Source organism: Streptomyces bungoensis, assembly GCF_001514215.1.
GTDB classification, from domain to species: domain Bacteria; phylum Actinomycetota; class Actinomycetes; order Streptomycetales; family Streptomycetaceae; genus Streptomyces; species Streptomyces bungoensis.
The window spans coordinates 150,794-195,341 of the sequence record NZ_KQ948860.1 but is presented as its reverse complement, the minus strand read 5'-3'; the positions used below and the strand labels follow the sequence as shown (position 1 = coordinate 195,341).

The 44,548-nt window shown below is 75.2% G+C and carries 30 protein-coding genes; 12 read left to right on the top strand and 18 right to left on the bottom strand.

Annotated features, from left to right (window positions below; genetic code table 11):
- The first annotated feature begins 7 nt into the window (after positions 1-7).
- A complete protein-coding gene (locus AQJ66_RS21165; protein WP_061924499.1) occupies positions 8-991 on the top strand; it encodes an ABC transporter ATP-binding protein in 984 nt (327 codons plus the stop codon).
- Positions 975-2,042, top strand: a complete 1,068-nt coding sequence (locus tag AQJ66_RS21160) for an ABC transporter ATP-binding protein (protein WP_061924496.1) — start codon at positions 975-977, stop codon at positions 2,040-2,042. The genes AQJ66_RS21165 and AQJ66_RS21160 overlap by 17 nt, the downstream gene beginning before the upstream one ends.
- A 110-nt stretch (positions 2,043-2,152) precedes the next feature.
- Here the strand turns inward: AQJ66_RS21160 and AQJ66_RS21155 are convergent, their stop codons facing one another.
- A complete protein-coding gene (locus AQJ66_RS21155) occupies positions 2,153-4,285 on the bottom strand; it encodes a S9 family peptidase (RefSeq protein ID WP_061924493.1) in 2,133 nt (710 codons plus the stop codon).
- A 164-nt stretch (positions 4,286-4,449) separates the two neighbouring features.
- On the opposite strand from AQJ66_RS21155, the gene AQJ66_RS21150 reads away from it, so the two are divergent.
- Positions 4,450-4,644 carry a hypothetical protein gene (locus tag AQJ66_RS21150; protein WP_061924490.1) on the top strand — a complete coding sequence of 65 codons (195 nt, stop codon included), beginning with the start codon at positions 4,450-4,452 and terminating at the stop codon, positions 4,642-4,644.
- 64 nt (positions 4,645-4,708) lie between these two features.
- Here the strand turns inward: AQJ66_RS21150 and AQJ66_RS38900 are convergent, their stop codons facing one another.
- The gene (locus AQJ66_RS38900) at positions 4,709-4,870 is read right to left on the bottom strand and encodes a VOC family protein (protein WP_159052593.1); all 162 of its coding nucleotides are present in this window, start codon (positions 4,868-4,870) and stop codon (positions 4,709-4,711) included.
- A 43-nt stretch (positions 4,871-4,913) separates the two neighbouring features.
- Positions 4,914-5,039: a hypothetical protein gene (locus AQJ66_RS40650; RefSeq protein WP_279617330.1), complete on the bottom strand. Its 126-nt coding sequence runs from the start codon at positions 5,037-5,039 to the stop codon at positions 4,914-4,916.
- 64 nt (positions 5,040-5,103) lie between these two features.
- On the opposite strand from AQJ66_RS40650, the gene mshB reads away from it, so the two are divergent.
- The 7 genes from mshB to AQJ66_RS21115 all read left to right on the top strand — a co-directional run bounded on the left by mshB (position 5,104) and on the right by AQJ66_RS21115 (position 12,533).
- The gene (gene mshB / locus AQJ66_RS21145) at positions 5,104-5,982 is read left to right on the top strand and encodes an N-acetyl-1-D-myo-inositol-2-amino-2-deoxy-alpha-D-glucopyranoside deacetylase (protein ID WP_061924488.1); all 879 of its coding nucleotides are present in this window, start codon (positions 5,104-5,106) and stop codon (positions 5,980-5,982) included.
- On the top strand, positions 5,979-6,395 hold the full coding sequence (locus AQJ66_RS21140; protein WP_061924485.1) for a DUF6113 family protein: 417 nt from the start codon (positions 5,979-5,981) through the stop codon (positions 6,393-6,395). Before mshB ends, AQJ66_RS21140 begins: the two co-directional genes overlap by 4 nt.
- A 155-nt stretch (positions 6,396-6,550) precedes the next feature.
- Positions 6,551-8,896 carry a hypothetical protein gene (locus AQJ66_RS21135; protein WP_061924481.1) on the top strand — a complete coding sequence of 782 codons (2,346 nt, stop codon included), beginning with the start codon at positions 6,551-6,553 and terminating at the stop codon, positions 8,894-8,896.
- A gap of 139 nt (positions 8,897-9,035) precedes the next feature.
- Positions 9,036-9,965 carry an ABC transporter ATP-binding protein gene (locus tag AQJ66_RS21130; protein ID WP_061924477.1) on the top strand — a complete coding sequence of 310 codons (930 nt, stop codon included), beginning with the start codon at positions 9,036-9,038 and terminating at the stop codon, positions 9,963-9,965.
- On the top strand, positions 9,962-10,702 hold the full coding sequence (locus tag AQJ66_RS21125) for an ABC transporter permease (RefSeq protein WP_061924473.1): 741 nt from the start codon (positions 9,962-9,964) through the stop codon (positions 10,700-10,702). The genes AQJ66_RS21130 and AQJ66_RS21125 overlap by 4 nt, the downstream gene beginning before the upstream one ends.
- On the top strand, positions 10,699-11,922 hold the full coding sequence (locus tag AQJ66_RS21120) for a sensor histidine kinase (protein WP_425264295.1): 1,224 nt from the start codon (positions 10,699-10,701) through the stop codon (positions 11,920-11,922). The genes AQJ66_RS21125 and AQJ66_RS21120 overlap by 4 nt, the downstream gene beginning before the upstream one ends.
- Positions 11,919-12,533, top strand: a complete 615-nt coding sequence (locus tag AQJ66_RS21115) for a response regulator transcription factor (RefSeq protein ID WP_061924470.1) — start codon at positions 11,919-11,921, stop codon at positions 12,531-12,533. The genes AQJ66_RS21120 and AQJ66_RS21115 overlap by 4 nt, the downstream gene beginning before the upstream one ends.
- A 42-nt stretch (positions 12,534-12,575) precedes the next feature.
- Here the strand turns inward: AQJ66_RS21115 and AQJ66_RS21110 are convergent, their stop codons facing one another.
- The 4 genes from AQJ66_RS21110 to AQJ66_RS21095 form a co-directional block, all read right to left on the bottom strand.
- A complete protein-coding gene (locus AQJ66_RS21110) occupies positions 12,576-13,553 on the bottom strand; it encodes a hypothetical protein (RefSeq protein ID WP_061924467.1) in 978 nt (325 codons plus the stop codon).
- A gap of 105 nt (positions 13,554-13,658) precedes the next feature.
- Complete coding sequence (locus AQJ66_RS21105; protein WP_061924464.1) at positions 13,659-15,155, bottom strand: MFS transporter; 1,497 nt, start codon at positions 15,153-15,155, stop codon at positions 13,659-13,661.
- A gap of 21 nt (positions 15,156-15,176) precedes the next feature.
- The gene (locus tag AQJ66_RS21100) at positions 15,177-15,431 is read right to left on the bottom strand and encodes a phosphopantetheine-binding protein (RefSeq protein WP_061924462.1); all 255 of its coding nucleotides are present in this window, start codon (positions 15,429-15,431) and stop codon (positions 15,177-15,179) included.
- Positions 15,428-17,350, bottom strand: coding sequence for an HAD-IIIC family phosphatase (locus AQJ66_RS21095; protein WP_061924459.1), 1,923 nt, complete (start codon positions 17,348-17,350; stop codon positions 15,428-15,430). The genes AQJ66_RS21100 and AQJ66_RS21095 overlap by 4 nt, the downstream gene beginning before the upstream one ends.
- 313 nt (positions 17,351-17,663) lie before the next feature.
- Here AQJ66_RS21095 and AQJ66_RS21090 point away from each other — a divergent pair, with 313 nt between their 5' ends.
- The gene (locus AQJ66_RS21090) at positions 17,664-18,467 is read left to right on the top strand and encodes an AfsR/SARP family transcriptional regulator (RefSeq protein WP_061924746.1); all 804 of its coding nucleotides are present in this window, start codon (positions 17,664-17,666) and stop codon (positions 18,465-18,467) included.
- A gap of 155 nt (positions 18,468-18,622) precedes the next feature.
- Positions 18,623-18,964: a YrdB family protein gene (locus AQJ66_RS21085; protein ID WP_061924455.1), complete on the top strand. Its 342-nt coding sequence runs from the start codon at positions 18,623-18,625 to the stop codon at positions 18,962-18,964.
- A 21-nt stretch (positions 18,965-18,985) separates the two neighbouring features.
- Here AQJ66_RS21085 and AQJ66_RS21080 read toward each other — a convergent pair whose 3' ends face one another.
- The 11 genes from AQJ66_RS21080 to AQJ66_RS21030 form a co-directional block, all read right to left on the bottom strand.
- Positions 18,986-20,023 (bottom strand): ketoacyl-ACP synthase III family protein, encoded by a 1,038-nt coding sequence (locus AQJ66_RS21080; protein WP_061924452.1) that lies wholly within the window; start codon positions 20,021-20,023, stop codon positions 18,986-18,988.
- Between the two features lie 14 nt (positions 20,024-20,037).
- A complete protein-coding gene (locus AQJ66_RS21075) occupies positions 20,038-20,832 on the bottom strand; it encodes a thioesterase II family protein (protein ID WP_061924450.1) in 795 nt (264 codons plus the stop codon).
- Positions 20,833-20,864: 32 nt separating this feature from the next.
- Positions 20,865-23,267: a beta-ketoacyl synthase N-terminal-like domain-containing protein gene (locus tag AQJ66_RS21070; RefSeq protein WP_061924447.1), complete on the bottom strand. Its 2,403-nt coding sequence runs from the start codon at positions 23,265-23,267 to the stop codon at positions 20,865-20,867.
- Between the two features lie 35 nt (positions 23,268-23,302).
- On the bottom strand, positions 23,303-32,368 hold the full coding sequence (locus AQJ66_RS21065) for a type I polyketide synthase (RefSeq protein ID WP_061924444.1): 9,066 nt from the start codon (positions 32,366-32,368) through the stop codon (positions 23,303-23,305).
- A gap of 120 nt (positions 32,369-32,488) precedes the next feature.
- On the bottom strand, positions 32,489-38,725 hold the full coding sequence (locus tag AQJ66_RS21060; protein ID WP_061924441.1) for a type I polyketide synthase: 6,237 nt from the start codon (positions 38,723-38,725) through the stop codon (positions 32,489-32,491).
- Positions 38,718-40,031 carry an FAD-dependent monooxygenase gene (locus AQJ66_RS21055; RefSeq protein WP_063804060.1) on the bottom strand — a complete coding sequence of 438 codons (1,314 nt, stop codon included), beginning with the start codon at positions 40,029-40,031 and terminating at the stop codon, positions 38,718-38,720. Before AQJ66_RS21055 ends, AQJ66_RS21060 begins: the two co-directional genes overlap by 8 nt.
- The gene (locus AQJ66_RS21050; protein WP_208611410.1) at positions 40,028-40,789 is read right to left on the bottom strand and encodes a 2-oxo acid dehydrogenase subunit E2; all 762 of its coding nucleotides are present in this window, start codon (positions 40,787-40,789) and stop codon (positions 40,028-40,030) included. Before AQJ66_RS21050 ends, AQJ66_RS21055 begins: the two co-directional genes overlap by 4 nt.
- Positions 40,786-41,058 carry an acyl carrier protein gene (locus AQJ66_RS21045; RefSeq protein WP_061924437.1) on the bottom strand — a complete coding sequence of 91 codons (273 nt, stop codon included), beginning with the start codon at positions 41,056-41,058 and terminating at the stop codon, positions 40,786-40,788. The genes AQJ66_RS21050 and AQJ66_RS21045 overlap by 4 nt, the downstream gene beginning before the upstream one ends.
- On the bottom strand, positions 41,048-42,964 hold the full coding sequence (locus AQJ66_RS21040) for an HAD-IIIC family phosphatase (RefSeq protein ID WP_061924433.1): 1,917 nt from the start codon (positions 42,962-42,964) through the stop codon (positions 41,048-41,050). Before AQJ66_RS21040 ends, AQJ66_RS21045 begins: the two co-directional genes overlap by 11 nt.
- Positions 42,961-44,016 (bottom strand): 3-oxoacyl-[acyl-carrier-protein] synthase III C-terminal domain-containing protein, encoded by a 1,056-nt coding sequence (locus tag AQJ66_RS21035; protein WP_061924428.1) that lies wholly within the window; start codon positions 44,014-44,016, stop codon positions 42,961-42,963. The genes AQJ66_RS21040 and AQJ66_RS21035 overlap by 4 nt, the downstream gene beginning before the upstream one ends.
- Positions 44,013-44,270 carry a phosphopantetheine-binding protein gene (locus AQJ66_RS21030; protein WP_061924425.1) on the bottom strand — a complete coding sequence of 86 codons (258 nt, stop codon included), beginning with the start codon at positions 44,268-44,270 and terminating at the stop codon, positions 44,013-44,015. The genes AQJ66_RS21035 and AQJ66_RS21030 overlap by 4 nt, the downstream gene beginning before the upstream one ends.
- Between the last annotated feature and the right edge of the window lie 278 nt (positions 44,271-44,548).

Genomic DNA, 44,548 nt, shown 5'->3' with positions numbered 1-44,548 from the left:
CCGCCCGATGCTGCTCGAAGTGCGGGAGCTGTACGTGGAGTTCGCGACCCGGGACGGGATCGCCCGGGCCGTGAACGGGGTGTCGTACGGCGTGGACGAGGGGGAGACCCTGGCCGTGCTCGGCGAGTCCGGGTCGGGGAAGTCGGTGACCGCGCAGGCCGTGATGGGGATCCTCGACACGCCGCCCGGCCGGATCACCGGCGGGGAGATCCTCTTCCGGGGCAGGGACCTGCTGAGGCTGAAGGAGGAGGAGCGGCGCGGGATCCGGGGCGCCGGGATGGCGATGATCTTCCAGGACGCGCTGTCCGCACTCAACCCCGTCGTGCCGGTGGGCGACCAGCTCGGCGAGATGTTCGTCGTGCACCGGGGCATGTCGAGGAAGGACGCGCGGGCCAGGGCGGTCGAGCTCATGGACCGGGTGCGCATCCCCGCGGCGGCCCAGCGGGTGCGGGACTACCCCCACCAGTTCTCCGGCGGCATGCGCCAGCGCATCATGATCGCCATGGCGATGGCGCTGGAGCCGGCCCTGATCATCGCCGACGAGCCGACGACCGCCCTCGACGTCACCGTCCAGGCCCAGGTCATGGACCTGCTCGCGGAGCTGCGCCGCGCGTACCGGATGGGCCTGATCCTGATCACCCACGACCTCGGCGTCGTCGCGGACGTCGCCGACCGCATCGCCGTCATGTACGCCGGGCGGATCGTCGAGTCGGCCCCCGTGCACGACATCTACAAGGCGCCCGCCCACCCCTACACCCGCGGCCTGCTGGACTCCGTCCCGCGTCTGGACCGCAAGGGCCGGGAGCTGTACGCCATCAAGGGCCTGCCGCCGAACCTCACGCACATCCCGCCCGGCTGCCCCTTCCACCCCCGCTGCCCGATGGCCCGCGACGTGTGCCGCACGGACGTGCCCCCGCTGTACGAGGTGGGCGCGGACCGCGGCAGCGCCTGCCACTTCTGGAGGGAGTGCCTGCATGGCCCCGACCACTGAGCCGGTCCTCCAGGTGAGCGGCCTCGTCAAGCACTACCCGCTGACCCGGGGGATCCTGTTCCGCAGGCAGATCGGCGCGGTCAGGGCGGTCGACGGCGTCGACTTCACGCTCGGCCGGGGCGAGACCCTCGGCATCGTCGGCGAGTCCGGCTGCGGCAAGTCGACCGTCGCGAAGCTGCTGTGCCACCTGGAGCGGCCCACGGCGGGCTCGATCCGGTTCCGGGGCGAGGACATCACCGGGCTGTCCGGCCGGGCCCTGAAGGCCGTCCGCCGCAACATCCAGATGGTCTTCCAGGACCCGTACACCTCGCTCAACCCCCGCATGACGGTGGGGGACATCGTGGGGGAGCCGTACGAGATCCACCCCGAGGCGGCCCCCAAGGGTGAACGGCGCCGCCGGGTGCGGGAGCTGCTGGACGTCGTCGGACTGAACCCGGAGCACATCAACCGCTACCCGCACCAGTTCTCCGGGGGCCAGCGCCAGCGCATCGGCATCGCCCGGGCCCTCGCGCTGCGCCCCGAGGTCGTCGTCGCCGACGAACCCGTCTCCGCCCTGGACGTCTCCGTGCAGGCCCAGGTGATCAACCTGATGGACCGGCTCCAGGCGGAGTTCGCGCTCTCGTACGTCTTCATCGCCCACGACCTGTCCGTCGTCCGGCACATCGCGGACCGGGTCGCGGTCATGTACCTGGGCCGGATCGTGGAGACCGGCAGCGACGCGGAGATCTACGAGCACGCCACGCACCCCTACACCCAGGCCCTGCTCTCGGCGGTCCCGGTGCCCGATCCCGAGGCCCGGGCCCGCCGCGCCCGGATCATCCTCTCCGGCGACGTGCCGTCCCCGACGGACATCCCCTCGGGCTGCCGCTTCCGCACCCGCTGCTGGAAGGCGCGGGAGCGCTGCGCGCTGGAGGTGCCCCCGCTGGCGGTGCCGCCCGCGTTCCGCGGCACGCCCGGTCCCGCGGCCCACGACTCGGCCTGCCACTTCGCGGAGGAGCTGCCGGCCGGGGACTGCGCGGAACTCGGTGTGCACGGCAACGGGCCGGGATGACATGGCGCACCCCGGCCCGCTTACGGCACCCGCACGGCCGTACGCCGTTCAGCCTCGCCCCGGCACATATCGGGGCGGCTTCCGTGAAGTTGCCTGTGTGTTAAGCCGGTTCACGCGGATTCGGCGGGCAGGCCGAGCGAACGCCGCAGGAAGTCCAGCTGGAGCCGGAGCAGGTTCTCCGCGACGGTCTCCTGCGGGGTCATGTGCGTCACCCCCGACAGCGGCAGCACCTCGTGCGGGCGGCCCGCGGCCAGCAGGGCCGAGGACAGCCTGAGGGAGTGCGCGACGACCACGTTGTCGTCCGCCAGCCCGTGGATGATCATCATCGGGCGGTGCGGCTCGGCCGCGTCCACCAGGCCCGCGTCGTCCATCAGCGAGTTGCGGCGGTAGACGTCCGGCTGCCGCTCCGGGTGGCCGAGGTAGCGCTCCATGTAGTGGGTGTCGTACAGCCGCAGGTCGGTGACGGGCGCGCCGACCACCGCCGCGTGGAAGACGTCCGGCCGGCGCAGCACCGCCAGGGCGGCCAGGTACCCGCCGAAGGACCAGCCGCGGACGGCCACCCGGGTCAGGTCCAGGGGGTGATCCTCGGCGAGGGCCTGGAGCGCGTCCACCTGGTCCTGCAGGACGACGGCCGCCAGATCGTCGCGGACCGCCTTCTCCCAGGCCGGCGAGCGCCCCGGAGTGCCCCGGCCGTCGGCCACGACCACCGCGAAGCCCTGGTCGGCGAACCACTGCGAGGTCAGGTGCGCGTTGTGCGCGGCGACCACCCGCTGGCCGTGCGGGCCACCGTAGGGGTCCAGCAGAACCGGCAGGGGCGTGTCACCGGGGTAGTCCGTAGGCATAAGCACGGCGCATGGAATTCGGCGTGCGCCCCCCTCCCGCAGCGTCACGCGGGGGGACAAACCGGGGTCTTCGGCGTAGGAGCGGACACTCGCCGCCGGTTTTCCGTCACACAGCACCTGGACACGCGTCCCCGGCCTGTCGAGCGCCGCCGACGTCAGGACCGTCACCGCCCCGGCGCGCACCGCCGAGTGCAGGCCGGGCTCCTGCGACACGCGCTCCACGCCGAGTTCGTTCACCCGGTAGACGTGCACCTCACCGGTCTCCGGCGCCTCCGCCTCCTCGCCCGCCGAGGCGGAGACCAGCACGTCGTGGGCGCCCACGTCCAGCACCGCGCGGATGTGCAACTGCGCTCCCGTCAGCAGCCGTTCACCCACCGCGAGGACCCGCGCGCCGCCTTCGTCCGCGATCCGGACCAGCTGTCCGGACGGACTCCAGCTGGGCACCCCGGCGAAAAGTTCCAGCCATGTTGGATCTTCGTCGGCGTGCACCATCCGGGTCGCCCCGGAGTCCGGGTCGACCGCCAGGAACAGCTGGCTGCGCTGGTCCCGGGCCTGCACCAGCAGCAGCGGCGCACCCGCCTCTGACCAGTGCACTCGCGCCAGATACGGATAGCGCGCCCGGTCCCACACGACCTCCGTGCGCCCCCCGTCCAGGCCGAGGACGAACAACCGTACGTCCGCGTTTTCCGTGCCCGCCGCCGGGTACGCGACATGATTCGGCTCACGGTCCGGGTGGGCCGGGTCGGCGATCCACCACCGCCGCACCGGCGTGTCGTCCACACGCGCCACGAGCAGCCGGTCCGACCGCGGAGCCCACCAGAAACCCCGCGTGCGCGACATCTCCTCGGCCGCGACGAACTCGGCCAGCCCGTAGGCGACCTGCTCCCCCTCCGGTTCGGCCAGCGCCCGGTCCCCGTCGCCCTCGGCGCCCACCACCCGCAGCGCGCCCCGGGCGACGTACGCGACGTGCCGCCCGTCGGGGGACGGACGCGGGTCGATCACCGGTCCCGGCACGGCGAGTTCACGCGCCGTGCCGGCTCGCAGCTCGGCCGTGAAAAGCCGCCCTGACAAGGCGAAAGACGCCAACTCCACGGCGCTGTCGGTGGCGTAGCCGACGATGCCGGCACCGCCCTCCCGGCTGCGCTCGCGGCGCGCCCGCTCCTCGGGCGAGAGCTCTTCGGAGGCGCCCTTCAGCAGGGCTCCGGGATCGGCCGCCACCCGCTCGGTGCCGTCCCTGGGATCGAGAACCCACAGGGAGTTGGCCCGGTCCGTGCCGGAGGTCGAACGCAGGAACGCGACACGCGACCCGTCGGGTGCCACGGTGAACGCGCGCGGCGCGCCGAGCGTGAACCGCTGGGTGCGGGCGTACCGACGGGGGAAGGAGTCAGCCTCGGTCGTCATACCCCGACCATATTGGCCATGCGCCCCCTTGTGCGGCCGTGCGCCGAGCGATGCGCGAGTACGGATAGTTATGATCACTACCGCTGAGTGGGTAAGAACCTGCTGGCGCCTGCATGGATGTGCCCAACCCCCCGCGTCCCAGGGATATTTGGAGGTGAGCCGCCGTGGCACTCTCGATTTCGGCGGTGGTGCTGCTGGCGATCATCGTCTTCCTGCTGATCAGGAAGTCAGGGCTGAAGGGCGGCCACGCGCTGGTCTGCGTCCTGCTCGGCTTCTACCTGGCCTCGTCGACGATCGCGCCCACGATCAGCGACCTGACGACGAACGTGGCCAGCATGATCGGCAGCATCAAGTTCTGACGCGGTCCGTCGCGAGCGGGGCGGCCGTCCGCCGCCCTTGCGCGGTCCCGGGGCCGTGGCCGGCTCAGCCGCGACGCTGCACCACCTTGACCCGGTGACCCTCGGGATCGCGCAGCCAGGCGAAGCGCAGACGTCCGTCCGGGGAGTCGGCCGGAGGCGTCGGTGACTCGCCTCCCGCGCCGAGCGCCGTCCGGTGCAGCCGGTCGACGTCGTCGCACCACAGCACGACCTCGGTGTTCTCCCCGGGCGTCGTGGCGATGCCGTAGAGCTCACCGCCCGCCCGGGCGGAGCTGGAAGCGGAACCTCTCCGGCAGGCCGAGGGCGCGGAAGAACGCCGCGCAGCGTTCCACGTCCTCGCACCGCAGGTTCACCTGAACGCCCTCGAACACCGTCACGCGCACACGCTACTCGGCCCGGGCCGAGCCGGACGCGGGCCGCCGGGGCTCGTAGGGTGGACCCATGACGGAACTGCCAGCCCGGCGTCTGCTGCTGGTGCACGCGCACCCGGACGACGAGTCGATCAACAACGGCGCGACCATGGCCCGGTACGCGGCCGAGGGAGCCCACGTGACCCTGGTCACCTGCACGCTCGGCGAGCGCGGGGAGGTCATCCCGCCCGGGCTGCGGCACCTGAGTGGCGCCGCCCTGGGGGCGCACCGGCGCGGTGAGCTGGCCGCCGCCGCCCGCGCGCTGGGGGTGACGGACGTACGGCTGCTCGGCGGCGCCGGCCGGTACGGCGACTCCGGGATGATGGGCGGCCCCGACAACGACGACCCCGGCTGCTTCTGGCGGGCCGACGTCGACGAGGCCGCCGGCCGGCTGGCCGAGGTGATCCTCGAGGTCCGCCCCCAGGTCCTCGTCACCTACGACGACAACGGCGGCTACGGCCACCCGGACCACATCCAGGCCCACCGCGTCGCCATGCGCGCCGCCGACCTGGCGGCCGGGCGCGGGCACCGCATCGCCAAGGTCTACTGGAACCGCGTCCCGCGCTCCGTCGCCGAGGCCGCCTTCGCCCGGCTCCAGGACGACCTCGCCGACCTGCCCTTCGCCAAGAGCGGCTCCGTCGCCGACGTGCCGGGCGTGGTCGCGGACGAGCGGATCACCACCGCGGTCGACGGCCTCGCGCACGCCGCCGCCAAGGCCGCCGCGATGCGCGCCCACGCCACCCAGATCGAGGTGGCCGAACCGTACTTCGCGCTCTCCAACGAACTGGCCCAGCCGCTGTTCACCACCGAGTACTACGAGTTGGTGCGCGGCGAGGGCCGGCCGGGGGAGAGCGACCTGTTCGCGGGCATCCCCGCGGACACCGCCGAGCAGGCGCGGGAGCGGTCATGAGTACGTCCGGACGCGGATCGATGCTGGCCCAGCCGCTGCGGCCGCCCTCCGCCGGGCGTGCCGTCGCCCTGGCGGGGCTGTTCGTGCTCGGTGCCGTCGTCGCGCTCGCCGGGACCCTGGTCCAGGCCGCCTGGTTCCCGGGCGGGCTGCTGCTCGCCCTCGCGGGGGCGGCCGGGCTGTTCCTCGGGGGGGCGTACGCGCTGCGCAGCCGGGCGGGGGCGGTCGCCCCGGTGGCCGGGTGGATCGTCGCCGTCATGCTGCTCACCGCCGGCCGCCCGGAGGGCGACTTCATGTTCGGCGCGGGAGCCGGCTCGTACCTCTTCCTGCTCGGCGGGATGGCGGTCGCTGTGATCTGCGCCACGCTCGGTCCGGGGCGGCAACCCGACGGCTCTCCCGCCCGACTTGGCAAGTGACGTACCACTTCGCCGTACAACGCGCGTGCGAGTCCGGTGTGGGTTTCCTCGCGGTCGGCGGATACGCGCCAGAAGTGGCCAGTATGGTGGTGCGCGCCGCCGAGCAAGCCCGCTGAGGTCGTGACGGGCGGCGGAGCCAACCGGGAGAACCTGCCTTGAGTCGTGAAACTGACACTCCGTCCTCCGGGCCCAACGGGCGCGGCGGAGCCGCATACCCCTCGGGGACGCCGCCGTACGGGACCCCCATGGCTTCCGACGCCGGTGCGGACGCGGGCCGTTCGGCCAAGCGGCCGGAGGAACGCAAGACCGAGACCACGCTGACGACCCGCATCCGGATCAACATCCCCGGGTCGCGGCCCATCCCGCCCGTCGTCATGCGCACGCCCGTCGGGGACGGCGAGGCCGCGGTGGACGACGCGGACACCGGCACGCGGCCCGCTCCGGCGCCCGCCGCGCCCGCCGGCGCCGCCGAACCGCCCGCCGAACCCGCCCCGCAGGCCGAGGACAAGCCGGCCAGCGACTGGTTCGCGCCCCGCAAGTCGGCGCCGCCCAAGGGCGGTCCGGCCGGCGGCGGCACGAACGGGGCGGGTACGCCCGCCGGTTCGGCGCCCGCCCCCGCGGCGGCCGGTCCCGCGGGCACCCGTCCGGGTGCCCCGGGTGCGTCCGGCGCGGCCGGTACCACCGGCGCGCGCCCCGGCGGCGGCCGCCCCGGCGGCGTGGTCGGCTCCATGGGCGTACCGGGCGGTGCCCGGCCCGGCGCCACGAACGGCAAGGGCCTGCCCGGCGCCACCGGCGGCCCCGTGGCCCCGGGCCATGGCGGCGGCACGGGCTCCTTCGACGTGACCGAGGTGCTGGCCGCGGGCGCGCTGGGCGGCTCCCGCCCCGGCCCGTCCGACGGCGGCGAGCCGAGCCGCGACGACCTGCCGTACTTCGCCGAGAACGGCGGCCAGAGCGCGTTCGGCGCCGGCAACGGCCCGGCGGGTGCGAACGGCGCGAGCGGGACGAACGGCGCGAACAGCGCCAACGGGGCGAACGGGCACGGCGGGTTCAACGGACCCGGCGGCCCGGGCGGCCGCGGCCCGCAGGGGCCCGCCGGCCCGACGAGCGGCCCGGTCACCGGAGACGGACCGCTCCTCCCGCAGGGCCCGCGCAGCGCGCTCAGCGACCTGGACGGGACCGTGGGCGAGTCCTTCGACGCCCCCGGCGGCTACGGCGACACCGGCAGCCACCAGCTGCCCGGCGGCTACGGCGACACCGGCAGCCACCGCCTGCCCGGCGCCGGGAACGGCCAGGTCCGCCCGCCCGCCCCCGGTGGCGGGCTCAGCGACGACACCGCGATCCTCACCCCGCAGAAGCCGGCCCCCGAACCGGGCACGCCCGGCTACCGGGCGCCGGACAACGTCTCCGGACACACCGTCACCAGCGGCATCCCGGTCGTCCCGTCCGCCGGCACCGCCCCGTTCGGCCCGGGCGGCGCAGCCGGCGGGGACACCGTGCCGCGCACCGCGCCCCGGCCCGAGCCGGCCGCCCGGCCGAAGGCCGCCGCGAAGCCCGCGAAGAAGGGCCGCAGCAAGCTGATGCTGCTCGGCGTCGGCGTGTTCGTCCTCGCGGGCGGTGCCTACGGCGCCGGGCTGCTGATGAGCCACAGCGACGTGCCCAAGGGCACCACCGTGCTCGGCGTCGACATCGGCGGCGGCACCCGCGACGACGCCGTCAAGAAGCTCGACGACGCCTTCGGCAGCCGGGTGAACAAGCCGCTGAAGCTGTCCGTGGGCGGCCAGGCCGTGTCCGTCACGCCGGACAAGGCGGGCCTGCAGTTCGACTTCCAGGCCACGGTGAGCCAGGCCGCCAAGAGCGACTACAACCCGGTCTCCGTGATCGGCTCCCTCTTCGGGCAGAAGCGGGAGATCGAGCCGGTCATGCCGGTCGACGAGGAGAAGCTCCAGGCGGCCCTCCAGCAGACCGGCGGCGGCTCCGGCTCGGTCACCGAGGGCGGCATCACCTTCAAGTCCGGCAAGGCCGTCGCCGTCTACGGCAAGGCCGGCAAGGCCATCGACGCCGCCCGCTCCACCCAGGCGGTCGAGCAGGCCTACCGCACCCTGGTGGAGACCGGCACGGCGACCCCGGTCACCGTCCCGGCCACCACGAAGCAGCCGACCGTCTCCAACGCCGAGGTCGACCGCGAGATGAAGGCGTTCGCCGAGCCGGCGATGTCGGCCCGGGTGACCGTCCAGACGGACGCGGCGCACTCGATCCCCATGAGCCCGCAGAACTCGCTGTGGAAGTTCCTCAGGGTGACGGCCGTCGACGGCAAGCTGGTGGACAAGCCCGATCTGACGGCCCTGAAGGCGCTGTACGGCAAGACCTTCGACGGCGTCCTGGTCACCCGCGCCAACGGCAAGAAGACGCCCGTGACCCCCGAGGACGTCTACGGCGCCCTGCGCCAGGCGCTGGTGAGCCGGACCAACCGGGTCGCGGTCATCGACACCAACCCCAGCTAGCGCGGCCCCGCGGGGGGCGTCCGGCACCGTTCCGGACGCCCCCCGCGCCCGTGTCACCTCCGGCGCGTGACATCTGTCATCCGGCTCTCAGGACGCCCGGCACTGCCGGGGCCGGCAGCCGGACCGCGAGCATGGGGACATGACAACGACAGCGGCGCCGGCCACCACCGCCCCGGTGGTCGGGTTCGACCAGGTGAGCAAGACGTACGGGAGCACGCGGGCCGTCGACGGGCTCTCGCTCCGGCTGTACCCGGGGCAGACCGTCGCCCTCCTCGGCCCGAACGGGGCCGGCAAGTCCACCACGCTCGACCTGCTCCTCGGGCTGAAGAACGCCGACAGCGGCACGGTCAGCGTGTTCGGAACCAGCCCCCGCGAGGCGATCGTCGCCGGGCGGGTCGGGGCCATGCTGCAGAGCGGCGGGCTGATGGACGAGGTCACCGTCGCCGAACTGGTGAGGCTGGCCTGCTCCCTGCACCCGAAGCCGTACCGGGCCGCCGACGTGCTCGCCCGCGCGGGCATCGCGCAGATCGCCGACCGCAAGGTCAACAAGCTCTCCGGCGGCCAGGCCCAGCGGGTCCGGTTCGCCCTGGCCACCGCCGGCGACAGCGACCTCATCGTGCTGGACGAGCCGACCACCGGCATGGACGTCTCCGCCCGCCAGGCCTTCTGGGCCACCATGCGCGAGCAGGCCGACCAGGGCCGCACGGTCCTGTTCGCCACCCACTACCTGGAGGAGGCCGACGCCATCGCCGACCGGGTGCTGGTCCTGCACCGCGGCCGGCTCCTCGCCGACGGCACCGCCGCCGAGATCAAGGCCAAGGCGGGGGCGCGGCGGGTCTCCTTCGACCTCGAGGGCGACATCGACGAGGCCGCCCTGCGCGACCTGCCCTTCCTCACCGCCATGGACGTCAGCGGCCGGACCGTCCGCATCCAGTCCGCCGACGCCGACGCCACCGTCCACGCCCTCTACGGCCTCGGTGTCTACCCCCGCAACCTCGAAGTCGCCGGGCTCGGCCTGGAGCAGGCGTTCGTCGCCATCACGGAGGCCGAGGAGGCCAAGCAGTCATGACCAGCCTGATCAAGCTCGAACTCGCCCGCGCCCTGCGCAACCGCAAGTTCCTGTTCTTCTCGGTGATCTACCCCTCGGTGATCTTCCTGCTGGTCGCCAACCAGGGCGACTCGCGAACCAAGGTGGAGGGCACCGGGCTGACCCTGGCGACGTACATGATGGTGTCCATGGCCTCCTTCGGCGCGCTGACGGCCGTCCTGATGGGCAACAGCGAGCGGATCGCCAAGGAACGGGAGGGCGGCTGGGTGCGGCAGCTGCGGCTGACCCCGCTGCCCGGGCGCGGCTACGTGCTCGCCAAGACCGCGAGCGCCGCCGTGGTCAGCCTGCCGTCCATCGTGGTGGTCTTCCTGGTCGCCGCGGCCGTGGAGGACGTACGCCTGGACGCCTGGCAGTGGCTCGCTCTCACCGGCGCGATCTGGGCCGGCAGCCTCGTCTTCGCCGCGCTCGGCGTCGCCCTCGGCTACCTCGCCTCCGGCGACGCGGTCCGCCCGATCACCATGATCACGTACTTCGGCCTGTCGATCCTCGGTGGCCTGTGGATGCCGACCACCACCTTCCCCACCTGGTTGCAGGACATCGCCAAGTGGCTGCCCACGCACGCGTACGCTGCCCTGGGACGGTCCATCGAGCAGAGCCAGGCGCCCCACGCCCAGGACGTCGCCGTCCTCGCCGCCTTCTTCGTCCTGTTCGCGGGCGGCGCGGCCTGGCTGTACCGGAAGGACACGCTGAAGGCGTGAGCACGATGACGGAAGACGGGACGCGGGACCAGACGGAAGACCCGGCGGCGGGCCGACGGCCCGGCGCCCTGCCGCCCATGGGCCGCTCGCCGAGCAACCGGCGCGAGCTGAAGGTCAAGGTGCTGTGGATCGGCGTCTGGCTGGTCTTCCTCAGCTCGCCGGTTGGCGACCTGCTCAGCGGCGATCACAGCACCCGCGCCACCGTGGCCGGCTGGCTCGGCCTCACCGCCTTCGTCGGGGTGTACCTGAGTCTGGTCTTCCGCAACATGGGCCGGCCGTACCCGGGACACACCGTCGCGGCGCTGCTCGTGGTGCTCGGCGTCCTCGCGCCCGTGCTGACGTACGCCTTCGGCGGCGACTGGCTCGGACTGTTCGTCTACGTCTCGGTGGCCTGCGGGGCCACCCTGCCGGTGCGCGCCGCCTACTGGGCCATCCCCGGGACGGCCGTCGTGATGTACCTCGTCGGGCTGCACGGCAGCGAGCACGAGGCACGCGGTCTGATCTTCCTGGTGGTGCTCATCGGGTTCGCGATGGTCGGCGTCGGGCAGCTGGTGCGGACGACCGTGGAGCTGCGCAAGGCCCGGGCCACCGTCGCTCAGCTCGCCGCCAACGAGGAGCGGCTGCGGCTGGCCCGTGACCTGCACGACCTGCTCGGCCACTCGCTGTCCCTGATCACGCTGAAGAGCGAGCTGGCCGGGCGGATGCTGCCCGGCCGGCCCGACGAGGCGGCCCAGCAGGTCGCCGACATCGAACGGGTCAGCCGGCAGGCCCTGGTCGACGTCCGCGAGGCCGTCACCGGCTACCGCCGCCCCCGTCTCAGCGTCGAGCTCGCCGGCAGCCAGGTCGCGCTGACCGCCGCCGGGGTCGTCGCCGAGGTGCCCGCCGAGGCCGATCTCGCCGGCCTGCCCGAGGAGGCCGAGGCCGCCCTCGCCTGGGCGCTGCGCGAGGCGGTCACCAACGTCGTCCGGCACAGCGGCGCCGACCGGTGCGTCATCCAGCTGCTGCGGCGGCAGACGCTGGACGGCCCGATGCTCGAACTCTGCGTCGAGGACAACGGGTCGGGCGGCTCCGGGGCCGGTCCGGGGAACGGGCTCGCCGGGCTGACCGAGCGCCTGGAGAAGGCCGGCGGAGCACTCGAGGCCGGCCGGGTCAGGCACGGGTTCCGGCTGGTCGCCCGGGTGCCGGAGTCCCGCGGGGCGGACGTAGGATCCGGGGCATGACGAGCCCGATCAAGGTCCTCCTCGCCGAGGACCAGTCCATGGTCCGCGAGGCGCTGGCCGCCCTGCTCGGCCTCGAGGACGACATCGAGGTGGTCGCCCAGGTCGCCCGCGGGGACGAGGTGCTGGCGGCCGTCGGCGCGCACGGCGTGGACGTGGCACTGCTCGACATAGAGATGCCCGGCTGCACCGGCATCGAGGCGGCGGCCCAGGTCCACCGGAAGTACCCCGAGGTCAAGCTCGTCGTCCTCACCACCTTCGGCCGCCCCGGCTACCTGCGCAGCGCGATGGAGGCCGGCGCCGACGCCTTCCTGGTCAAGGACGCGCCGGCCGCCCAGCTCGCCGACGCCGTGCGCAAGGTGCTCTCCGGCGAGCGGGTCATCGACCCCACGCTCGCCGCCGCGGCCCTGGCGGAGGGCGCGAACCCGCTCACCGACCGCGAGCGCGAGGTGCTCCGCGCGGCGGCCGACGGCTCCACCAACGCCGAACTGGCCGCGGCCCTGCACCTGTCCCAGGGCACGGTCCGCAACTACCTCTCCACGGCCATCCAGAAGCTCGCGGTGCGCAACCGGGCGGAGGCGGTGCGGATCGCGCGGGAGAAGGGCTGGCTCTGAGCGCCGCGCGCGTCGGCCGGTGTCACGTCGGCCGGTGCCACCTCAGTCGATCCCGCGCCACAGGTGGGGCTCGTCGGCGGCGTCGTCCGGGTCGCCGGCGAGCCGGAGGAGCGGTGGGGCGGGGACGGCCGCGGACCCGGGCCCGGGTGCGGCCGGGCGGTTGACGGGGAGGACCGGCAGCGGGCCGGTGCGGTCGAGGGCGTCGTCGTACACGGCGCCGTAGGGCTCCAGCCAGGGCACGGCGGTCCGCAGCAGCGCGGACACTCCGTCGTGGCCGAGGGTGGTGCGCACGGAGCCGAGGACCACGCCCCGGCCGGTGAGGCGCAGGTCCACGCGGAAGACGCCGAACTCCAGGCCCAGCCGGTGGACGGCGGAGCAGGCCCGGCCGGTGACCGCGGCCCACTCGCTCCGGGTCAGCCCGGCCGTGCGGACGGCGCCGCCGTCGGCGGGCAGGGCGGCGACGAGGGCGATGTGCGGGCGGCCTGCGGCGAAGACGCCCACGGCGGCCAGGCCCCCGGCCGCGGGCGGCTCGGTGTCCAGCAGGAAGCCCTCCGCCGCCAGCGCCGCCCGGCAGGTGCCGGCGTCGAGGACGGTGCGGACGACGTCGGGGCGGTTGCCGCGCAGGCCCAGGGCGGCGGCCGTCTCGGCGGCGGCCGGCTGGGTCTCGGGGCGCAGGCCGAGCACGATGTCGAAGCGCCGGCCCTGGGCGACCTGGCCGCGGGCCCAGGCGACGCAGAGGTCGGGACGGGTGACGTCGAGGCCGGAGGAGGCGTCGGCCAGGGCCGCCGTCTCGCTGCCGCGGGCGGCGAGCAGGGACGCCCGGTCGACGACGTGGGTGGCGACTCCGCAGGCCCACGCCTCCAGCAGCGCGGACACGGCCGCCGCGTCGTCGGGGCCGCCGGACGCCCCCGAGGCACCGAGCAGCAGGGCGACGGGAGTGCCGGGTGACGCGGATGCGAGGGCGAGGGACGGAACGGGAGCGGGGGCCGTCGCGGCCGACCTGGTGCGCTGCTGGATCATCTGCCTGCCTCCCAGGGCCGGTGCGAGGGATGGGACCCCCCGGACGGACCCGGTCGCGGTCCCCTTCGGTGCGGGAGCGCTTCCGGGCCGTCCGGGGGCTCGGGGTCAGGACCGCGGGGCGGTCACCGGGTCCTTCCCGGGGCGGCCGTCGAAGGCGAACAGGCCGATGGCCAGGTTCAGGGCGACCCAGACGGACAGGACCAGGAACCCGCGGTGGAAGGACTCGGTGAGCGCGGTGACGGTGGGTGTGCCGTGCGCGGTCAGGTGGGCCAGGTGCGAGCCGACCACCGTCGCGGTGACCGCCAGGGCCAGCGCGCCGCCGATCTCCGTGGAGGCGTTGAGGACCGCGGACGTGGTGCCCGCGTCCCGCTCCGTGGCGTCCCGCGTGCCGACGACCGGGATCGTCATCAGGCACAGCACCAGGCCCACGCCCAGCAGGGCCGTGACCGGCAGCAGGACGGACCAGTAGTTCGCGTCCGACGGGGCGTTGGTCATGAGGACCAGGACGCCGGCCAGCATCAGGGTGCCGGTGACGTACGGGACCCGGGGACCGTACTTGGCGATCAGGCTCGGTACGGCACCGGAGACGCCGAGCATGGCCAGGCTGGTCGGGATGTAGGCGAAGCCCACCTCCAGGGGGCTGTAGTGCAGCACCATCTGCATGTACTGCGGCAGCAGGAAGAAGGACGGCAGCATCAGGCCGGCCGCGATCAGCTGGGCGGTGGTGCCGGTGGCGACGGACTTGCGGCGCAGCAGTGACAGCGGCAGCAGCGGGGCCTTGGCCGTGCTCTCCACCCGGACGAAGACGACGAGCAGGACGACCGCCGCGGCCAGGGTGCCCAGGGCGATCGAGTCGTCCCAGCCGTCGGTGCCCGCCTTGACGATGCCGAAGACGAGGGAGAGCAGTCCGAGGGTGCCGAAGAGGCCGCCCGCGATGTCGGCCGGCGGGCGCGGGCCGGTCGGGGCGCTGCGCGGGATCCACACGAAGATCGCGGCGAGCAGCGCGGCGCCGATCGGCACGTTGATCAGGAACGCCAGGCGCCAGTCGATCTCGGTGATGGCGCCGCCGAGCAGGGTGCCGAGGCTGGCCCCGATGCCCATGACGGTGCCCCAGATGCCGAGTGCCTTGGCCCGCTGGTCGGGCTCGGGGTAGGTCGTGACGAGGATGGACAGGGCGGCCGGGGACAGCCCGGCGGCGCCGATGCCCTGCAGGGCGCGGCCGGTCAGCAGGACACCGCCGGTGTCCGCGGCGGCCGCGAGCAGCGAGCCGATCACGAACAGGACGAGGCCCACGGCCAGCACGTTGCGGCGGGCGAACACGTCGGTGAGTCGGCCGCCGAGCAGCATCAGGCCGCCGAAGAGGACGACGTAGATGTTCATCACCCACTGCAGGCCCGCGGTGCTCAGCCCGATGTCGCCGCGCAGCTCGGGGAGCATCACGTTGGCGATCGTGGCGTCCAGCACGCACATCAGCTGTGCGCTCGCGACCAGGAAGAGGATCAGTCCGCGCTTGACGGCCGTGGGGACGGCGGCCTGCCGGGTGGGGGACGCGGGCGCCGGTGCGGGCCCGGTGCGCGCCATGTCGTGCGCGTCGATGCTCATGGTGTGTGACCCTCCAGTGAGTCAGGCGGCGGCGCTGATGCGCTCGTAGATGGCGGACAGGCTGCGGTCGGCGAGCAGCTTGCCGACGGGGACCCGGTTGCCGGTCTGCCGCTCGACGGCGGCGACGAGGCGGATCATGTGCATCGAGTCCCAGCTGACGACGTGGTCGAAGTCGGCCTCGAGGTCGTCGATGCCGAGCGGCAGGTCGAGCTCGTCGCGCACGAGGTGGATGAAGTCCTCTTTGGTCATCTTGGTGGCGTTCGTCGTGTCGGTCATCGCGTGGACCCTTCCAGGGCGGAGTCGAGGTGGACGTGGTCCGGCACGGCCGGGAGGTCGTCGAGGTGGTGCCGGAAGCGGACTTCGTCGTCCGCGGTGTGCGTGGTGGTGAAGCCCTGGGAGGGCCAGAACTCCCGCACGTTCTTGTTCTTCTTGGTGGGCCGGTAGCTCGCGGTGACCCGCGTGGCGCCGGTGGCCCGGGCGTGGGCCAGCAGGGCGGCGACGGCCGTCTGCTCGATGCCCCGGGCGAACACCCGGCAGGACAGCAGCATGTTGTCCACCCGCAGCTCCTCGCCGTCGCGCTGGGCGAAGACGACGCCGACGACGCCGTTGTCGCCGAAGCGGTCGGCCGAGCGGACCACCAGGACCAGGTGGCTGTCGTCGGCCAGCCGCTCGGCCACGTCGGCGGCCTGCAGGCGTACCGTCGTCAGGTTGAACTGGTTGGTCCGCAGCGACAGTTGGGCCACGCGGTCGATGTCGCCGGCGGTGGCCGGCGCGAGGGTGACCCGGACCCCCAGCCGGCTCAGGTACTCCTCCTGCGAGCCGGCGCTCTCCAGCAGGCCGGCGCGTTCGGCCTCGGTGCGGTACTGGGCGGCGCGGGCCCGGTCCTCGGCGGTGAGGCGCGGGGTGTCGAACCAGCCGTCGGCGAGCAGCTTCTCGACGTGCAGGGCCGGCTCGTCGTCCAGCCGGACCACGGCGACCTGGGGCAGGCTGCCGGCGACCAGACCGCACTCGAACGGCGAGTCGTCGACGAACACGAAGCTGTCCACCCCCAGGTTCAGCCTGCGCGCGATGTCCTGGAGGTTGGCGTCCTTGGGCTGCCAGTTGGCGTTGACCCGGGCGAAGTCGGCCTCCCGCAGCACCATGTCGGGGTGCTCGCGCAGCACCTGCACCACGTTGTCGTGGTCGTTCTTGCTGCTGACGGCGAGCAGCACGCCCTGGGAGCCGAGCTGGCGCACCAGGCGCTGGAAGGTGCCGAACGCCTCACCGCGGAAGGTGGTCGCGGCGGCGATGCCGTCCGGGCCGTCGTCACCGAGGACGCCGTCCCACAGGGTGTTGTCGGCGTCGACGACGAGGACCTTCTTGGTGCGGCCGCGCAGCATCCGCGCCACGTGGGCGACCTCGCGGGCGTAGCGGGCCAGCAGGTCGTCGCCGAGCGCGGCCTTGGCGTACGCCGCCATGCGCGGATCGTTCAGCGGGGTGCCGGCGGCCACCAGCGGGTCCAGGTCGATCACGTGGACACGCGGATGGGCCAGCGCCAGCCGCAGCAGGCCGCTGTTGAACTCGCGCCAGGCCACGCCCGCGTGGGCCCGTGACTCGTGGTCGACGAGCTGGTGGGTGACCGCGCGGGGCAGCGGGACGGTGTTGAGGACGAGGGCCGCGCCGGAGTGCTCGGTGAAGCCGGCGGCGAGCCGCTCCAGCTCCGCGAGCTTGCGGCGGGCCGCGTCCGCCAGGTCCTCCGCCTGCCAGGGCGAGCCCAGCTCGTCCAGGAGCAGCTGCGGGTCCAGGACGCACAGGGCGAGATCGACGTCGGCCGCGTACACCGGGCTGCCGGTGTCGCGCAGGTCGCGCTGGTAGGCGTCGAAGTCGCTCAGCCGGGTCTCCACGAGCAGCCCGTGCCGGCCGAACTCGGCGGCCAGCGGCGCGCCCAGGCTCCCCAGCGTGGAGTGCCCGGTGACGGCGACCACCGCGGTCTCCGTCTCCGGCCGGGCCGCGAGGACCTGCGCGCGGTCGACCTGCGAGAGCACCGAGCCCGCCCGCCGGAGGTCCGTCTCGGCCCCGGTGGAGGCGAGTTCGGCGAGCAGCGGCGCGACGTCCGGCCAGCGCTCGGCGAGCCGGCCGTCCGCGCGCAGGGTGCGCAGCGCCTGGAGCGGGGAGGGATGGGTTTCGGGTGTGGCCGGGCTGGATACCGTCGTCAATGCCTTCTCCTCACGTTCGCCGTGATCGGTGGTGGGCCCCGGTACACGCGGCCGGCGGGTCGTGAACCCGCGCCACCCGCGCCCAGCCTGGGACGGCCCGCTTGAGCCCGGCTCGTGCGGCTCTGCACCGCCGGTCGGGGGGACGAGCCGGGCCCCGCCCCCCGGGCCCCGTCGAGAGGGCATGGTTTTTTCACGCTTCGGTCAGGTGCGGATTCACAGGTGGTCGGTGATCCGCGCACTGCCGCCGGCCCCCCGGCGTGGCGAACCATGAGAAGGGTCAAAGCGACCCAGCGAGATGGGGGAGGTGTCCGCCATGGACGTCAAGATCCTGGGGTCCTTCGAGGCGACGGAGAACGGGATCGCCCTGCCGCCGACCGCGGGCAAGCCGCGTCAGGTACTGGCCCTGCTTGCCCTGCAGGCCGGTCAGGTCGTTCCCGTGTCCACCCTGATGGAGGAGCTGTGGGGCACCGAGCCCCCGCGCAGCGCCCAGACGACGCTGCAGACGTACATCCTGCAGCTGCGCAAGCGGCTCGCGGCCGCGTTGCCCGCGAACGGCCCGCGCAGCGCCAAGGACGTACTGGCCACCCGGTACGCCGGCTACCTGCTCGACATCACGCCCGAGGAGGTCGACGTCCACGCCTTCGAGCGGCTGACGGCGGCAGGGCGGCGGGCGCTGGGGCTGGGGGACCGGGAGACCGCGTCCCGGCTGCTGCGGGCGGCGCTCGCGGTATGGCGCGGCCGGGCCCTGGTCGACGTGCACACCGGGATGCGGCTGAGCGTGGAGGTGACCCGGCTGGAGGAGAGCCGGCTGATGGCGGTCGAGGCGCGGATCGAGGCCGATCTCGCGCTGGGCCGGCACCACGCGCTGCTGAGCGAACTGGCCGTGCTCACCGCACGCCATCCGATGCACGAGAACATGTGCGCCCAGTACATGGTCGCGCTGTACCGCTCGGGTCAGCAGTGGCGGGCGCTGGAGGCGTTCACCACGCTGCGCTCGTGCCTGGTCGAGGAGCTGGGCGTGACGCCGTCACCGAAGCTGCAGGAGCTGCAGCGGTCCATACTCGTCTCCGACCCCGAGCTGGACCGGTTCACGGTCCGCGGCGACCTGATGGTCTGACCCGCCGCCGGCTTCGGCCGCCGGATCCGCCCGCGCCACCCCCCACTTGTCCACCACCCCGGCGTGCCCGTCGCCCTCGCAACCCCCCGCTGCTCTCGCTTCGACGTCGCCGCACGCAACCCCTCACACCTCTGCCGGACGCAAGGAGTCCCGTCATGATCTCGTCCCTGAAGGCCTTCAACCTGCTGGTGATGTTCCTGCTGGAACTCTCCGTGTACGCGGCGGTCGCGCTGTGGGGCTTCACCGCGAGCGACAAGTGGCTGGTCAAGGTGTTGCTCGGCGTCGGCGGCCCGGTCGTGATGATCGCGGTGTGGGCGATGCTGGGCTCTCCCCGGGCGCCGTACCCGGTGCACGGCGCGGGCCGGGTGGTGCTGGAGGCGCTCTGGTTCGGCGCCGGCGCCGCCGCCCTGGCCGCTGCGGGCAAGCAGGGCTGGGCGGCGACGTTCGCCGGTGTCTTCCTGGTCAACGCCGCGCTGCGGCTGCTGTGGAACCAGTGACGCGACCCCGGCGGCCGCGCGTCACCACCGGGGCGTGTCGGTGAACTCCAGGACGGCGACCGTCCACATGAACCCGACGCCGACGCCCATGGAGACCAGCAGGTCGCCGGGCTTGGGGTCGCGGGTGCCGACGACGTGGTCGATGCCGATGAGCTGGTCGCCGGCGCCCATGTGGCCGTAGTCCTGCCCCCAGTCGTAGGTGGTGGTGGCCCGGTCGACGCCGAGCAGGGAGTAGAAGGAGAACTCCGCGATCGTCTCGGCGATGTTCGCGTGCACGAAGAAGCGGGCGTCCGACAGCTTCGCGTCGGCGTCCGCCAGCGCCTCCTCCAGCACCGCGGAGGCGTGCTTCGTCATCTGCTGGATGACCCGGTCGTAGGCACCCTCCTCCTGGAGCAGGTAGTCGGTCTTGCGGGAGCGCAGGTCCACCGGCCTGCCGTCCAGGAACGGTCCGTCGGTCCAGCCGCCGGTGCCGCGGTAGATGGGCTCCAGGGACGAGTCGGAGTAGCTCGCGGTGGACCGCAGCCGGGCGAAACCGCCCCGGTTGGACAGGACCATCGCGCCCGCCCCGTCGCCGTACACCTGCTGGCTGTCGGTGCCCCACCGGTCGAAGTACGGCATCCGGAACGCGTCGCCGGTGGTGACCAGCGCGGCCTGCGGGGTGGAGCGGGCGGCGAGGTGGGAGGCGGCCAGCTCGACCGCGGCGAGGCCGCCGTTGGAGCCCTGGCGTATCTCGACGGTCAGGCCGGAGCCGCCGACCGCCTCGTTCTGCACGTAGTTGACCGGGGTCCAGAAGTCCTGCCCCTGGTGGCCGACACAGGCGTGCAGCACCGCGCCGTAGCGGTCGGCGGGCAGCCCGGCCCGGGCCACTGCCTGCTTGCCGGCCGCGGCGGCCATCACCGGGCCCGGCTCGTCGGCGCCGGCCACCCGCACCGCGCGGATGCCGTTGGCCTTGGCCTCCTCGGCGTCGTAACGGCCGGCCGCGACCGCCTCGTCGGCCGTCTCGACCTGCTCGGGCAGATAGGCGCCGACTCCGGCGACGTAGACGTTGTCCCAACGCATGGTGCTCTCCTGTTCTACGCCACGTGGGGCGCGGTGGCCGTCCGGCAGGCGTCGACGTGCCGGACCAACTGGTGGGTGAGGACGCGGAAGTGCTCGCCGAGGAAGTAGAAGTGGCCGCCGGGGAAGAACCGCTGGGCGTAGCGGCAGGCGGTCTCCCGCCGCCACAGGTGCATCGCCGACGGCGGCGCCCACGCGTCCTGGGTGCCGCCGAACACCGTCAGCGGCGAGCGCAGCGGTGAACGGGACGGATCCGGGCGGTAGTGGTCGACCGCGGTGAGGTCGGCGCGCACGACGCGCAGGAACCGCTCGAGGAAGTCGGGGGCCTCGGTGATGCGCTCCGGCATGCCGCCCAGGCCGTGCAGCACCCGCAGCAGCGCCTCGTCGTCGAGCGTGCTGAGCGGGGTCTCGCCGGGCCGGCTGAAGCGCGGGGCGACCCGGCCCGACACGCCCGTCCACACCGGGGCCCGGTCCAGGCCCTCCAGGGAGCGGGCCGTCTCCAGCGCGACGATCGCCCCCATGCTGTGGCCGAACAGGGCCAGCGGGGTGCCGTCGACCCACGGCAGCACGTCCGCGACCGCGGTCGCGACCACGTCGGTCATGGCGTCCAGGGGGGCCTGCCCGGCGCGGCGGCCGCGCCCGGGCAGGTCGAGCAGGAGCAGGTCCCAGTCGTCGGGCAGGTGGTGGACGAGCGGCCGGTAGACGGCCGCGGAACCGCCCGCGTGGTGGAAGCCGATCAGCCGCAGCGCGGGCGCGTCGACCGGGCGGGGGCGGTGGAAGACGGAGGTGAGGCCGTGCGCCCCACTCGTCACGGGGCGGCACGTGGAACCGTTCGGCGATCTGTTCATTTCTCCCATCCCATGGCGGCGGACAGCTGGTCGCCGAGGTGCACGAGGAGATCGCCGACGGGCATCTCCACCGGGCAGTCGAGCGTGGGCAGTTCGACCCCGTAGCGCTGCTCGACGCTCTTGGTGAGCATCATCGCGGTGAAGGAGTCGCCGCCGACCTCGCAGAACGGCACGTCGATCGGCAGCAGGCCGTCCGCCTTGAGGACGGCGGCCAGTTCGGCGGCGAGGTAGCCGCAGACCTCGGCGGTGTCCCGGGGCGCCGGCGCGGACGCCTCCGCCACGGCGGGCGCGTCGGCGGGACGGCCCGGCTCGGGCTCGTCCACCCAGAACCGCTTGCGCTGGAACGGGTAGGTGGGCGCGTCCGTGAAACGGGCGCCGGGCGCCGCCAGCCGGTCCAGCCGCAGGTCGGCGCCGCCGTGGTACAGCGCGGCGAGCGCCGCCGCCAGCAGCCGGGGCGCGGCCTCCGGGTCGTCGGTGACCAGCGGCAGGATCTCGCCCGCGGCCTTCAGGTACGCGGCCGGGGCCGCGTCCCGCTCCCCGGCCGGGCCGGCCGACGTGCGGACGCCGAGCGCGGCCAGCAGCCCGCCCAGCCGGCCGGCGGGGGCCGCCGAGCCCCGCGCCGCCGCCGCGAGCCCGGGGAAGCGCCGGGCGAGCACGTCCAGCGCCCCTTCCAGGACCTCGTCGGGCCCGGACGCCGTCAGCGTGACCCGGTCGACGGCCGGTGCGCCGGTGCCGCGCCGCACGCCGGCGAGCGCGGCGACCAGCTCGCCGGCGTCGGTGCCGACCACGGCGAGCCGGTGCCCGAAGTGGACGCGCCCGGCACGCATGGTGTGGCACAGCGCGGCGACCCCGGCGGCGTCCCGCCCGGCCAGCGCGGTGCGCACCCGCTCGGTGAGCTCGGCCAGCGCCGCCGGGTCCTTGGCGGACAGCGTGAGCAGTTCCGGGTGGCCCGGCTCCGGCGCCGCCCCGCCGGCCGCGGCCGTGACGTGCCCGGAGAGCACCGCGTGGGCGTTGGTGCCGGACAGGCCGAAGGAGCTGATCCCGGCCACCCGGGCGCCGGGCGGCACCCGCCACGCGCCGGCCTTCCGGGGCACGTCCAGGGCGATCTGGTCCCACGGGATCAGGGAGTTGAGCCGTCCGTCGCCGGACTGCACCGCCGCCGGCAGGGACTCCTCGCCGAGCAGCACGACCAGCTTCAGCACCCCGGCGATGCCGGCCGCCGCCTCCAGGTGCCCGATGCGCGCCTTCACACTGCCCAGCACCACCGGCTCCGTCCGGCCCTCGGCCCCGGTGCCGATCACCGCGTCCAGCGCGCCCACCTCGATCGGGTCGCCGAGGGCGGTGCCGGTGCCGTGCGCCTCTACGTAGCCCACGGCGGACGGTTCGACGCGGGCGTCGGCCAGCGCGGCCCGGACCACCTCCTGCTGGGCCGGGCCGCTGGGCACGGTGAACCCCGAGGACGCGCCGTCGTGGTTGACGGCCGTGCCGCGGATCACGGCGTGCACCTCACGGCCCTGGGCCACCGCCTCGTCCAGCCGCATCAGCGCGATCACGCCGACGCCCTCGCCGCGGCCGTAACCGTCGGCGTCCGCGAGGAAGGTGCGCGAACGGCCGCCCGGCGACAGGGCCTCGCCCTGGCACAGGGCCACCATCAGCTCGGACCCCAGGATCAGGTTGGCGCCGCCGGCCAGCGCGTACCCGCACTCGCCCGAGCGCAGCGACCGCACCGCCTGGTGGATCGCCACCAGCGAGGAGGAGCAGGCGGTGTCGACGCTCAGCGCCGGCCCGGACAGACCCAGCGCGTACGAGACGCGGCCGGCCAGGAAGCAGTGGCCGCTGCCGGTGGAGTGGTAGGGGTCGATCCGGCTGTAGTCGCCGTCGGTGACGAAGCGCCGGCCGTACTCCGAGGCCATCGCGCCGATGAACACGCCCACCGGCAGCCGGTCCTGGCGGCGCGCCGCGATGCCCGCGCGCTCCAGGGCCTCCCAGGAGACCTCCAGGAGCAGCCGCTGCTGGGGGTCCATGGTCTCGGCCTCCCGCTGCGAGATGCCGAAGAAGGCGGCGTCGAAGGAGGCGATGTCGTCGAGGAACCCGGCCCGGTCGACGTACGACCGGCCGGCGGTGCCGGGTTCGGGGTGGTGGACGGCCCGCAGCGAGGGGCGGTCGGCCGGGATCGTGGACAGGGCACGGAAGTCGGGGTCGTCGCTGTACAGGAAGTCGCGGTAGGCGCGCGGGTGGTCCACCCCGCCGGGCAGCCGCATCGCCGTCCCCACGACGGCGACGGGGGCGTGCGCGCGGGCCTCGGCCGCGGCGAGCTTCTCCTTGAGCCGGCGGGACAGCCTGAGCTGGTCCTGGATCACCCGCCGCAGTTCTTCCGGTTTCACAGACTCTTCGGGCATCTCACTGCTCCTGCGCTTCGGTGGTCATCGCCTGCTCACTGGTCCTGGGCGAGGTCGTCGTCGACGGCCCGGAGCAGCTCGTCGATGGAGAGGTCCTCGAGGGAGTCGAGGGTGTCGAGTGCGTCGAGGGCGGTGCCCGGGGATCCGGCCGGTCCGGTCGGGGCGCCCGCGGCCACGGCCGCCGGCGCGCGCACCGGGGCCGGCTCGGCCGCCGGGGCGTCCGGCGCGGTGAGCGCGGTGAGGAAGCCGCTCATCGCCAGGACGCTGGGGTGGTCGATGGCGACCGTGGCGGGCAGGGCGCGGCCCATGGCGTGGGCGAGAGCCGTCCGCAGGTCGATCGCCATGATCGAGTCGAGGCCGAGCTGCGAGAAGCCCTCGGCGTCGCCGGAGCCGTCCGCGGGCAGCCCGTCCTGCGAGCCGAGCATCCGGGCGACGAGGCCGCGCACCGCGTCCCGCAGCGCGTACTCGGCGTCCTCGGCACCGCTCTCGCGCAGCCGGTCGCGCAGCCAGCCCTCGGGCTCGGCCTCACCGCGCGGTGCCGCGGCGGCGGGCACGGCCTCCGCGAGGGCCGCGACCAGTGCGCCCCGGGGGTGCCCCGCGGTGCGCTCGGCGTAGCGGGCAGCGTCCAGGGCCACCACGACCAGCCGGTCCCACTCGCCCTCAGCGGCGACGGCCAGCGGCAGCGCGGCGTCCGCGTCGGACAGGGCCCGGATGCCGAGCCGCTGCGCCGCCCGCGCGACGGCCGCGTCGGCGGCCATGCCGCCCTTCGCCTCCGGCACCCACGGGCCCCAGTTGACGCTGGTCGCGGCCGTGCCGCCGGCGCGCAGCGCCTCGGCCAGGCCGTCCAGATAGCCGTTGGCGGCCGCGTAGTTGGCCTGGCCGGCGGAGCCGAGCACCGCCGAGACCGAGGAGAACAGCACCACGGACCGCGGGGCGTGCCCGGCGACCGCGTCGACGAGGACGTCCGCCCCCAGCGCCTTGGCCTGGAAGACCTTCTCGTACGAGGCGTCCGTCAGCGTCGGGAAGGCGGCGTCGGCGTTGATGCCGGCCAGGTGGTAGACGGTGCCCAGCGGTCCGTCGGCGGTGGCGGCCGAGACGGCCCGGGCGACGTCGTCCGGGTCGGTGACGTCGCCGCGCACGGTCGTCACCCGCACGCCCGACGCGGTCAGCGCGTCGATCACCCGCTGCTCGACGGGGCCGGGCGCGGACCGGGCCATCAGGGTCAGCCGGTCGCCGCCCCGCGCGGCGTGCGCGGCGGCCACGGCCAGGCCGAGCGCGCCGAGCCCGCCGGTGATCAGGGCGCCGCCGGCGTCCTGGCGGGTGGTGGGCTGCGCGGGCAGGTCGGCCAGCCGGGCGCCCCGCACCCCGTCGGCGGCCAGCGCCAGCCGGGTCTCCTCCGGCAGCGCGCCCACCAGCGCGGCGAGCCCCTCGGCACTCCATCCGGCGTCGAGGCGCAGCCGGGTCAGCCGCCGTTCCGCCTGCTCGGCCTCCACGGAGGTGAGCAGCCCGAACAGGGCCTCGCGCAAGGGGGCGCGGCCGGTGCCGCCGTCGGCGAGCAGGGCGTAGGGCAGCTCCTGGGGGAGGGACCGCAGGGTGGCCGCCACCGCGCGGGTCGCGTCCAGTGCGGCGCGGGCGCCGGATCCGCCGCGCAGCCAGCGGGCGTCCACCACCAGGTCGGCGTCGGGCCGGTCCGGTGCGGTACCTGCGTGCACGGTGACCCGGTGCCCGGCCGCCGTCAGGGCGCCGGCCAGCGCGTCGTCGTCGCCCAGCAGGGCCACGGAGCGGGAGCCGGCCCGCGGGGTGTCCGCCGCGTCGGGCAGCGGCACCCACTCCAGGACCCGCACCAGGCGGTCGTCGCGCAGGCCGGCCTCCAGGACCTCCCGTGCCGCGTGCCGGATGCGGAACTCGTCGGCGCGGAACACGCTGTGCTCGGCGCCGGTGGCGGAGTCGACGGCGTACAGGTGCAGGTCGGCGGTCTCCACCCGCAGCCGGTCGTTGGCCAGCGGCTCGGCGCGCAGCACCCGCACCCGGCCCCACAGCTCGCCGTCCGCGAGCGGCCGTCCGTGGAAGGACAGCTCCCGCGCGGCGAACGGGATGGCCAGGGACGGCGCCTCGGCCGCGCCGTCGTCGACCAGGAACACCGCGATGCTCTGGAAGCACGAGTCGATCAGGCCGGGGTACAGCTCGTAGTCGGCCGGGTCGTCGGGCAGTTCGGGCATCCGGTAGCGCACGAGCGCCTCCTCGCCGCGGATCCACGCCTCGTCGATCCACTGGAAGGACGGGCCGAGGGTGTAGCCGAGGGTGCGGAAGTGGTCGTAGAAGTCGGCGCGGGTCAGGTGCCGGTCGGCGGACGCCGTGAACGCGGCGCGGTCGTCGGGGCGCGGCCGGTGGGTGTCCTCGACGGCCGGGGCCGAGTAGCGGCCGCCGATGTGCTTCTGCCAGATGCCGCGCTCGGCGTCGAGCAGGCTCTGCACCGACAGTTCGGCGCCGCCGTCGGGTCCGGGCCGGTCGACGGTGATCTGCACCTCGTACTCCTCGCCGTCCTTGATGACGAGCGCCCGGGGGCAGATCAGGTCCCGGACCAGCACCGGTGAGCCGTCCCCGCCGAGCGCCGACACCACCGTGGCCAGGTGGGAGGCGGCCGGGGTGACGACCGTGCCGTAGAGGCGGTGGTCGGTGAGGTAGGCGGGGAAGTCGCAGCGGCGCGCGAAGGAGAAGGCGCGCCCGCTGAGCGCGGGGGACTTCAGCTCGGCGCCCCAGTGCCGGCCGCGGGCGGGGCGCGACGGGCCGTCCGCCGGGCGGGCCGCCTGTGCGGCCGAGGTCCAGTACGCGGTGTCCGCGAACGGGTAGCGCGGCGCCGGGGCGGGGCCGGCCGGGCGGCCGGTCACGGCGGTGAAGTCGAGCTCCTGGCCGTGCTCGTAGAGGTGCCGGGCGGCGGCCAGCAGCTGGGCGCGGTCGGCGCCGCCGCGATGCAGCGAGGGCACGCCCCCGCCGGCCGGGGTCAGGCCGGCCGCCCGCACCAGGTTGACCAGCGTGCGGTCCGGTCCCACCTCCAGCAGGACGTCCACCCCCAGCTCGGCCAGGGCGGCGGCACCGTCGTGGAAGAGCACGGGCTGCCGGATGTGCCGGACGAAGTAGTCCGCGTCGTAGGTGTCCTCGCCGGCCTCGGCGCCGGTCACGTTGGCGATCACCGGGATGCGCGGGACGTGGAAGGACAGCGGGGCGACGGCGGCGCGGAACTCCTCCAGGACCGGGTCCATCAGCCGGGAGTGGAAGGCGTGCGAGACCGTCAGCTCCCGGCTGCGCACGCCCTGTTCGGTCAGCCGGGCGGCGAGTGCGGCGAGCCGGTCCTTCGGGCCGGCCAGCACCACCGACGCCGGCCCGTTGACGGCGGCGACGTCCACCTCCGCCTCGTCGGCCCAGGCCCGCGCGTCCGCCGGGTCGCCGGGGACGGACAGCATGCCGCCGGGCTCGGTGGACTGCATCAGCCGGGCGCGGTGCGCGATCAGCGTCAGGCCGTCCTCGCGGCTGAGCACCCCGGCGTGGATCGCGGCGGCGACCTCGCCGACGCTGTGCCCCATCACCGCGGTGGCGGTGACGCCCCAGGACTCCCAGAGCGCGGCCAGCGCCAGCTCCAGGGCCACCAGGGCCGGCTGGGTGATCCGCGTCTGGTTCACCGCCTGCGGGTCCTCGCCGTAGAAGACCAGGTTGAGCAGCGAGTCGCCGAGGAACGGGGTCAGGATGCGGTCGCAGTCGTCGATGACCGCGCCGAACACCGGTTCCGTCTCGTACAGGTCGCGTCCCATGCCGAAGTACTGGGCGCCCTGCCCGGAGAACAGCAGGCCCACCGCCGGGGCCCGGGTGGCCGCCGAGGCGGGGGCGGCCGCCGAGCGCAGCGCGGCCAGCAGCGCCTCGCGGTCGGCGCCCAGGACGGCGCGGCGCACCGGCAGGTGGGCCCGGCCGGCCCCGGCAGTGGCGACCAGGTCGGGCAGCCGCTCCTCGTCCGCCTGCTCCAGGGTCCGCTCCCAGGCGCAGGTCAGGCGTTCCAGGCCCGCCGGGTCGGGGGCGGACAGCGGCAGCAGCAGCGGGCCGGCCTGGTCCGCCGGGCGCGGCGCGGTGGACGCGGCGCTGCCGGGGGCCTCGCCGAGCACGATGTGCGCGTTGGTGCCGGAGAACCCGAAGCCGGACACCCCGGCCAGGCGGGGCCGGTCGCCGGGTGCCCAGGGCACGCGGGAGTCGACGACGCGGACGTTCATGTCCCGCCACGGCACGTGCGGGTTGGGCGTCTCGAAGTGCAGCCCGGCCGGGATCCGCCCGTGCCGCAGGGCCAGCACCGTCTTGACGACGGAGGCGATGCCGGACGCCGACTCGGCGTGCCCGATGTTGCTCTTGACCGAGCCGATCAGCAGCGGTTCGCCGGGCCTGCGGCCGGGGCCCAGCACGTCCCAGGCGGCCTCGAGTTCGATCGGGTCGCCCAGCGAGGTGCCGGTGCCGTGGGCCTCCAGGTAGTCGATGTCGGCTCCGGTGACCCCGGCGTCGGCGAGCGCGCCGCTGATCACCCGGCGCTGGGCGGTGCCGTTGGGCGCCGTGAAGCCGGAGGAGGCGCCGTCCTGGTTGATCGCGGTGCCGTGCACGACCGCCAGCACCCGGTCGCCGTCCCGCAGCGCGTCGCTCAGCCGGCGCAGCACCAGCATCCCGCAGCCCTCGGCCCGCACGAAGCCGTCCGCCGACGCGTCGAAGGTCTTGCAGCGCCCGGCGGGGGAGAGCATGTGGGCGCGGGCCACGGCCGTCGACACGGACGGCGCGGTGATCACGTTGACGCCGCCGGCCAGCGCCCGGTCGGTCTCGCCCGAGCGCAGCGAGCGCACGGCCAGGTGCAGGGCGACCAGCGAGGAGGAGCAGGCCGTGTCCACCGCCAGCGCCGGACCGCGCAGGTCCAGGTAGTAGGCGATGCGTCCGGCGGCCGCGTTCAGGGCGGTGCCGGTGGGGAAGTAGGCGTCCAGACCGTCCGGTCCGCCGCTCTCCAGCACCCGGGCGTAGTCGGAGTTGGAGATGCCGAGGAAGACCCCGGTACGGCTGCCGGCCAGCGCGGAGGGGGCGCACGCGGCGTCCTCCAGGGCGTGCCAGGCGGCCTCCAGCAGCAGCCGCTGCTGCGGGTCGAGGCTCTCCGCCTCGCGGGCCGGGATGTCGAAGAACGCGGCGTCGAACCGGCGGATGTCACTGAGGAACCCGCCCTGCGCGGGGGTACCCGCCGCCTCGGCGTCCCAGCGGTCGGCGGGCACGGGCCCGACGCCGTCGCGGCCCTCCTCCAGCAGCGACCAGAACGCCTCCACGGAGTCGGCCCCCGGGAAGCGGCCCGCCATGCCGACGATGGCGATGGGCTCGGAGGCCGCGTCCGCGGGCGTGGCCGGTGCGGCGGGTGCGGGCTGCGCGGCCGGCGCGGCGGTGCCGGCCGGCCGCGGGGCCGCGGGGGCGGGCCGGGCGGCCGGCCGGGCCGGGCGCGCCGCACCGGGATCGGCCAGGCGGCCGGTCAGCTCCGCGGACAGCCGCTCCAGGGAGGGGTGGCCGAAGATGTCGCCGATACCGACGTCCAGGCCCAGCACGTCCGACAGCTCCGCCGCCGCGTCGACGGCCATGATGGAGTCCAGGCCGAGGTCCAGGAACCCGGTGCGCTCGGGCAGGGCGGCGGGGTCGTCGTGGCCGAGGATCCCGGCCAGGACGGCGCGCACCTGCCGGGCGACCAGGGCCGGGCGCCGGGTGGCGGAAGCCGCGCGCAGTTCCTCGGCGGGCGTCGGCGCGGCGGGGGTCTCCGGCGTGCCGTCCGGCGTCCCGTCCAGGGTGTCGAAGAGGGGGCGCGGGCGGACGGCGTTCATGACGGTGCGGAACCGTCCGGCGTCCAGGCCGCAGGCGATCAGGTGGGCGCCGTGCGGGGCGGCCGGGGTGAGGGCCGCGCTGCCCTGGTCCCGCGTCACCGGGCGCACGCCCATGCGGGCGAGCTGGGCGCGGGCCTCCTCGTCGGCCATGCCGTCCAGGTCCCACGGGCCGTACGCGATGCTGGTCGCGGGCCGGCCGTCCGCGGCGGCGTGCTCGGCCAGCGCGTCCAGCGCGCCGTTGGCGGCGGCGTAGGCGCCGTACCCGCTCGTGCCCCAGACGGCGGAGACGGAGGAGGTGTGGACGAAGAAGTCCAGCGGGCGGTCGGCGGCCAGCAGGTGCAGCCAGTGGGCGCCGGTGAACTTGCCGTGCAGCGCGGCGGCGAAGGAGTCCGGGCCGGCCTCGGCGAGCGGCAGCCGGGCGATGGCGCCCGCGGTGTGGACGATGCCGCGCAGCGGGGGCAGGCCGTCGAGCACACCGAGCGCCGCGGCCAGCGCGGGGCCGTCGCCGACGTCGGCGGCGACGTACTGCGCCGGGGTGCCCGCGGCGGCCAGCTCGGTCAGCAGAGCGGTCGCCTCGGCGGGCAGTCCGCCCTGCGGGCGGCGGCCGACGAGCACCAGGCGGCCGGCGCCGCGCGCGGCCAGGTCGCGGGCCAGCACCCGGCCGATCGCCCCGAGGCCACCGGTGACGAGGTACGTCCCGTCGGAGCGCACGGGCAGCGGCCGCGACGCCTCCTCGACGGGGCGCAGCCGGGCCGCGTAGGCCTGCCCCGCGCGTACGGCGAGCAGGTCCTCGGCGTCGTCCGCCGCGAGCGCGGCCAGCGCGGCCGCGGCGTCCTCGGCGCCGGGCTCGGCGGGGAGGTCCACGACGCCGCCCCACACCCGGGGGAACTCCAGGGCGAGCACCGGGGCGAGCCCGTGCAGCACCCCGTGGTCGCCGCGGGCGATCGGGTCGCAGCCGGTCACCTGGCGGACGCCCGAGGTGACGAGGTGGACCCGGCCGGGCCCCTCGGGCAGCGCGCGCACCGCGGCGGCGGCCGCGGCGGCCACGGCGGCGGCGTGCGCGGTGGGCGCGGGCGCGTCGGGCGTCGCGGGCAGCGGCGCCGCCGCGAGCACCAGCAGCAGGTCGCCGGGGTGCGCGGCCCGCGCCCGCCGCCACGCGGCGTCGTCGGCGGGCAGCGCGTCGAGCACGGCCACGGGACGCGTCCCGCCGTCGCGTGCGGCCCGCGCGAGCAGGTCCACGGCGGCGCGGTCGTCACCGGCGATCAGCAGCGGACGGGTGGGGGCGGCGCCGGGAGCCGGGGTGTACGGGGTCCAGTCGAGGCGGAGGCAGGGGAGCGCGGCGCCGTCCCCCGTCGCCGTGCCGGCGTCCGCCGTGCCGGTGCCGGTGCCGTCCGTACCCGCGGGGACGGCCGCGGCGGCGTCCTGCGCCTCGGCGGGTGCGAACCGCTTGCGTTCCCACGGGTAGGCCGGCAGGCCGACGACCGCGCGGGGCAGGCCGGCGGTGAGGTCGGCGGGCGGCGCGTCCGGGGTGCTCCGGGTCAGGGTCACCGTGTCCGGTGTCGTGCCCGCGGCCAGGGCGCGCAGGGCGTCCAGGGCCTGCGCGCGGTCGGTCGCGGTGACCAGGGCCCGCAGCTCGTGCCGGGCGCGGCCGTGGGTCACGGTGTAGGCGAAGGCGGCGTACTCCTCGTCGGACAGCAGCTCCAGGCGGCCCGCCAGCAGGCCCGCCCAGGCGCGCAGGGCGTCCTCGCCGCGGGCGGAGAGCTCGAAGCCGGGCACGGCGGGGACGGCCGGTGCGGGCGCCGGGCGCTCCGCCGCCGTCACCGGGCCCAGCACCACGTGCGCGTTCGTCCCGCTCATGCCGAACGAGCTGACGCCCAGGCAGCTGCCCGGACCGCTCTCGCCGGCCTCCCACGCCACGGTCTCGCGGGGGATCTCGATGCCCGTGCCGTCCAGGTCGATGCGGGGGTTGAGCGTGCGCAGGTGGACGACCGGCGGGATCGCCCGGCGCTCCACCGACAGCACGCCCCGGATCAGGCCGGCGATGCCCGAGGCGGCCTCCAGGTGGCCCAGGCTGGTCTTGACCGAGCCGACGCGCAGCGGCGTGTCCCCGCCCGCGGACCGGTCCAGGGCGGCGACGAGCGCCTCGACCTCGATGGGGTCGCCGAGCGCCGTGCCGGTGCCGTGGGCCTCCACGGCACCGATCGCGTCCGGGGTCAGCCCGGCGTCGTCGAGGGCGGCCCGGACGAGGGCGATCTGGGCGCGCACGTTGGGCGCGGTGAAGCCGGAGGAGCGGCCGTCCTGGTTGACGGCGCTGCCCCGCACGACGGCGTGGATCCGGTCCCCGTCGCGCCGGGCGTCGGCGAGCCGCTTCAGGACGACGACACCGCAGCCCTCGCCCCGGGTGAAGCCGTTCGCGCGGGCGTCGAAGGCCTTGCACAGCCCGTCCGGGGCGAGCGAGTTGGTCTGCATGATCAGCCGGGTGGAGCGCGGCGAGAGGATCAGGTTGACGCCGCCGGCGAGGGCCACGTCGCACTCGCCCCGGCGCAGCGCCTGCCCGGCGAGGTGGACCGCCGTCAGCGAGGAGGAGCAGGCGGTGTCCACGGAGAGCGCCGGTCCCATCAGCCCCATCGTGTAGGCGAGGCGGCCGGCCGCGAAGCAGTGCCCGTTGCCGGTGAGCCAGTAGGCGTCCTCCTGCCCGGCCGGCTGCCAGTCGCGGTAGTCCTGGCCGGTCACGCCCACGTACAGGCCGGTGCGCCGGCCGGCCTCGGCCAGCGCGCGCGGCGGCAGGGCCGCGTCCTCCAGGGCCTCCCAGGCGACCTCCAGCAGCAGCCGGTGCTGCGGGTCCAGGCTGCGGGCCTCGCGCGGGCTGATGCCGAAGAACGCGGCGTCGAAGCCGAGTACGTCGTCGAGGTGGCCGCCGCGGTGCGGAAGGTCGTTCCACGCGGCGGCGAACGGCTCCTTGCGGTGCTCGGGCATCGGCCGGACCAGGTCGCGGCCCCCGGACAGGGCGGCCCAGTAGCCGTCCAGGTCGGCGATGCCGCCGGGCAGCCGCAGCCCGACGCCGACGACGGCGAGCGGGCCGCCGTTGCCGCCGCCGGCCTTGGCGTCCTCGAGCTCCGCCCGCAGCTTTTTGATCGTGTCCATGGCCCGGCTGAGCGGGGTGGCGGTGCCGCGCCCGGCGCCGGACTGCCGGCCGGCCGGAGTCTCATGGGTCGGTGTGCTGGTCACAAGAAGTCCCTCGCGATCGGCAGTGGTTGCTTCGCAGTGGTGGCCGGCCCCCGTGCGTGACGGCCTGCCCGTTGAGCGGAGCGGGCCGGGCTCCGCCTCTCGGCGGTGCCCGGCCCGGTGTCACGTCCGCGCGGCTTCGTCGGCGCCTCTCAGGCGCCCGGCCAGCATTCCGGCGAGCGCCGCCGTACTGCCGTAGGTCCACAGGAGTGTGGGCGACAGTTTCATGCCGAACGCCGCTTCCAGGCGGTTGCGCAGCTCCAGGCTCATCAACGAGTCAAGCCCAAGGGACTTGAAGGGAGCTTCACGGTCGATGGAGCCCGCCTCGAGCCGCAGCACCCGCCCGGCCAGTTCGCGGATCTTGCCCTCGACGAGCGCGGGCCGCTCGGTGTCGTCGGCGCTCCGCAGCCGGCCCAGGAACTCCTCGCCGCCACCGCCCGCCGCGGCGCCGTCGCGGGCCAGCTCGGCGATGACGCCCCAGCTGGGCTGGGCCGCCGTCTCCGGGTAGGCGTCGAACCAGTGCCGGGGATCCAGCGGGACGTACGACACGACCCGGTCGGGGCCCTCCAGCAGGTGGGCGAGGGCCTGCCAGCCCTCCTCGGCGGTGAACCCGCTCATGCCGTGGTCGGCGAGGCGCTCGCCGCGGATCGACTCGTCGGCGGCGAGACCGATGTCGGCGAACGGGCCCCACTGGACGGCGAGCGCGGGCCTGCCGCGCCGCCGCCGTGCCTCGGCCAGCGCGTCCATGAACACGTTGCCCGCCGCGTACCCGGCCTGGCCGGGGTTGCCGACCAGGCCGGCGACCGAGGAGAACAGCACGAACAGGTCGAGCGGGTCCTGCTCGGTCAGCTCGTCCAGGTGCCGCGCCCCGTCCACCTTCGGCGCCAGCACCTTCGCCAGCCGGGCCTCGGTCAGGTTGCCGACGACCGCGTCGTCCAGCACGCCGGCCGCGTGGAACACGCCGCGCAGCGGCGGCAGTCCGGCGCGCACCGCGTCCAGGGCGGCGGCCAGCGCGGCACGGTCGGCGACGTCCACGCGGAGCGAGGTGACCTCCACGCCCCGGGTGCGCAGCTCCTCCATCCGCCGCGCGGCCGCGGCGCCCGGCTCGGAGCGGCCGAGCAGCACCAGGCTGCGGGCGCCGTGCCCGGCGAGGAACTCCGCGAGCGACAGCCCCAGCGCGCCCAGCCCGCCGGTGAGCAGGTAGCTGGCGTCGGGCCGCAGCCGGCCCCCGGGCAGCGGCTCCGGCGCGACCGAGGACACCCCGGCGGGGTCCACGAGCACCAGCTTGCCGGTGTGCTCGCCGCGCGCCATGCCGCGCAGCACGTCGGCGGCGTCGGCGAACGGGTGCTCGGTGACCGGCAGCGGCGGCAGCGTGCCGTCGCAGACCCGCTGCCAGACGGCGTCCAGGATCCGTGCGAAGCGGGCCGGGCGCCGGGTGATCAGACCCGCCACGTCGACCGCGGCGAAGCTGGTGCCCTTGGCGAAGGTGCGAAGGCCCAGGGTGCGCGAGGCGTAGATGTCCCGCTTGCCGACCTCGATGAACCGGCCGTCCTCGGCGAGCACGCCGAGACCCTGCTCGATCGCCGCGCCGGCCAGCGAGTTGAGGACCACGTCCACGCCCTGCCCGCCGGTGAGCCGCCGGACCTCCTCGGCCCAGGACAGGTCGCGGGAGTTCAGCACGTGCTCGACGCCCATCCCGCGCAGCGCGGCCCGCTTGGGCTCGGTGCCCGCGGTGGCGATGACCTGGGCGCCCAGGGCGCGGGCCACGTGGACGGCGGCCAGTCCGAGACCGCCGGCCGCCGAGTGGATCAGCACGGTCTCGCCCGCCTCCAGGGCGGCCTTCTCCGCCAGCGCGTACCAGGCGGTCGCGGTGACCAGCGGGAGGGCGGCGGCCTGAGCGGCCGTCAGCGTCGCGGGCAGCGGCCGGACGTGCTCCGCGCGGGCCGTCAGATGCGAGGCGAGCGCGCCGAAGCCGCAGGCCACCACCCGGTCGCCGACGGCGATCCCGGTCACGCCCGGACCGACGGCGGTGACGGTGCCCGCGCACTCGCCGCCCAGCAGCCCGGCCCCGGCCGAGGTGTCCGGGTACGTGCCCATCGCCTTCATCACGTCGATGAAGTTGATCGCGGCGGCCTCCACCGCGACCTCCACCTGCCCGGCCGCGGGGGCCCGCCGGGCCAGCGGACGGAACGCCAGCCCCTCCCACAGGCCCGAGCCGTCGGGCCGCAGCCGGAACGGCTGGGCCGGACCGGCCCACGGCAGCCGCGCGACGGCGTCGCCCGCCGGGTCCTCCTCGGTACCCCGCACCACCCGCCCGACCAGGCGCTCGGCGCCGCGCAGCACGGTCTGGTCCTCGAGGTCGGCGGACAGCAGCAGCCCGGCCAGCGGACCCGCCCAGCCGTCCGCGGCGGTGCGCACGTCGACGAGGGCGGCGGACAGCTCGGGGTGCTCACGGCGCAGCACCCGGCCGAAGCCCCAGTACAGCGCGCCGCCCGGATCGGGCGCCGGGTCGGCCGCCACCGACTGGGCGCCGTCGGTGACGACGACGGCGCGCGGCGGCACCGGCAGCGCGGTGGCCGCCCGGACGGCCTCGGCGAGGGCGAGCAGCCCGGCGCGCTGCGCGTCGAGCCCCTGCCCGGCGCCGGGCGCCAGGAACACCAGGCCGTCCGGCTGCTCGGCCGCCCGCAGCTCCCCGGCCGCGGCGGCGGACGCCGGCCGTACGGTGACGCGGGCGCCGGCGTCGGTGAGCGCGGCGGCGAGCGGGCCCGCGGTGCCGGCCGCGTCGTACAGCACCCAGTGGCCGCCGGCCCCGCCGGTGGTGGTGGGCTCCTCGGCGGGCCGGAACACGAAGCGGTGCAGGCGTGCCGGGTCCACGGCCGGCCCGTCGGCGGCCTCGATGGCCTGGAAGGCCAGGCCGGCCATGCGCAGCACCGGGCGGCCCCCCTCGTCGTGGCAGACCAGGTCGAAGGTGCCGTCGCCGGTGCGGGTCGCGTGCGCGGTCACGGCGGTCACCGTGGCGTCCCCGGGCACGTGGTAGTCGACCCGGTGCACCGCGGTGGGCACGACCGTGGTGCCGCCCGGCACCAGGGCGAGCGTGACCTGCAGGGCCGCGTCCCACAGCGCCGGGTGCAGTTCGCCGGGGCGCACCCCGGCCAGGCAGGCGTCCGGCAGCCGCACCGTGCCGACCGCCTGGTCCTCGCCGGCGGCCAGAGCGGTCACCCCGCGGAAGGCGGGGCCGTAGTTCAGGCCGCGGGCGGCACAGGCGTCGTAGAACTCCTCGGGCGGGACGTCCCGGGCCCCCTCGGGCCGTCCGGCCGGCGCCGGCAGCCCCGCACCGCCCGCACCCACCCGGGCGGTGGCGTGCCGGGTCCAGGCGTCGGCGCCGTGCGGCAGCGAGGTCAGGGTGAAGCCCGCCGAGTCGGCGCCGTCCTCGCGCCACAGCGCGCCGAGCCGGACCGGCTCGTCGGTCAGCGTCAGGTCGCTGCGGAACCGCACGGAGTGCAGGGCCTCGGGGTTCTGCCCGGTGCGCGCCCGGGCCGCGGCCACCGCCAGCGCCAGCATCGCCGCGCCGGGCAGCACCACCGCGTCGTACACCTGGTGGTCGCGCAGCCAGGGCAGGTCGTGCAGCGATAGCTCGGTACGGCCCTCGTGCACGTCCTGCTCGGTGGCGGCCGGGGTGAACGCGAAGGCCAGCCCGCTCGGACCGCCGCTGCGCCGGGCCGCGTCCGGCAGCCAGAACCGGGACCGCTGCCACGGGTACGACGGGACCGCCGCCCCCGGCCGCGACGGCAGCGCGGCGAACGGGGTCAGGCCCTCGGTGTAGGCGCGGGCGAGCGCGCGGGTGAAGTCGGCGAGCGCGCCCTCCTCGCGGCGCAGGCTGGTCAGCGCCGCCACCGCCTGCTCCCGGGAGGCGGCCAGCTGCTCCACCGCCGGGGTGAGGACCGGGTGCGGGCTGATCTCCACGACGTGCGTGATTCCGTCGTCCAGCAGCCGCGCCATGGCGTCCGCGAACATCACCGGCCGGCGCAGGTTGGCCGCCCAGTACGCGGGGTCGAGCTCGTCACCGGACATCTCGCGGCCGGTCACGGTCGACAGCAGCGGCACCGCGCCGCGCCGCGGCCGGATCGGCGCCAGCACCTCGGTCAGCTCGTCGGTCAGCTCGTCCATGTGGTGGCAGTGCGAGGCGTAGTCGACGTTGACCAGCCGGCAGAACACCCCGTCGGCCTCCAGCAGTTCACGGAGCATGAGCACCGCGTCGGAGTCACCGGACAGCACGCACGAGGACGGGCCGTTGTTGACGGCCAGCGACACGCTGTCCTCGAAGCCCTCCAGCGCCTTGCGGGCCTCGGCGATCCCCAGGTCCACCGCGAGCATCCGGCCGCGTCCCACCGTGCGCTTGGCGAGCGCGCTGCGCAGCGCGATGATCCGCGCCCCGTCCTCGTACGACAGGTGCCCGGCGATGGTCGCGGCGGTCACCTCGCCCTGGCTGTGCCCGACCACCACGTCGGGCTCGACGCCCGCGGCCCGCCACAGCTCGGCGACGCCGATCGACATCGCCCACAGGGTCGGCTGGACCATCTCCAGGCGCTCCAGCCATCCGTCGCCGGCCGCGCCGGAGATCACCTCCGTCAGATCCCAGGTGACGTACGGGGCGAGGGCCTCGGCGCAGCGCCCGATCACCCGGGCGAACAGCGGCGACTCGGCGTACAGCCGGCGGCCCATGCCGGCCCACTGCGACCCCTGGCCGGGCAGCACGAACGCGACCCGGCCGCGCTCCTTGGCCCGGCCGGTGACCACACCGGGGATCTCCGCCGCCGGGTCCGCCACGAAGCGCTCCAGCCGCTCGCGCAGCTCGGCGGGGCCGTCCGCGGTCACGGCGGCGCGCGCCGGGAAGTGGTCGCGCTCGTTGCCCAGCGTCCCGGCCAGGCGTACGACGGCGTCGGTGTCCTCGGGCAGGACGGCCAGCAGGGCCTCGGCCCGGTCGCGCAGCGCCGCGTCGCTGTGCGCGGTCAGCGGCAGCAGCAGGGTGCCCGGCACGGTGACGGCGGGCGGCTCGTGCACCGGCGGCGTCCGCAGCACGACGTGCGCGTTGGTGCCGCCCCAGCCGAAGGAGTTCACGCCCGCGTACAGCTCGCCGCCCGCGGGCAGGTCGACCGGCTCGGTGGCGACCTTCAGGTTGCGCTCGGCGAACGGGATGGCCGGGTTGAGCTGCTCGGTGTGCAGGCTGCGCGGCACGTGCCGGTGACGCAGCGCCAGCACCGTCTTGACCAGGCCGGCCAGGCCGGCCGCCGCCTCCAGGTGGCCGATGTTGCTCTTCGCCGAGCCGATCAGCAGCGGGCCCGATCCCGCCGGGCGGGCCCGGCCCAGCGCGGTGCCCAGCGCCTCGGTCTCGATCGGGTCGCCGCGCAGGGTGCCGGTGCCGTGCGCCTCGACGTACGCCAGCTTGTCGAGGGGGACGCCGGCCCGCTCGTACACCTCGCGCAGCAGCTCCGCCTGCGCCGCCACGTTGGGGGAGACCAGGCTGTGCCCGCCGCCGTCGTTGTTGACGGCGGTGTCCACGATCACGCCGTGCACCCGGTCGCCGTCGGCCAGCGCGCGGTCCAGGCGCTTGAGCCAGACGCCGACCGCGCCCTCGCCGCGCACGAACCCGTTGGCCTGTGCCGAGAACGCCCGGCAGTGGCCGTCGGGGGACAGCCCGCCGAAGTGGGTCAGGCCGACGGAGTTGTCGGGCACCAGGATGAGGTTCACCCCGCCGACGAAGGCGCCCTCGATGTCGCCGGAGCGCAGCGCGCCCGCCGCCAGGTCCAGCGCGACCAGGCCGGAGGAGCAGCCGGTCTCCACGACCAGACTGGGACCGCGCAGCCCCAGGAAGTAGGAGATGCGGGCCGCGATGATGTCCAGCGCGCTGCCGACGGCCGTGTGCTGCGTCGTCGGGACGCCGCGGTCCTTGCGGGCCGTCTGGTAGTCGTGCCACAGCGCGCCGACGTACACGCCGGTGCGGCTGCCGCGGACGGCGGCGGCCGGGATGCCCGCGTGCTCCAGGGTCAGCCAGCCGGTCTCCAGCATCAGCCGCTGCTGCGGGTCCATGTCCTCGGCCTCGCGGGGCGAGATGCCGAAGAAGCCGGGGTCGAACCGGTCCACGTCGCCCAGCAGCGCCGCCGCCGAGGGGATCTTCCGCGCCGGGTCGAGCTGGGCGGTGGTGTCCCACCGCTCCGGCGGGATCTGCTGCACGGCCTCCTCGCCGCCGCTCAGCAGCCGCCAGTAGGCGTCGACGTCCGGCGCGCCGGGGAAGCGGCCCGCCATGCCGACGACGGCGATCGCCGGCCGGCCCGCGCCGGCGGACAACATCTGCTCAGTCATGCGCACTCACCTCGTAGGAGTTCGCGTCGACGGCGTCGGCCGCGCGCGGCCAGCCCGTGTGGGCGAGTGCCAGGTCGACGTCGTCGATGACGTGCCGGGCGTTGATGACCTTGTCGAACACCCGGTACTTGCCGGGGAAGGCGTTGAGCAGCCGGTAGCGCAGGCGGCGCAGGAACACACCGCGCGGGTCGCCGGTGCCGAGCGCGGCCTCCTGCATCCGCTGGAAGCCGGTGACGCGCAGCTTGTGGGCGCGCCGCCGCGCCACGAAGCCGGCCAGCTCGGCCCGGGTGACGACCCGCTCCGGCCCGCCCCGGCCGAGCGCCTCGGCGAGGACCGGGACCAGCGTGATGGAGTCCTGCAGGGCCAGGTTGACGCCCTGGCCGAGGATGGGGGTGGCCGTGTGCGAGGCGTCCCCGATGAGCAGCAGGCCGTCGCGCGCCCACTCCTCCATCTCCGCGGTGAAGATCTCCAGGAAGCCGGTGTCGTCCCAGGAGCGCAGGTGCTCCTCGACGATCGGCGCCAGCCGCGGGGACAGCCGCATGATGCCCTGCTTGAAGGCGTCGAACCCGGCCGCGCGCAGCTCGCCCAGACTGCGCTTGGGCAGGTTGTGGCCGATGCGCAGCGTGTCGGGGAAGGTGGGCAGGATCACCAGGTGCTTGTCCCGCTCGATGACGAGCTGGGCCTCGTCGCCCCACTCGGGGGGCCGGGGCAGCCGGAACCACAGGAAGTCGCGGGCCATCGGCTCGATGTCGGCGGGCAGCCCGGACGCCTTGCGGACCTTGGAGAACCGGCCGTCGGCGCCGATGACGATGCGGGCGCGCACCGACACGCGCTCCCCGCGCCCCTTGGTCAGGACCGCGCCGCGCACGGCCCCGTCCTCCTCGATCAGCGAGGAGAAGCTCCAGCCGGGCATCCGGACGTACCCCTGGAGGCCCTCGGCTGCCTCGTTGAAGACGCGGATGAGGGCCGGCTGCGGGATGTCGATCGGCAGCGGCTGGTCCGCGAACTTGCGGTAGTCGACGTGCAGCACCCGGCGCTGCTCGGCGAAGGTGGTGACGGAGGTGGTCTCCAGGAAACCGTGGGCGCGCAGCGCCGGGCCGAAGCCCAGCCGGTGCAGCGAGGAGACCGACGGGGCGGCGATCGTCTCGCCGCGGAAGAGGCGCTCCAGGCTGGTCTGCTTCTCCACCAGCACGGTGCGGATGCCGCGCCGGGCCAGCAGCGTGGCCAGCAGGGAGCCGGCCGGGCCGCCGCCGATGACGAGCACCTCGGTCTCGGCCGGCGCGGACGGGTTCGTGTGTTGGGTCATGCCGACTCCCAGTTCTCCAGCCGGTTCTTGACGCCGGCGAGGATCTCGGCGGCCATGGCGCCGTCGATGACGCGGTGGTCGAAGACGAGCGAGAGGGTGAACACGGGCGCGACGACCACGCCGCCCGCGCGCGCCACGGGGGCGTCGGCGATGTGCCCGACGCCGAAACCGAGCGTTCCGGAGATCAGCGGCAGGATCGCGCCGACCGGCTCGTGGCCGATCGAGGTGACCGCGAAGGTGCCCTGCAGCAGGGACCGGCGCCGCGGATCGCGGGACATCGTCCGGTACAGCAGGCGGAACACCGGCAGCGGCAGCCGCTGCAGCCGGCGCACCCGCGCGAACGGGCCGTCCGGATCCTCCAGCCGCGCCCGCTTGTAGCCGTCGATCAGGGCCTGCACGCCGTGCACGTCCTTGTCCTGCACGTCCGGCACGGTGCCGGAGACCACGCAGCGCTGGCCGTCCACGGTCTTGTCGAACAGCACCTTGGCGTGCACCTCGGGCGCGACGCTCAGCCGGGGCGCCCGGCCGGCCCGGAACACGGCACGGGCCTCCGGGTAGCCGCCGAGGACGTCGGCGGCGGCCTTGACGACGTGGCTGACGTAGGACGCCGGGTGCTCGGCGGCGGCGCGCGCGGCGCGCAGCGCGGTGGCGTCCACCTCGGCCATCAGGTAGACGTGCGCGGTGCTGCGCGCCTGCTCCAGGAAGAGGTACGTACCGCGCCGCGCGGCCGGCAGCGGAGTCGTCACCGGCGCGCTCACGGCGCCGTCCCGGACACGGCGGCCACCACGGCGGCGATGTCGCCCACCGTCTCGGCGGCGGCGAACCTCTCGTAGTCGAGCGGCGCGCCCAGGGTGCGCTCCAGGTGGACCAGGACGCGCAGCGCGTTGACGGAGTCCCAGTCCTCGATCGCGGCCAGCGCCGTGCCGGGGCCGAGGGCGTCCTCGTCGGCGTCCAGCAACTGTGCCAGCGCGTCGACGACGGTCAGCTCGGCCGCCTCCCGGGCGGCCGCGGTTGCCTCAGGGGGCATGGAAGGTCCCTTCGCCGGTGCCGATGCTCACCCAGGCGGGCAGCTCGGCGAGATGGGTGAGGTCGTGCCGGAAGTCGCCGTCCGCGCCCGCGAAGCCGAGCGAGGGGTAGAAGTCCGCGAAGCGCCCGTTCTTCGCCGTGGGCACGTGGCGGCCGTACACGGCGGGCGCGCCCGCGTCCCGCGCGGCGCGCAGGACCAGGCCGGCGATCGCGTGCTCCACGGACCGCGAGAACACCCGGCACGACAGCACGAAGTTCTCGATCAGCCAGGCCCCGTCCGCCGCCCGGGCCAGGGCGAGCGCACCGGCCAGACCGTTGTCGCCGAACGCGTCGGTGACCCGGACGCCGAAGAACGCGGCCGTGCCGTCGGCCGCTCGCCGGGCCAGCTCGTCCGCGGCGTAGCGGACACCGGTCAGGTTGAACTGGTTGGTCTTGCCGAAGAGCTGGGCGATCCGCGCGCCGTTGAGCGGGCCGTACTCCTCGACCGTGATCTCGGTGCCGAGTTCGCGCAGGTAGTCCTCGATGCCGTCGGCGCTCTCCCGCAGCCGCTCCCGCTCGGCGCGGGCCCGGTACATCGCACCGCGCACGCGGTCCTCGTCGGTCAGCCGCAGCTGGTTGAACCAGCCGGCCGAGGCGAGCGCGGCGGCGTAACCGGACGGGTCGGCGGGGAGGTCCACGACGGTCACCTCGGGCCGCTGCCGGGCCATCAGCCCCCGCTCGGCCGGGTTGTCGTCGACGAACACCATCGCGTCGGTGCCGATGTTCAGCTCGGCGGCGATGCTCGCCGCGTTGCCGGGCTTGGGGTCCCAGTCGGCGCGGAACGCGGCGAAGTCACCGCTGCGCAGCACCATTTCGGGATGGCTGTCGACGGCCTCGCGGGCCACCGCGTCGTCGTTCTTGGAGCAGACGGTCAGCAGGACGCCCTGGCGCGACAGGTCCTTCGCCAGGCTCTGCAGCTCGCGGTGGGCGGAGCCCGGGTACGCGCCGCCGATCTTCAGCGCCGCGACGCCGTCGTCCCCGACGACCCCGCCCCACAGCGTGTGGTCGAGGTCGAGGACCAGGCACTTGCGGGCGCCGCCCAGCCGGGCCACGACCACCCGGGCCACCTCACGGGCGTACGCGTCCAGGAACTCCGTGCCGAACGCGTGCGCGGCGATGTGCCGCATCCGGTCGCCGGCCGCCCACCGGGCGTCCACCCGCCCGGCGACCGCGTCCGCCGACAGCACCACCGTGTTCGGGCGCTCGGCGAGGTCGAGCACGGCCGCGTTCATCCGCTGCCAGGCCGCCTCCACGCGCGCCTTGGTGGCGTAGTCGATCCACCGGTCGCGCCGGGCGGCGCCGAGCGGCACGGTGTTCAGCACCGCGAGCGTGCCCACGTGGCGTTCGTAGGCGTCGAGCCAGGACGCGAGTTCGGCGGGGAAGGCGGCGCAGCGCGCCACCACCTCGTCGGCGTCCAGCGGGTCGGTCACCCGCTCGAAGACGGCGCTGTCGTCCAGCAGGCACGCGGTCACGGCCGGGGCGTGCCCGCGCAGGGTGGGCGCGCCGGACAGGATCTCGAACCGCCACTGGTTGAAGCCGGTGGTCGCCGTGTCGGGCTGTACGCCCTCGGCCAGCAGTGCCGTGGTCAGCAGCGGCGGTACGGGGTCGGCGGTCGAGGAGGCGAGCAGCGCGAGGGCGACCGGGGTGAACGCCGCCGAGCCGGCCAGCGCCCGGCGGGCGGCCGGACCGCCGAGCAGCGTGCCGGCCGCCTCCCGGTCGGCGGGGTCGCCGAGCGCGCCGAGCAGCGCGCGCACCCGGGCGGCGGAGCCGGCCAGCTCGCCGGAGCGCTTCAGCGTGCGCAGCTCGGCCAGCGGGGACGCGGCGGCGGGGCTCAGCGGGGCGGCGGCTGCGGTGGGTGCGGTGGTCATCGCGTGGGCCCCGTCTGATGGCGCAGCGCCAGCCCGGACAGGATCCACTTGGACGACTCGACGTTGGCGACGAGCATCCGCCCGCCGACGCCGAGCCCGGAACGGATGCGCTGCATCGCCCGGTTGAGCTGGACGAACGGCACCGCGTTGCCGTTGTTGCCGGTGTCCGCGACGATGTTGACGGCCTGCTCCGCGCGGACCCCGAGGCGCTTGCGGATGCCGTCCGTCATCACCCCGTTGAGCTGCGGCAGCAGCACGTGCTCGACCTCGTCCAGCCGCCAGCCGGTCTCGGCCGTCAGCTCCTTGAAGATGGTCTCGGCGTGCTCGGGCACATGGTGCTCGATGGCCTTGTAGTCCTCCTCGCCCCACAGCTCGCGCACCGGCCCGTCGGGGCCCTCGGTGACCTCCGCGCCCTCCGTGCCGAACCAGCGGGCGATCTGCGCGGGCTTGCGCCCCATGCCCGTCGTCCGCAGGAACAGGTGCTCCACCAGCAGGCCGGGCCCCTCCGGGTCGGCGTCGACGACGACGGCGCCGGCGCCGTCCCCGAACAGGGCGAAGTTGATCAGCTCGGCCGGGGACATCGAGGCGATCTGGCCGCTCGACGGGAACAGCCTGAGACAGGTGTCGGCGCCGATCACCAGGCCGCGGCGCAGCCCGGAGGCCAGCAGCGCGCGGGCCGTGTACAGCCCGGTGAGCGCGCCCGCGCAGCCCGACATCAGCTGGAACGTGGGGACGTCGTTCAGCCCGATGCGGTCCGCGACCAGGTTGACCGTGGCCGGCATCAGGTGGTCGGGCGACGCGGTGGTCAGGACCAGGAACTCCAGGGACGCCACGTCGGCCCCGGCGTCGGCGAGCGCGGCGGTGGCCGCGGCGACCGCGAGGTCCGAGGTGCTCTTGGGCACCGAGGGCGGGGAGTCCGCACGGCAGAAGTAGCGGGTGCGGTTGCCCGTCATCATGTCGAGCCACTTCTCGTGCAGCCCGAAGTGCTCGGCCATGTCGCGGTTGGTGACCGGCTCTCCCGGGAGCACCTCGCTGAATCCGCTGAGCCTCATGCCGCCACCTCCGCGAGGGCGTTGTTGACCAGGTGGAGCAGGGCGCGCGGCGTGTCCGCGGCGGCGATGCCGTCGCGGTCCAGGACCACGCCGTACTCCCGCTGGATGCGGCCGGTGGTCTGGAGCAGCAGCAGCGAGTCGCAGTCCAGGTCCTCGAAGACGGCATCGAGGTCCGCGTCGAGGAGGCCCGCGGACCCGAGGTCCTGGAACTCGAGCATGATCTCCCCGAGCTCCCGGAGGGTGAGTTGTGGCATCGTCAGTTACCCCTTCACCAACGGCGGTTCGTCCGCTTCGGCGTGGTCAGGTCGGTGTCGGCAGAGCACGGGAGTCCCGCGGGAAGCGGCGCGACGGCGGGCCTCGCCCGTCCCCTGGGGCCGGGACAGCCGGCTTGTGGCCTCTGTCCCGGCCCGGGCGCCTCCGATGTGACACCGCCCGGGTCTCGAAGCGGCCTTCATCGGTGCCTCAACCCTGGCGGGAAGGCCTTGACACGACCTCGAGGCGGGCTGGAAGGGGTTTCCGGGCCGCGCGCCTC

What these genes read in the sequence shown, in the direction of transcription:
- AQJ66_RS21165 (WP_061924499.1), top strand. Translation starts at nt 8, where the DNA reads ATGCTGCTCGAAGTGCGGGAGCTGTACGTGGAGTTCGCGACCCGGGAC.
- AQJ66_RS21160 (WP_061924496.1), top strand. Translation starts at nt 975, where the DNA reads ATGGCCCCGACCACTGAGCCGGTCCTCCAGGTGAGCGGCCTCGTCAAG.
- AQJ66_RS21155 (WP_061924493.1), bottom strand. Translation starts at nt 4,285, where the DNA reads ATGACGACCGAGGCTGACTCCTTCCCCCGTCGGTACGCCCGCACCCAG.
- mshB (WP_061924488.1), top strand. Translation starts at nt 5,104, where the DNA reads ATGACGGAACTGCCAGCCCGGCGTCTGCTGCTGGTGCACGCGCACCCG.
- AQJ66_RS21140 (WP_061924485.1), top strand. Translation starts at nt 5,979, where the DNA reads ATGAGTACGTCCGGACGCGGATCGATGCTGGCCCAGCCGCTGCGGCCG.
- AQJ66_RS21130 (WP_061924477.1), top strand. Translation starts at nt 9,036, where the DNA reads ATGACAACGACAGCGGCGCCGGCCACCACCGCCCCGGTGGTCGGGTTC.
- AQJ66_RS21125 (WP_061924473.1), top strand. Translation starts at nt 9,962, where the DNA reads ATGACCAGCCTGATCAAGCTCGAACTCGCCCGCGCCCTGCGCAACCGC.
- AQJ66_RS21115 (WP_061924470.1), top strand. Translation starts at nt 11,919, where the DNA reads ATGACGAGCCCGATCAAGGTCCTCCTCGCCGAGGACCAGTCCATGGTC.
- AQJ66_RS21110 (WP_061924467.1), bottom strand. Translation starts at nt 13,553, where the DNA reads ATGATCCAGCAGCGCACCAGGTCGGCCGCGACGGCCCCCGCTCCCGTT.
- AQJ66_RS21105 (WP_061924464.1), bottom strand. Translation starts at nt 15,155, where the DNA reads ATGAGCATCGACGCGCACGACATGGCGCGCACCGGGCCCGCACCGGCG.
- AQJ66_RS21100 (WP_061924462.1), bottom strand. Translation starts at nt 15,431, where the DNA reads ATGACCGACACGACGAACGCCACCAAGATGACCAAAGAGGACTTCATC.
- AQJ66_RS21090 (WP_061924746.1), top strand. Translation starts at nt 17,664, where the DNA reads ATGGACGTCAAGATCCTGGGGTCCTTCGAGGCGACGGAGAACGGGATC.
- AQJ66_RS21085 (WP_061924455.1), top strand. Translation starts at nt 18,623, where the DNA reads ATGATCTCGTCCCTGAAGGCCTTCAACCTGCTGGTGATGTTCCTGCTG.
- AQJ66_RS21080 (WP_061924452.1), bottom strand. Translation starts at nt 20,023, where the DNA reads ATGCGTTGGGACAACGTCTACGTCGCCGGAGTCGGCGCCTATCTGCCC.
- AQJ66_RS21070 (WP_061924447.1), bottom strand. Translation starts at nt 23,267, where the DNA reads ATGCCCGAAGAGTCTGTGAAACCGGAAGAACTGCGGCGGGTGATCCAG.
- AQJ66_RS21060 (WP_061924441.1), bottom strand. Translation starts at nt 38,725, where the DNA reads ATGACTGAGCAGATGTTGTCCGCCGGCGCGGGCCGGCCGGCGATCGCC.
- AQJ66_RS21055 (WP_063804060.1), bottom strand. Translation starts at nt 40,031, where the DNA reads ATGACCCAACACACGAACCCGTCCGCGCCGGCCGAGACCGAGGTGCTC.
- AQJ66_RS21045 (WP_061924437.1), bottom strand. Translation starts at nt 41,058, where the DNA reads ATGCCCCCTGAGGCAACCGCGGCCGCCCGGGAGGCGGCCGAGCTGACC.
- AQJ66_RS21040 (WP_061924433.1), bottom strand. Translation starts at nt 42,964, where the DNA reads ATGACCACCGCACCCACCGCAGCCGCCGCCCCGCTGAGCCCCGCCGCC.
- AQJ66_RS21035 (WP_061924428.1), bottom strand. Translation starts at nt 44,016, where the DNA reads ATGAGGCTCAGCGGATTCAGCGAGGTGCTCCCGGGAGAGCCGGTCACC.
- AQJ66_RS21030 (WP_061924425.1), bottom strand. Translation starts at nt 44,270, where the DNA reads ATGCCACAACTCACCCTCCGGGAGCTCGGGGAGATCATGCTCGAGTTC.